The sequence below is a fragment of the Deefgea piscis genome, from assembly GCF_019665785.1.
Lineage (GTDB): Bacteria > Pseudomonadota > Gammaproteobacteria > Burkholderiales > Chitinibacteraceae > Deefgea.
The window spans coordinates 1,669,884-1,727,554 of record NZ_CP081149.1 but is presented as its reverse complement, the minus strand read 5'-3'; the positions used below and the strand labels follow the sequence as shown (position 1 = coordinate 1,727,554).

At 48.9% G+C, this 57,671-nt stretch carries 56 protein-coding genes and 2 tRNA genes (2 of these 58 cut by a window edge); 25 read left to right on the top strand and 33 right to left on the bottom strand.

Translation table 11 applies throughout. The annotated features are described in order from the left end of the window. The 5 genes from K4H25_RS08015 to K4H25_RS07995 form a co-directional block, all read left to right on the top strand. On the top strand, positions 1 to 743 hold the 3' portion of the coding sequence (locus K4H25_RS08015) for an HNH endonuclease (RefSeq protein WP_221022780.1). It extends 67 nt beyond the left edge of the window; only the last 743 of its 810 coding nucleotides appear in the window; the start codon falls outside the window, past its left edge; its stop codon occupies positions 741 to 743. Between the two features lie 14 nt (positions 744 to 757). Continuing rightward, positions 758 to 1,684, top strand: coding sequence for an endonuclease NucS domain-containing protein (locus K4H25_RS08010; protein WP_221022779.1), 927 nt, complete (start codon positions 758 to 760; stop codon positions 1,682 to 1,684). Positions 1,685 to 1,698: 14 nt separating this feature from the next. Beyond that, positions 1,699 to 2,616, top strand: coding sequence for a hypothetical protein (locus K4H25_RS08005; protein ID WP_221022778.1), 918 nt, complete (start codon positions 1,699 to 1,701; stop codon positions 2,614 to 2,616). A 200-nt stretch (positions 2,617 to 2,816) separates the two neighbouring features. Continuing rightward, positions 2,817 to 5,984, top strand: a complete 3,168-nt coding sequence (locus K4H25_RS08000) for a type I restriction endonuclease subunit R (RefSeq protein ID WP_221022777.1) — start codon at positions 2,817 to 2,819, stop codon at positions 5,982 to 5,984. Further along, positions 5,974 to 6,702, top strand: a complete 729-nt coding sequence (locus K4H25_RS07995; protein WP_221022776.1) for a M48 family metallopeptidase — start codon at positions 5,974 to 5,976, stop codon at positions 6,700 to 6,702. The genes K4H25_RS08000 and K4H25_RS07995 overlap by 11 nt, the downstream gene beginning before the upstream one ends. Before the next feature lie 714 nt (positions 6,703 to 7,416). Here K4H25_RS07995 and K4H25_RS07990 read toward each other — a convergent pair. From K4H25_RS07990 to K4H25_RS07965, 6 genes are all read right to left on the bottom strand, one after another. Continuing rightward, positions 7,417 to 9,249: a DUF927 domain-containing protein gene (locus tag K4H25_RS07990; protein ID WP_221022775.1), complete on the bottom strand. Its 1,833-nt coding sequence runs from the start codon at positions 9,247 to 9,249 to the stop codon at positions 7,417 to 7,419. An 11-nt stretch (positions 9,250 to 9,260) separates the two neighbouring features. Further along, positions 9,261 to 10,352: a toprim domain-containing protein gene (locus tag K4H25_RS07985; protein WP_221022774.1), complete on the bottom strand. Its 1,092-nt coding sequence runs from the start codon at positions 10,350 to 10,352 to the stop codon at positions 9,261 to 9,263. After that, on the bottom strand, positions 10,337 to 10,498 hold the full coding sequence (locus K4H25_RS07980; protein WP_221022773.1) for a hypothetical protein: 162 nt from the start codon (positions 10,496 to 10,498) through the stop codon (positions 10,337 to 10,339). The genes K4H25_RS07985 and K4H25_RS07980 overlap by 16 nt, the downstream gene beginning before the upstream one ends. A gap of 46 nt (positions 10,499 to 10,544) precedes the next feature. Continuing rightward, complete coding sequence (locus K4H25_RS07975) at positions 10,545 to 11,213, bottom strand: KilA-N domain-containing protein (protein ID WP_221022772.1); 669 nt, start codon at positions 11,211 to 11,213, stop codon at positions 10,545 to 10,547. Then, positions 11,210 to 11,464, bottom strand: a complete 255-nt coding sequence (locus K4H25_RS07970; protein WP_221022771.1) for a helix-turn-helix transcriptional regulator — start codon at positions 11,462 to 11,464, stop codon at positions 11,210 to 11,212. The genes K4H25_RS07975 and K4H25_RS07970 overlap by 4 nt, the downstream gene beginning before the upstream one ends. Positions 11,465 to 12,264: 800 nt before the next feature. Then, entirely contained in the window at positions 12,265 to 13,842 is a 1,578-nt protein-coding gene (locus tag K4H25_RS07965; protein WP_221022770.1) for a tyrosine-type recombinase/integrase, read from the bottom strand. 153 nt (positions 13,843 to 13,995) lie between these two features. On the opposite strand from K4H25_RS07965, the gene K4H25_RS07960 reads away from it, so the two are divergent. Then, positions 13,996 to 14,292, top strand: coding sequence for a hypothetical protein (locus tag K4H25_RS07960; RefSeq protein WP_221022769.1), 297 nt, complete (start codon positions 13,996 to 13,998; stop codon positions 14,290 to 14,292). 181 nt (positions 14,293 to 14,473) lie between these two features. On the opposite strand, the gene crcB is transcribed toward K4H25_RS07960, so the two are convergent. The 6 genes from crcB to K4H25_RS07930 form a co-directional block, all read right to left on the bottom strand. Further along, a complete protein-coding gene (gene crcB / locus K4H25_RS07955) occupies positions 14,474 to 14,866 on the bottom strand; it encodes a fluoride efflux transporter CrcB (RefSeq protein WP_221022768.1) in 393 nt (130 codons plus the stop codon). Between the two features lie 9 nt (positions 14,867 to 14,875). Beyond that, on the bottom strand, positions 14,876 to 15,268 hold the full coding sequence (locus K4H25_RS07950) for a fluoride efflux transporter FluC (RefSeq protein ID WP_221022767.1): 393 nt from the start codon (positions 15,266 to 15,268) through the stop codon (positions 14,876 to 14,878). 195 nt (positions 15,269 to 15,463) lie between these two features. Then, on the bottom strand, positions 15,464 to 15,832 hold the full coding sequence (locus tag K4H25_RS07945) for a YbdD/YjiX family protein (RefSeq protein ID WP_254456621.1): 369 nt from the start codon (positions 15,830 to 15,832) through the stop codon (positions 15,464 to 15,466). Then, positions 15,825 to 17,891 carry a carbon starvation CstA family protein gene (locus K4H25_RS07940; protein WP_221022766.1) on the bottom strand — a complete coding sequence of 689 codons (2,067 nt, stop codon included), beginning with the start codon at positions 17,889 to 17,891 and terminating at the stop codon, positions 15,825 to 15,827. Before K4H25_RS07940 ends, K4H25_RS07945 begins: the two co-directional genes overlap by 8 nt. Positions 17,892 to 18,167: 276 nt before the next feature. Beyond that, positions 18,168 to 18,887 (bottom strand): two-component system response regulator BtsR, encoded by a 720-nt coding sequence (gene btsR, locus K4H25_RS07935; protein WP_255588167.1) that lies wholly within the window; start codon positions 18,885 to 18,887, stop codon positions 18,168 to 18,170. After that, a complete protein-coding gene (locus K4H25_RS07930; RefSeq protein WP_221022764.1) occupies positions 18,887 to 20,608 on the bottom strand; it encodes a sensor histidine kinase in 1,722 nt (573 codons plus the stop codon). Before K4H25_RS07930 ends, btsR begins: the two co-directional genes overlap by 1 nt. A 160-nt stretch (positions 20,609 to 20,768) precedes the next feature. Here K4H25_RS07930 and K4H25_RS07925 point away from each other — a divergent pair, with 160 nt between their 5' ends. The 19 genes from K4H25_RS07925 to K4H25_RS07835 all read left to right on the top strand — a co-directional run bounded on the left by K4H25_RS07925 (position 20,769) and on the right by K4H25_RS07835 (position 37,325). Continuing rightward, the gene (locus K4H25_RS07925; protein WP_221022763.1) at positions 20,769 to 20,981 is read left to right on the top strand and encodes an FmdB family zinc ribbon protein; all 213 of its coding nucleotides are present in this window, start codon (positions 20,769 to 20,771) and stop codon (positions 20,979 to 20,981) included. 142 nt (positions 20,982 to 21,123) lie between these two features. Next, positions 21,124 to 21,939, top strand: coding sequence for a class D beta-lactamase (gene blaOXA / locus K4H25_RS07920; RefSeq protein WP_374706355.1), 816 nt, complete (start codon positions 21,124 to 21,126; stop codon positions 21,937 to 21,939). Between the two features lie 210 nt (positions 21,940 to 22,149). Further along, positions 22,150 to 22,827 (top strand): beta-ketoacyl synthase chain length factor, encoded by a 678-nt coding sequence (locus K4H25_RS07915; protein ID WP_221022761.1) that lies wholly within the window; start codon positions 22,150 to 22,152, stop codon positions 22,825 to 22,827. Further along, entirely contained in the window at positions 22,824 to 23,591 is a 768-nt protein-coding gene (locus tag K4H25_RS07910) for a lysophospholipid acyltransferase family protein (protein ID WP_221022760.1), read from the top strand. The genes K4H25_RS07915 and K4H25_RS07910 overlap by 4 nt, the downstream gene beginning before the upstream one ends. After that, complete coding sequence (locus tag K4H25_RS07905; RefSeq protein ID WP_221022759.1) at positions 23,584 to 23,847, top strand: phosphopantetheine-binding protein; 264 nt, start codon at positions 23,584 to 23,586, stop codon at positions 23,845 to 23,847. The genes K4H25_RS07910 and K4H25_RS07905 overlap by 8 nt, the downstream gene beginning before the upstream one ends. A gap of 25 nt (positions 23,848 to 23,872) precedes the next feature. Then, the gene (locus K4H25_RS07900; protein ID WP_221022758.1) at positions 23,873 to 24,118 is read left to right on the top strand and encodes an acyl carrier protein; all 246 of its coding nucleotides are present in this window, start codon (positions 23,873 to 23,875) and stop codon (positions 24,116 to 24,118) included. 13 nt (positions 24,119 to 24,131) lie between these two features. Then, entirely contained in the window at positions 24,132 to 24,677 is a 546-nt protein-coding gene (locus K4H25_RS07895; protein ID WP_221022757.1) for a COG4648 family protein, read from the top strand. Further along, positions 24,674 to 26,347 (top strand): ApeI family dehydratase, encoded by a 1,674-nt coding sequence (locus tag K4H25_RS07890; RefSeq protein WP_221022756.1) that lies wholly within the window; start codon positions 24,674 to 24,676, stop codon positions 26,345 to 26,347. Before K4H25_RS07895 ends, K4H25_RS07890 begins: the two co-directional genes overlap by 4 nt. After that, positions 26,344 to 27,090: a glycosyltransferase family 2 protein gene (locus K4H25_RS07885; RefSeq protein WP_221022755.1), complete on the top strand. Its 747-nt coding sequence runs from the start codon at positions 26,344 to 26,346 to the stop codon at positions 27,088 to 27,090. The genes K4H25_RS07890 and K4H25_RS07885 overlap by 4 nt, the downstream gene beginning before the upstream one ends. A 36-nt stretch (positions 27,091 to 27,126) precedes the next feature. After that, complete coding sequence (locus K4H25_RS07880) at positions 27,127 to 28,059, top strand: lysophospholipid acyltransferase family protein (RefSeq protein WP_221022754.1); 933 nt, start codon at positions 27,127 to 27,129, stop codon at positions 28,057 to 28,059. Further along, positions 28,056 to 29,606, top strand: coding sequence for an HAL/PAL/TAL family ammonia-lyase (locus tag K4H25_RS07875; protein WP_221022753.1), 1,551 nt, complete (start codon positions 28,056 to 28,058; stop codon positions 29,604 to 29,606). Before K4H25_RS07880 ends, K4H25_RS07875 begins: the two co-directional genes overlap by 4 nt. Next, on the top strand, positions 29,606 to 30,070 hold the full coding sequence (locus K4H25_RS07870; protein ID WP_221022752.1) for an acyl-CoA thioesterase: 465 nt from the start codon (positions 29,606 to 29,608) through the stop codon (positions 30,068 to 30,070). Before K4H25_RS07875 ends, K4H25_RS07870 begins: the two co-directional genes overlap by 1 nt. Continuing rightward, on the top strand, positions 30,067 to 30,672 hold the full coding sequence (locus K4H25_RS07865) for an outer membrane lipoprotein carrier protein LolA (RefSeq protein WP_221022751.1): 606 nt from the start codon (positions 30,067 to 30,069) through the stop codon (positions 30,670 to 30,672). Before K4H25_RS07870 ends, K4H25_RS07865 begins: the two co-directional genes overlap by 4 nt. 65 nt (positions 30,673 to 30,737) lie before the next feature. Beyond that, the gene (locus tag K4H25_RS07860) at positions 30,738 to 33,065 is read left to right on the top strand and encodes an MMPL family transporter (RefSeq protein ID WP_221022750.1); all 2,328 of its coding nucleotides are present in this window, start codon (positions 30,738 to 30,740) and stop codon (positions 33,063 to 33,065) included. Next, positions 33,055 to 33,597, top strand: a complete 543-nt coding sequence (locus K4H25_RS07855; RefSeq protein ID WP_221022749.1) for a DUF3261 domain-containing protein — start codon at positions 33,055 to 33,057, stop codon at positions 33,595 to 33,597. The genes K4H25_RS07860 and K4H25_RS07855 overlap by 11 nt, the downstream gene beginning before the upstream one ends. Beyond that, positions 33,594 to 34,790, top strand: coding sequence for a beta-ketoacyl-[acyl-carrier-protein] synthase family protein (locus tag K4H25_RS07850; protein ID WP_221022748.1), 1,197 nt, complete (start codon positions 33,594 to 33,596; stop codon positions 34,788 to 34,790). The genes K4H25_RS07855 and K4H25_RS07850 overlap by 4 nt, the downstream gene beginning before the upstream one ends. After that, on the top strand, positions 34,787 to 35,257 hold the full coding sequence (locus K4H25_RS07845) for a hotdog family protein (RefSeq protein ID WP_221022747.1): 471 nt from the start codon (positions 34,787 to 34,789) through the stop codon (positions 35,255 to 35,257). Before K4H25_RS07850 ends, K4H25_RS07845 begins: the two co-directional genes overlap by 4 nt. Positions 35,258 to 35,267: 10 nt before the next feature. Beyond that, on the top strand, positions 35,268 to 35,993 hold the full coding sequence (gene fabG / locus K4H25_RS07840) for a 3-oxoacyl-ACP reductase FabG (RefSeq protein ID WP_221022746.1): 726 nt from the start codon (positions 35,268 to 35,270) through the stop codon (positions 35,991 to 35,993). A 75-nt stretch (positions 35,994 to 36,068) separates the two neighbouring features. Then, positions 36,069 to 37,325 carry a beta-ketoacyl-ACP synthase gene (locus tag K4H25_RS07835; RefSeq protein ID WP_221022745.1) on the top strand — a complete coding sequence of 419 codons (1,257 nt, stop codon included), beginning with the start codon at positions 36,069 to 36,071 and terminating at the stop codon, positions 37,323 to 37,325. Between the two features lie 518 nt (positions 37,326 to 37,843). On the opposite strand, the gene K4H25_RS07830 is transcribed toward K4H25_RS07835, so the two are convergent. The 21 genes from K4H25_RS07830 to nuoG form a co-directional block, all read right to left on the bottom strand. Further along, entirely contained in the window at positions 37,844 to 39,052 is a 1,209-nt protein-coding gene (locus K4H25_RS07830) for an SGNH/GDSL hydrolase family protein (protein WP_221022744.1), read from the bottom strand. A gap of 608 nt (positions 39,053 to 39,660) precedes the next feature. Then, on the bottom strand, positions 39,661 to 40,248 hold the full coding sequence (locus K4H25_RS07825; RefSeq protein ID WP_221022743.1) for a hypothetical protein: 588 nt from the start codon (positions 40,246 to 40,248) through the stop codon (positions 39,661 to 39,663). Between the two features lie 129 nt (positions 40,249 to 40,377). Further along, positions 40,378 to 40,454, bottom strand: a tRNA-Pro gene (locus K4H25_RS07820). Positions 40,455 to 40,481: 27 nt separating this feature from the next. Further along, positions 40,482 to 40,850 carry a MerR family transcriptional regulator gene (locus K4H25_RS07815; protein WP_221022742.1) on the bottom strand — a complete coding sequence of 123 codons (369 nt, stop codon included), beginning with the start codon at positions 40,848 to 40,850 and terminating at the stop codon, positions 40,482 to 40,484. Then, the gene (locus K4H25_RS07810) at positions 40,816 to 41,154 is read right to left on the bottom strand and encodes an integration host factor subunit alpha (protein WP_182075091.1); all 339 of its coding nucleotides are present in this window, start codon (positions 41,152 to 41,154) and stop codon (positions 40,816 to 40,818) included. Before K4H25_RS07810 ends, K4H25_RS07815 begins: the two co-directional genes overlap by 35 nt. After that, a complete protein-coding gene (pheT, locus tag K4H25_RS07805) occupies positions 41,154 to 43,508 on the bottom strand; it encodes a phenylalanine--tRNA ligase subunit beta (protein ID WP_221022741.1) in 2,355 nt (784 codons plus the stop codon). Before pheT ends, K4H25_RS07810 begins: the two co-directional genes overlap by 1 nt. A gap of 14 nt (positions 43,509 to 43,522) precedes the next feature. Next, positions 43,523 to 44,518, bottom strand: a complete 996-nt coding sequence (pheS, locus tag K4H25_RS07800; protein ID WP_182075092.1) for a phenylalanine--tRNA ligase subunit alpha — start codon at positions 44,516 to 44,518, stop codon at positions 43,523 to 43,525. Positions 44,519 to 44,659: 141 nt separating this feature from the next. Beyond that, complete coding sequence (gene rplT / locus K4H25_RS07795) at positions 44,660 to 45,019, bottom strand: 50S ribosomal protein L20 (protein WP_173533779.1); 360 nt, start codon at positions 45,017 to 45,019, stop codon at positions 44,660 to 44,662. Positions 45,020 to 45,035: 16 nt separating this feature from the next. Further along, positions 45,036 to 45,233, bottom strand: coding sequence for a 50S ribosomal protein L35 (gene rpmI, locus K4H25_RS07790; protein WP_173533778.1), 198 nt, complete (start codon positions 45,231 to 45,233; stop codon positions 45,036 to 45,038). 149 nt (positions 45,234 to 45,382) lie between these two features. Continuing rightward, positions 45,383 to 45,907, bottom strand: a complete 525-nt coding sequence (infC, locus tag K4H25_RS07785) for a translation initiation factor IF-3 (protein ID WP_203564288.1) — start codon at positions 45,905 to 45,907, stop codon at positions 45,383 to 45,385. A 48-nt stretch (positions 45,908 to 45,955) separates the two neighbouring features. After that, entirely contained in the window at positions 45,956 to 47,860 is a 1,905-nt protein-coding gene (gene thrS / locus K4H25_RS07780) for a threonine--tRNA ligase (RefSeq protein ID WP_221022740.1), read from the bottom strand. A 169-nt stretch (positions 47,861 to 48,029) separates the two neighbouring features. Beyond that, positions 48,030 to 48,106, bottom strand: a tRNA-Val gene (locus K4H25_RS07775). 63 nt (positions 48,107 to 48,169) lie between these two features. Beyond that, entirely contained in the window at positions 48,170 to 48,469 is a 300-nt protein-coding gene (locus tag K4H25_RS07770; protein ID WP_221022739.1) for a DUF2818 family protein, read from the bottom strand. A gap of 4 nt (positions 48,470 to 48,473) precedes the next feature. Then, positions 48,474 to 49,934: an NADH-quinone oxidoreductase subunit NuoN gene (nuoN, locus tag K4H25_RS07765; protein WP_221022738.1), complete on the bottom strand. Its 1,461-nt coding sequence runs from the start codon at positions 49,932 to 49,934 to the stop codon at positions 48,474 to 48,476. A gap of 28 nt (positions 49,935 to 49,962) precedes the next feature. Next, a complete protein-coding gene (locus K4H25_RS07760; protein WP_221022737.1) occupies positions 49,963 to 51,468 on the bottom strand; it encodes an NADH-quinone oxidoreductase subunit M in 1,506 nt (501 codons plus the stop codon). 59 nt (positions 51,469 to 51,527) lie between these two features. Then, a complete protein-coding gene (gene nuoL, locus K4H25_RS07755) occupies positions 51,528 to 53,567 on the bottom strand; it encodes an NADH-quinone oxidoreductase subunit L (protein WP_221022736.1) in 2,040 nt (679 codons plus the stop codon). Between the two features lie 32 nt (positions 53,568 to 53,599). Further along, a complete protein-coding gene (gene nuoK, locus K4H25_RS07750) occupies positions 53,600 to 53,905 on the bottom strand; it encodes an NADH-quinone oxidoreductase subunit NuoK (protein ID WP_173533772.1) in 306 nt (101 codons plus the stop codon). A 30-nt stretch (positions 53,906 to 53,935) separates the two neighbouring features. Continuing rightward, on the bottom strand, positions 53,936 to 54,571 hold the full coding sequence (locus K4H25_RS07745) for an NADH-quinone oxidoreductase subunit J (RefSeq protein ID WP_221022735.1): 636 nt from the start codon (positions 54,569 to 54,571) through the stop codon (positions 53,936 to 53,938). Between the two features lie 9 nt (positions 54,572 to 54,580). Beyond that, on the bottom strand, positions 54,581 to 55,072 hold the full coding sequence (gene nuoI / locus K4H25_RS07740; RefSeq protein WP_173533770.1) for an NADH-quinone oxidoreductase subunit NuoI: 492 nt from the start codon (positions 55,070 to 55,072) through the stop codon (positions 54,581 to 54,583). Between the two features lie 18 nt (positions 55,073 to 55,090). Then, a complete protein-coding gene (gene nuoH, locus K4H25_RS07735) occupies positions 55,091 to 56,134 on the bottom strand; it encodes an NADH-quinone oxidoreductase subunit NuoH (protein ID WP_221022734.1) in 1,044 nt (347 codons plus the stop codon). Positions 56,135 to 56,145: 11 nt separating this feature from the next. Continuing rightward, on the bottom strand, positions 56,146 to 57,671 hold the 3' portion of the coding sequence (gene nuoG / locus K4H25_RS07730; RefSeq protein ID WP_221022733.1) for an NADH-quinone oxidoreductase subunit NuoG. The gene runs 799 nt beyond the window's last position; the window shows 1,526 of its 2,325 coding nt (coding positions 800-2,325); the start codon falls outside the window, past its right edge — the gene reads right to left on this strand; its stop codon occupies positions 56,146 to 56,148.

Here is a 57,671-nt window from a genome sequence, read left to right as displayed (position 1 = left end):
GCGTTAAAACAAAAAGTAAATTAAAAAAGATCAGTATTGGTGATCAGATTTTTATTATCCAAAAGCTCAAGAATCATAGTACGTTTGAACTTTGCGGGTTGTTTGCTATTACCGAAACATACGACTCCCCGACTCATAAAGACCGTGAATATCGCGTCAAACTGACTCCGGTTATCGAATGCACGCCATTCTTAGCTTTAAATGAAGAAGAACTAAGCATTCAACTGCCTGAGACTCCTGAAAATGGCAGCAATAAAGGCTGGTCAAACTTTAAGCGTCATTTTTGCACCCAAGGTGGTTCTTTATCCACAGCGATCTCAGCGGATGTTTTAGCAGTACTTAACGCTCAACTTAATCCAAGATCAGTTGTTTTTACTTTACCCGATGAAATTGAAAATCCATCTTCCGCTGAGCTAATTGAAGGTAGTGTGACCCGCGTGATGGTTAACGCTTATGAGCGGAACCCTGAAGCGCGCAAGGCTTGCCTGAAACACTGGGGTCATCAGTGCGCAGTCTGCAATTTTCACTTCGAGCTTTTTTATGGTGATATCGGCAAGAAATATATACATGTTCACCATCTGAAAGCCATTTCCTCAATCGGGAAAGAATACGTTATTGACCCGATTAATGACTTAAGACCGGTGTGCCCGAATTGTCACGCCATGCTACATCAACAAAATCCACCTTTATCAATTGAAGAGCTGGAGAAGAGAGTAAAACTTTATGGCAAGCGACCTTCTTGAGATGAGCTGAAACCATGAAAAACTACTACCGTGTCATGCTAGGCCGCAACTCAATGTACGCTGCAGAATGTTTTGCTGGCAACTTCATTGGGGCCAATTTTGGAATCCACCAAGATCTGCAAACTAAGCTAAGTGAAGATTGGCGCGAGTTTAATCACGCCTTTGTACCGCAATGGCTTGCGCTGAACCCTAGTAAGAGCAAAGTGGCAGCGGGTTTGGCTTGCGGTGCGCTGTGGACTGTATCGAAAGGTATTCAAAACGGTGATATCGTGCTCTGCCCCGATGGGCAGGGCACATATCGCGTGGGTGAGGTGCTGTCTGATTATCAATATCTGGCGGGTGAAATCCTGCCGCATCGCCGCGCTGTGCGCTGGTTTGCAGAAATCCCACGCACTGCAATGAGCGATGCGCTGCGCAATTCCTGCGGCTCGATTGGTACGGTGAGTACGATCAGTAAATACGCCACGGAACTCGAAGCGCTGCTCTCAGGCCACATTAGCCCAACATTGATTGCCACCGACCCTGCCGTTGAAGACCAGACTGCATTTGCACTTGAAAAACATCTCGAAGATTTCCTCGTCGCCAACTGGTCGCAAACCGAGCTGGGCAAGGATTACGATATTTACACTGAGGATGGCGAAACTATCGGCCAACAATACCCAAGCGACACCGGCCCGATGGATATATTGGCGATCAGCAAGGACAAAAAACAATTGCTGGTGGTTGAGCTAAAAAAAGGCCGAGCCAGCGATGCCGTCGTCGGCCAAGTGCTGCGCTATATGGGCTTTGTGATGGGCGAGCTAGCCGAAGCCGATCAGTCTGTGCGCGGCGTAATCATCGCGCTAGAAGACGACCAACGTATTCGCAGAGCTTTGGCGGCAGTTGGGAATGTGGACTTTTATCGGTATCAGATTAGCTTTAAATTACAAAAATCAAATTAGGGGTGGGAATAAGCATGAATGAAAATGATGTTCAAGTTGGCGCGATGGTTTCTATTCCAAGATACTTGGAAGAGAAACACTCCCCTATAAAATGGTCAGCATCATTTCCTTATGCTAATCAACAGAACGATACGAAAGCCGATAAGGTTTCTGGTGATTTGATCGCAAAATTTGATATTTCAGCAATCGTATTAATTGAATTTAAACGAAAAAACGGCAATTCAATAGCAATTAAAGAGTACCAAAAAGACAGTGTTAGAAACTACAATTATGAACCTTATATCTATAGCAGAGTAGCATTTAACCTAAATGACCATTTCAAATCAGATGAATATAAACTAGGGTTTCAACGTTCAGAGGAGTGCCTGAAAGAGATCATAGCGCTTACTCAAGAAGAATTTGATGAAAGAAAAAAAACAGGAAATCTTTTTACATACGATGAAAATCTAACCTTGAGAAAATTGATTGATGATTTATTAAGTGACAATCGGACTGTTCAACCTTCAACTTTAATGGAAACTCTTTTCTCTCACTGCCACGCCGATGAGTTAGATAATTTCGCCCTGTGGATGGTTTCAAACAAAAAATTACATACACTAGATGCGAAAAACACTCAAATGCTACTTGCCTTTATTAACTCCGCAGAATTCAAAGACGAAAAGTTACAAATAGAAAAGAAAATTTTCGAAATCAGAGAAGCAAAAACTATAGCGGCCAAAAGAATACAAAAAGAATCACTAAATAAAGACGAAATAGAGTTACTAAAAGAGGTAGTAGAAACTGCCGTAAATTCTGCAGAATTAGATATTTTATATAAAATAATAAAAATTTTTATACTAATGGCAAGCACCAACCAAGCTAACCAAGAAAGCAATTTAGATGCAATTTCACCCAACCAAGAAATAGCTACCATCAAAAAAAGTAAACCATAGTTTTTATTTTGTTAAAAAACTCTATCGATAATTGGTTTGGCGACACAGATAAAACCTATAGAAACAAATCACTTTACCTTGAAGCTAAAATATATTTTCTATCAATTACTCTAGTCACAGAATAATCCTCTCATCATCTTTGATGCGGAAGTACACTTAATCGTTAGGTGTAAATTTAATACTAATTTCGAGATTTTTTCATGAGTGATGTTGGTCAACGAGAACGCCTTACCCAAAACCGTGTTGTGGCGCTGTTTCGCGACCAACTTAAATACACTTATCTGGGTAATTGGGAAAAGCGCCATGAAGATAACGGTCGCAATCGCAATGTAGATAGCGCTTCGCTCACCCAATGGCTAGCCAAACAGGGTATTACTGATTCGCTGATTAAGCGAGCCTTATACGAATTTGATAAGGCAGTGAATAGCGCCCAGCTTTCGCTATATGACCGTAATAAGGCGGTGTATGAGCTATTGCGCTATGGCGTGAAGGTGAAACCCGACATCGGCGAAAACACCGTAACGGTGTGGCTGATTGATTGGAAAAATCCGCTGAATAATGATTTTGGGATTGCTGAAGAAGTGACGGTCAAAGTCGCCAACCCGGCTGTTGGTCAATCACGTCCTAGCCCTAAACGCCCCGATATTGTGCTGTTTGTGAATGGCATTGCATTGGGCGTGCTAGAGCTAAAACGTTCAACGGTATCAGTATCTGAAGGCATCCGCCAGAATCTGGATAACCAGCGCAAAGAGTTCATCGAACCATTTTTCTCCACCATGCAATTAGTCATGGCCGGTAGCGATACGCAAGGCCTGCGTTACGGCACGATCCAAACCAAAGAAAAGTATTACCTCGAATGGAAAGAAGACTGCCCACCCGCGCAGCAACACTTTAACCGACTCGATCAACATTTATTGCTGCTGTGCGATAAGACGCGCTTTCTGGAGTTGATTCACGATTTTGTGGTGTTTGATTCGGGTACGAAAAAGTTCTGCCGCCAAAACCAATACTTTGGCGTGCGTGCGGCACAACGCCATATCCAGCGCCGCGAAGGCGGGATTATTTGGCATACGCAAGGTTCGGGTAAAAGCCTGACTATGGTATGGCTGGCCAAATGGATACATGAAAATATACCTCCTGCCCGCATATTGATTATCACCGACCGTACCGAGCTGGATGAGCAGATCGAAAAAGTATTCAAAGGCGTGAATGAAGAAATCAGCCGTGCCAAAAGTGGCGCTGAGCTAATCGCGCAATTGAACGATACGCGCCCGTGGCTGATGTGCTCGCTGATTCATAAGTTTGGCGGAAAAGAAGAAGGCGAAGAAGTTGGCGATATTGCCGCCTACATCGAAGAAGTCAAAAAAAGCCTACCGACCGACTTTGCTGCCAAAGGCGATTTATACGTCTTTGTCGACGAATGCCACCGCACGCAATCGGGTGAATTACATAAGGCGATGAAGTCGATTCTACCGAATGCCTTGTTCATCGGTTTTACTGGTACCCCACTACTCAAAGCCGACAAACAAAAATCGATTGAGATTTTCGGTAGCTATATTCACACCTACAAATTCAACGAAGCGGTAAAAGATGGTGTGGTGCTCGATCTGCGCTATGAAGCGCGGGATATTGATCAGAGCATTACGTCTACCGCCAAGATTGACCAATGGTTTGCCGCAAAAACCAAAGGCCTGACTGATCTTGCCAAAGCGCAACTTAAAGCGCGTTGGGGCACGATGAAAAAAGTGCTGTCGAGCCAATCACGCTTAGAGAAAATCGTTAGCGACATTCTGATGGATATGGAAGTACGGGATCGTTTAGCCAGTGGTCGCGGCAATGCAATGCTGGTGACGAGTAGTATTTTCGAGGCATGCAAATGCTACGAGCTATTTGCTAAAGCCGGTATGGGTGAGCAATGCGCGATTGTGACTAGCTACAAACCATCACCCGCCAATATTAAAGGCGAATCGACCGGTGAAGGCTTAACGGAAAAACTGCGCCAATACGACATCTACAACACCATGCTGGCGGGTAAAGACCCTGAGTTATTTGAAAAAGAAGTGAAGAAAAAATTCATCGATGAGCCAGGGCAAATGCGCCTACTGATCGTGGTTGATAAACTGCTAACGGGTTTTGACGCTCCATCGGCCACGTATTTGTATATCGACAAAAAGATGCGCGACCACGGTTTATTCCAAGCAATTTGCCGCGTCAATCGTTTGGATGGCGATGATAAGCAATATGGCTTTATCGTTGATTACCAAGACTTGTTTAAACGCCTTGAAGATTCAATCGGTGACTACACCAGTGGCGCGCTCGATGGCTACGACCAAGACGATGTGAAAGGCCTGCTTGAAGACCGCCTGAGTATGGCGAAATCCGATTTACAAGATGCCCGCGAAGCCATCAAAGCGCTGTGCGAGCCCGTTGCACCGCCAAAAGATGGTACGGCTTATCAGCATTATTTCTGCGGTAATAAGCCTGGCGATGCTGAAGAACTTAAGTTGCATGAAGCTAAACGACTGGCGCTGTATAAGCTCACCTCGTCATTAGTTCGCAGCTACGCCAATGTCGCCAATGAATTGGCTGAGGCAGGCTATAGCCCCAAAGAGATTGCTTCGATTAAGGGTGAAGTCGACTTTTACGAAAAACTACGTCAAGAAATCAAGATGTACAGTGGCGACGCTATCGACATGAAGCTGTACGAGCCTGGCATGCGGCATTTGATCGATAGCTATATCCGCGCAGAAGAAAGCACACCGATTTCAGATTTTGACGATATGCCGCTCATTCAATTGATTGTAGAGCGCGGCACCGATGCGCTGGCGGCTGTACCAAAAGGTCTGCGTAGTAATGAAAACAGCATGGCGGAAACAATCGAAAATAACGTTCGTAAACTGATCATCGATGAAACACCGATCAATCCAAAGTATTATGAAACCATGTCGTCCTTGCTTGATGCATTGATCGAGCAACGCCGTAACGGTGCGATTGCTTATCAAGAATACTTGGCGGAAGTCGTGGCGCTTGCAAAGAAAGTTGCGCAACCAAGTGGCGGAACGAGTTATCCAACGAGTTTAGACACATCGGCAAAACGCGCTTTATTTGATAATTTGCATCAAAACGAAGCCTTGGCACTGCATATTCACAAGGTCATTTTGAAGAATAAACAAGATGATTTTCGTAATAGCACCATCAAGCAAAAGAAAATCCGTATTGCGCTGCGTACTACCTTAGAGGCCTATGCTTTGGTTGCGGAAGGTGTGGCGGCTGAATCAACACCGGACTACCTGCCGCAAGATTCCGATGCAATTGAGGCTTTGGTGACGATGTTATTGGAATTGGCCAAGCATCAACATGAATACTAAGCCGCATCGGATTATCGTTGGCGGCATCACCGTTGAGATTGACCGCAAGGACATTAAAAACCTGCATCTAGGTGTGTACCCGCCGCAAGGACGGGTACGTGTTGCTGCGCCATTGGCAGTCACTGACGACGCTGTGCGTTTGGCCGTGATTGTTAAACTAGGTTGGATTAAGCGCCAACGCGCCAAGTTCAAAGCGCAACCACGTCAATCAGTGCGCAAATTAGTATCGGGTGAAACGCATTACTTCTTGGGTCGGCCATTTCGACTTCGAGTAGAAAATCACAGTGGCGCTGGCCGTATTCAACTGAATGGCAAAAATCGACTAACACTATTAGTCAAAGCCGATAAAACACCAGAGCAACGTGAACGTGTGCTCAGCGCTTGGTATCGCCAGCACCTAAGAGCCATCATCAATGATCTACTTGAGAAGTGGCAGGTCATTCTCGGCGTCAGCCCCAAAGCATGGGGTATTCGCAAAATGAAAACCAAATGGGGTAGCTGCAACACAGCAACAGCCAGCCTTTGGTTCAATCTCGAACTGATCAAAAAATCCCACCAATGCATCGAATACATCGTGGTGCATGAACTACTGCACCTACTAGAGCGACACCACAACGAGCGATTTTTGGCGCTAATGGATTTGCACCTAAGTAACTGGCGTATTGTGCGTGACGAGTTAAATCAGGGGATGCTGGGGCATGAGGAATGGGGGTATTGATTAGATATTAGTGACACCTAAAATTTAGAAATTAGTCTTGTTTGAATCCGTTACGATCAATGCAACCTAAAATGTTTTCTAATTCGCTTGGTGTTACTTCGTGATTGCCATCGTTGGGGTCTACATAACTACATCACATGGCGGGCAACTATCGAAACGCTACGCAGTAACTCCCCCAATTAGGGTGCGTAATGCGTAGCGCATATTCTTGTTACACTGATAGTTAAAATTTATTTACTCAATGTCCCCACGTTTTATCACGCGATAAAAGTTACATCTCTCAGGCTCATACCGTTCCAACACTTGGCAATGGTGCAATCTAATCGGCAAGAATATATCCCCCGAGCGGGGTTTTTGTTAAAGGCGAATCGATAGACTGGTTATTTCCTTACAAATTTCGTTCACCCTTGAACTGCGTTTTTTCTACTTCGTATACTAGAGCAAAAAACACCGCATGCACCGCATTACCGCATACATACTCCTCTAAACCGCATGTTTGTTGGGTTTGCTGTATGCTGCAGTGTCTGAAAAAATGCGGTGTATGCGCTAACTAAAAAACACCAAATACGGTCAACCGCATACAGAGGCAAAAACGCATACGCACCGCATACAGAAAAATCGAGTAAATATAAGCCCTTGAAGGGTATGTATGCGGGTGTGCTGTGTATGCGGTGGTTTTTACGCGGATACGAGAAGTGCTTAAAGACAAAATCCTTAAAGCTCAGTTTCGTCTTGACTCTTACAAGGTCGCAGCTTCATTTTGTAGCCTTGCCCATAGCCTCGCCCGATTGTCACTGTCCAAGCATCGCGGCCTTTGGGTCGATCTAACATGCCAGCTTCATGTAGCACCTTGCAGGCTTTTTTGATTTCGTTGCCTTTGATTACTTCACCAGTGAAAGCGTGCGGGAAAACATAGAAGGTCGTTTCCCCATCCGCGCCAATTCGACGGTAGCCCATCATGTTTTGCATGATTGGCTCTTTGTCGGCAATCGGTAGCAGTACAAAGCGCCCGTATTGATTTGCAGCCAGTACACCATTCGCGAGTTCGATCAGTCGTTCATCATCGCGTGAGGCCAGCCCAAACACAGACAGCCAGCGTTGCCAAGTCAAACACACCGCCTCGAATGATTCCGCTTCTGTCCAGCCTGTTAATTCAGCCGCCATTTCTAGCGTTGCAGCCAGCAATGCAAACTTGCGGGTGGCACGTCGAACTGGTGGCGCAGCATGGTCGGGAAGTTCGCCCAGCATTCGATTCTCTGCGGCAATAATCCGTGCCTTGATGCTGTCTTTGTTGGCGATCAGGCACGCTACAAACTCACGCCCAATCGTTCCGTAATGGCTTCGTGCGGCCTCGGTCAGTTCTAGTGCAAATTCACCGCCCCCCTCGCTGTTATGAATGGAATCAAACGCTTTATAGCGCCCCGTATCGGCGGGAATATCCAGCATGCGTATCTCTTGCCCGCCACGTACCACGTTGCCGCCTTCGGTTAAAAACTGACTCATTGGCACTTCACCCGTACTAATCAGTGTCATCAGCCACCGGCGTTTGGCACGGTTGCCGCCATCTTTGCGGCCTTGGGTGCGTGATACACCGTTGAGCATGGTGTAAATGATGCAGCCCATTTTCTTAGCATCACCCGCGCCGATTTCATCCAAGTACAGCATCATGCTATTAGCAAATTCAGCCGAATTAGTCAGGCCGATACTCGTACCATCCCAAGACTGCATTATCTCGGTTGGCTTGCCCCATACGCTTGCTGAAACATCAGCACACGTTGATTTGCCGCTTGTTGTTCCTCCGTGAAAATGCAGACCGATACCGTCACGCATACCGATCAGCTCCAATACAGCACCAGCCAATGCACACGCTACGGCCGTCATTGCCAGCGGATTATCTTTCGCCAGTGCGCCCACTGTATCGCGCCATGTTTGCGCCGTGCCTTTGGGTGTAAATGCAGGCCGATACGTTGCAGCAGCAGGGTAAAACAGTCGGGTGTCAGGCTCTCCAATTACTTCGCCTGTTGGCAGCACAAACGCGCCACACTGCCAGCCGCTTTGCTGCACGATGGTGTATCGCTCGGTACTGCCTTGCGTTTGCAGGTAGTCGGCTAATCGCTCTTTGTTGGCTCTACTACTTGATACCGCTAAGCCCTTGCTGTTGAGCAATGCAAAACCCTCACGCTCGCCAATAATGGCGCTCGGTATCGCGGTGGTTTGCTCGTTACCTGTTATCGGATCTTGCCAGCGAATCAAGCGGTAATGGTCGCCGTAAATGTCTACGCGTTGCCCGACTACCTCCAGGTCACGACATAAGCGCAGCGGCGGCGTGTGGGTCAATACGCCTTCTTTGTTTTTAGCCGCGCCGATATACATCATGTCACCGTTGATAAAGTCGTAATACGGCACGATTTCGCCTAATAGCTCGACTTTATCCATGGGCACAAACGGCGCGATATGGTCTGGTTTGGCTAAATCAAAAGCACGTGGCTTGATGGTGCCGGCTGCATAACTTGCCGCATCTTGTAGTGTGGTTTTTTCGTTTTTCATTATGTTTTGCCTCAATTCATTTCATCGTTCAGATAGTCCAGCCAGTCCGTACCCACTTGCGGTGCTAATAACACTTTCACCTTGCGGCCTTCTTCGATCATTCGTGCTGCGAGTAGGTAAGCCGCTTCCTTGCCAATGTTGCGGCCTCTCTCGTCGGGGGGGTCGTTGTCGGCATAGATCAGTACTTCGCGTACTTCATCAGGCAGCACGACCGATTTCAGCCCACCAGCAGAGATGCACGCCCACACCGCCAGCCCAGTGAGGCAACGCACAGCTAAAGCGGTTTCTATGCCCTCAGTCAGCGCCAAGCGCCCATCGTTGCCGACTGGGTACAAACGACAAGCCGCGCCTTTGATTGCCCCTTCATGTGCCGCTTGGAGTTTCTTGTTATCCAAAATTTTGATGTGTGGGCGATCAGGTGAACCCGTCGCCACGCGAATGACGCGCTTTTCGGCTTTGTCGCTCAGATAAATGCGGTGAATGCCAGCCAGCGCCGCCCCATCAGGCTTATCAATCCGCGCCACCAGTGCAGGAAACGCGCCCAGTTTCACAGGTTTGTTATCGACAGTGTGCCAATAGTCCAGCGCCTCACAATGGCGTAAAGGGCTTGTATGTGGCTCAGGCCAATAACTCGCCGCAATACCACGTTTTTGCAAATAGAGGCCTGTGATGTTGTTCGGTCTGAGCGTGGCGCACAAATCAAACACCCTTTGCACTTTCTTGGTGTTGTCCGCTACCTCTGGCTTGGCAACCAAACCGTTAACTGTCTTGGCAACTCGCTCGACAACTACGTCATCATGTCGCACGTCGATACCGAGCACATTAGCTACTGCTCGCACTGCTTCGGGAAAATTTAGGTCGAATATATGCCGCACCAAAGCAAAACCATCACCGCCTTGTGAATCCATATGGCGACACGCAAAGCGCCCATACTCAGCACCAGCGCCGCGTACCGTGAATTGAAAACGGTCTTTACCACCACATCCAGGACAAGGGCAATTACGGCCATCAAGCGCAGCAGCAGGAACCCCCAAAGTTAGTAGTACTAACGGCCAGTTACCCCGTGCGGCTTTTTTTACTTTATCGCTCAATGATTCACGCATACATACACCTCTTCGGGCTGTAAATCGTTGATGTGCTCCACTTCTAACGCGTCAATCAGTCGATAATCCGCTGCCGATAAACCGCTAAAAGCTGAATCTAATACGCAGGAATCCCCGCGCCCATTGTTTAAATGGTCGTTTTTCATTTTGGGAATTCCTATTAGTGGCGCTGTTTCATGGAAATGGTTGGCATCATGCGGCAATACTCGCTAATGCATTGGCGCTGCGGTGCACAGCCACAAGATTCAACAACTCGCTTTTGCGTTCGCTGTAGCTCCATCCCTGCACAATCAAGTCGGCATTGCAAAACTGTACCTCCGCCAATAATGACAGCTCAGACTTGCAGCTAATCGCATCCCGATTAATGGTGGTAGAGCAACCTGTCATGGCGAAACCGATTATCTTTGATTCGTTGCAGTAGTGGTGCGGCTCGGTGAGCTTGCCTTCCTTGGCACGCATCATCTGCAGCACGCGACACATTAAACGATAAGCACTTGCGGCATATTGTCGGCTTTCGGCTAAATCATCAGGTGCAAACTTACCATGGATAAGCGCATCTATTTGACTATCGCACCACACGGCAAACCGCACATCTAGCCACTGTGCAAAACGAATCGCTAGTTTCGGGTGTAGCCATGTACCGCCATTGTTTCCGCGCCTTGTTTTTATCCAATTACCATTTTGGCTGGTATTTGAGAAGCTATTTAATGCCTCGATGTAGTTTGTTGTTTCATCCAGCGATAGCCAATCATTCGGACGTTTCCCGAAACGTTCAGCAGCGTCTGTTGCATTAAACCAGCCATCTTTTGTGAATTGAAATAGCGCGTTATTAAAATCTGCTGTAATGATTTTATTTTTCATGCTGCCCCCATCACTTCGTCCAAATAACGATCCAAGTCGGCCACATCAAACAACGCCATAGCAGTGCCGTTTTTAAAAGGTGGTTTCAATTTTCCAGCGGCGACTAAACGATCAAGAGTGGATTTGCTAACTTGCAGATAGAGAGCAGCATTGCGTGGGCGTAATACACGCGGACGCATGCCTGCGACTGACAAGGGGGATGAGCATGCAGATTGCAGGCTTGGATTTACAGCATGGGCTTTCATAGCCATAAGGGTATAACTCCTAATGACAATCAGCGCCTGATTAGCTTTGGGCTTTTGGTGTTACATAGGCGCATATATGACGAGCTGGCTTTCGCCACAAAGTCACTTCAAAGCAACAAAAGAGTATTTTTAAAAATACAATTGCCTTGATTTTTACGCGCTTATGCATCACACTATATTTTATAGTTTTTGTAGAAAACTTTTAGCACCAAATTACCTTGTATCGGGCGCAGTCCCCAGAAAGCGACAGCAAAGCCAATAGTCTTGGCTTTTTTTACGCCCGTACAAAATAGAACAAAGGCCGGACTTTTAGCGAAGTCCGCCGATGTAGCCCTAAATCAATTAGCGTTGATTGCGGGTTTCCCATCTAAAGGATGGGGATCACAGCCCTTGTAAGTCGAGTTTCTCAGGCTCTTCTGACTTACAAGGGCTTTCTTTTTTTACTCTCACCCACTGTTGGGTTTGAGTCATGAAGCATATTATATCCGCATAAAGTATCGATAGTGCTTAAAAGAACTACGGCACACGAAAAAAAAGAACGAATGTTCAAATTTTATTTTGTTTTCGTCAAATATCCTCACAAAGAAATACACCGATACAAAATCTAATGCCTGTACAAAATAGCTAGGTATATAAGCTGAGTCCTTATAAATAAATTGCTACGAAATCATACCCGAGGAAAACAAATCCAAAGGCAAAGGGCGTTTTGAGTGGTGGCCTATTGCAATCGACTGCAAGCTACAACGGTAAATTAGCGAATCAAGTACCCACCATTACCTGAAAAAAAACCTAATTGAAACCGTAAATCAAGCTCTTCTCAACTGCACAACGTTGTCATCTACCCGATTCGGCAACACGCCAGCTGCGCATTCTGCCAGCGCCGCACCCAATAAATTTAATGCGTTGCAGCGATCTTCCCACTTCGATAAGCGCACATAACGGCCAGTTACCCCGTGCGGCTCTGCATGCGCGAGAACTTTTTCAATCGTTTCCCAGTCCGAACCTGTCAATTCACATAACCGTGTCGCAGTTGTACGGCGTAAGTCGTATAGCGTCCATTTACCGCCCGATAAATTGTAAAGCTCAAAGTCGGCACGGGTGCGGCGGCAAGTCATGCGCTCGGCTAATCGGGCTTGATAGGCGACTTCGGTTTCGTCGTCGGCACTGTAGAACTGTCGACTGGCAATGTCGTTACCTACATTGCTACGCAGCACAGCGGCGTTGGCTTTCTTCGGCGCGGGAAATACAAAATCATTGATCCGTATTGCGTTCATTTGCTTAAGTACGCCCAAAGCATAATCACTCAGATGGACGTGATGCATTTTCTTAGCTTTCATACTGCCAGCGGGAAAAATAATCACACGATGTTCTAACAGCACCCAATCCCACCGCAACTTTAGCGCCTGACTCGCTCGAACACCCGTCGCCAACATAAAGCGGATCACACACTTTCCCGTTTCAGATTGCGTGCCAACGGTGAGCTTATTGCTCAGTAGGTCGACCAGCTCAGAAAATGGCAAAGCGCGGCCTGCTTTTCCGTCCTCGGCATCCTCACCAATCGCATCCAAACCATGCTTGGCCACATATTCGGCGGCGCTAAAGTTTTCAGCCATTTGGGTGGTTTTCACCGTGCGGACTGCTTCGGGTAGTTCCATTGTCGCCAGTGGATGATTTTCCGGCACTAATCCACGCTGTATGCCCCACTTCATCACCTGCCGCACCAGCGCCAAAGCATCCTTGGCGGTTTTGGCTTTACCCGCTTTCATCAGCGAATCGTAGTGCGCCATTAGGACAGATTTGCTGGCGGATTTAATCTTTTGCTTGCCCACCAACGGGGCAACGTGACAGCGCCAATTAGAACGCCGCGTCTCGCGCCAGTCCGTCGCCAGCGTTGCGCCGTAATTGGCATCCCATTGTTCAAACAGGTCTTGCATGGTTGGCTCGGCGGCTACCTGCTCAGCCGCTTTGCGCTCGGCCTCTTGCTGGTGCTGCACGGCCAAAGCGTCCGCCTCGGCTTGCCGCTTAATACGCTCAGCCTCTTGTTGTTCGGCTTGAATTGCTTCGCGCTCTCGACGTTCTTGCTCCAACGGGTCGGCTTTCGCAACACCTTTAGTAATGTCACCGCGAACAATGCCCCGCAGTCGATCACGCTCATCACGAATGGCACTTAGAGAAACCGCAGGATATACACCACACCCCTTTTCACGCTGTCGGCCAGTTTCAGGGCTTCGGTAGGAGTAAGTAAAGACGACGGTAATCTTGTCCGACGAGTCGACATACACTTGCCCACGCAATCCACCACCATCTTTTAACAAATCGCCTTTATTGGCTGGCTTTAATTTGGTTAATGTTGTCGTGCCGATTAAGTTTTCAGTTTTAGCCATTTTGCAGCACCACACCCATACAAAAGATCCCACACCCATACACACACCCATACAAAGAGTATGCGCTTGAATGGCGAAAAATGGGGCAGTATGACGCAACAAACGGCACAATATATTGATTTATATAGATTTTAATTTTTTGGCTGAATCGCCATGAATTACTATGAACAGCTAAATTACCAGTTTCCGAAACTGAGTGTCACAGGTTCGATTCCTGTCGGGCGCACCAATCAAATCAACGACTTAGCCAAAAACAAGCATCACAAACAGCACGCCAAGCACGTTCACAGCTCCCGCCGCAAATCCAACTTATATTTTTTTATCTACGCACCAAAAAGAGACAGCCAAACAAAATATGTGACAACAACTCTCGCTAAGTCTCATTTTCTAGCCGCTCACCACCCAAAAGATAATCCAGCCTGTATTTCCGATGCTTCACACAACAATTAAACGCACCATCAAAACAAATATAGCCTTGCGCGCCGACTCAGTCACACTCATCCAACGCCACTACCCTGCAGCTTTTAAGCAACAAAACCACATCAAACCCGAATCAAACAAGCCAATAAGCCAATAAGCACATCACTAACGCCCGTTCAATAACTAAGAGCGATCAATAATTTGAATCGTTTTACGCTGCGCGCTTTGCTTGCGTCTTTTGCGCCAAATACAAACCCAGCATCACCATGGCAAACCCCAACACCACGCTCAACAACAAATACGCGCAGGCCATTAACCATTCCCCGGGCGTTTTGAGCATGGTTAATGAGCCATAGATATAACTAGAAAACGTCGACATCCCGCCCATAATGCCGGTGCCGACCATGGTATGTACGTGATGGTGAATCATCACGCGGCGATGAAAACTGGTAGAAAGACCCAGTAAAAAACTAGCCAACATATTGGCAATAAAAATATCCAAAGGAAAACCGCCAGCTACCGGAGGAATCAGCAGCATAATAAATTCTCGGCACATCGCGCCAAAAGCGCCGCCGACAAAAATAAGAATGATCCAATTGGCCACAGTGCACTCCTAGCGGGACAATAGCGCCAGCCAAGCGCCCAATATGGCAGCCAATAGCCCAGCAAATACCGATAACAATAAATAAACAGCCGCCATCTTCCCTTTGCCTGAATCAGTCAATTTTGCGGCATCCAACTGCATAGTGCTAAACGTAGTAAACCCACCCAAAGCGCCGGTCAGCACGCCGGCATTAAGTGGCGTACCAAAGCGCTCGCGCCAATCAATCGAGAACAAAATCGACAGATAGGCAATCACAAACGCGCCGCTGACATTAATTAATAAAGTCCCCCACGGAAAAACACCGTGATAACGCTCGCCAATCCAAAGCCCGACGCGCCAACGCGCCAAAGAACCCAAGCCCCCACCCAAACCCACCCACATCACATCCAATGCCGAGACCATTGCCCGCCTCCTGAATCACACTTTGAAACCCAAGCCAGCTAGGTCACGCTTTAACATAGTCGATATTGCTCGCCCTTCGCCCCGCCGATGCCAGACGTCGTAAAAACGACGCACAAAAAAAACAGCACTTCAAGTCAAAGCCTCGCGACTCCAACTTAAAATGCTGTCTATTAATTTACTTCTAAATTACATCAATCAACAAGGGCACTTGTTGACATTGCCTGCGCCCGGAAAACGCGCATCAAGACAATAGCGATAAAATGCTTCTCGACTTAATGGCTCAGCACCCGGGTGCTGGCGGCGCATATGATCATAATAATATTCATAATCATGAATCCCCACCATTAAGCGGCAGGTTTGCACCACTTTTTGCGCGGTATCTTTCAATCCCGTCAACCAGTTAGAGCCCAGACTAAAGCGGCGAAAGTCTTCTGGCGACATCAAGACACCGTACGGATTAGTTAACCGCTGTTCGGCCACGTAGCGATCATACTCATCCTGAAAAACTTCATCACTCACCACCGGTGCTTTGGTGGCGGGCAATAAAAAGCTTAAATCAAGCACGACTTGCCTCAGTAGCTAGATCGCCACCAATTTCATTCACTGTCGGCTTAGCATGGCCAAATGCTTTGCGAGCGTGAACAATCGTTGCAATCAACATCGTCACCGCCACCAACATAAAGAAGGCACACAAACCGGCGTTAATTTGATTGTTGAACACAATGCGTTCCATATCAGCAATGCTTTTTGCTGGGGCTAACAAGGTACCGTCCGCAATGGCACCTTTAAAGCGGTTGGCTTGTGCCAAGAAACCGATTTTTGGGTTTTCATGGAAGATTTTTTGCCAACCGGCGGTCATCGACGTAATAAACAACCAAGTTGTCGGTAGCAAAGTCACCCAGATATAGCGCTCTTTTTTCATCTTAAACAGCACGACCGTACCCAATAGCAAGGCCATCGACGCGAGCATCTGATTACCAATACCAAATAGTGGCCATAGCGTATTAATCCCGCCCAATGGATCAGTCACGCCTTGGTACACAAAAAAGCCCCAGCCCGATACCGCAACGGCTGTACCCAACATATTGCCAACCCAAGAATTGCTTTTTGCCACGCCTGGTACAAATACACCCACAGTGTCTTGCACCATAAAGCGGCAAGCACGAGTACCAGCATCCACTGCAGTCAAAATAAACAGCGCTTCAAACAAGATGGCAAAGTGATACCAGAACGACATCATGGCTTTGCTACCAAAGATATCGGAAATGATGTGTGCCATACCCACTGCAAACGTCGGCGCACCACCAGCACGTGACAAGATTGAATGCTCGCCAACGTCTTTGGCCATTTGCGTCAGAATTTCAGGCGTAACTACAAAGCCCCAGCTATTAATCGCCGTTGAAGCCGACTCCACCGTCGTGCCAATCAAAGCCGCCGGCGAGTTCATCGCAAAATACACACCAGGCTCAAGCACCGAAGCGCAAATCAAAGCCATGATGGCAACGAATGACTCGCACAACATCGAGCCATAACCAATCACGCGCATATGGCTTTCTTTTTCGATCAACTTTGGTGTAGTGCCTGATGAAACCAAGGCATGGAAACCAGAAATCGCACCGCAGGCAATAGTAATAAACAAGAACGGGAACAAAGAACCCGAGAACACCGGGCCTGAACCATCAATAAACTTGGTGACAGCAGGCATTTTTAGCTCAGGTGCAGCAAAAATAATCCCCACGGCCAAACCGGCAATCACGCCAATTTTTAAGAATGTCGACAAATAATCGCGTGGTGCTAACAACAACCACACCGGCAATGCCGAAGCCACAAAACCATAAATCACCAGTGCAACGGTTAATTGCGGGCCAGTCATGGTAAAGAATGGGCCCCAGAAAGGATGTGCGGCAATATTTTCACCGAACACAATTGCCGCCATCATCAACACAAAACCAATCACCGAAATCTCACCAATACGGCCTGGGCGCAGGTAGCGCATATACACGCCCATAAACAAGGCAATTGGTATCGTCATCGCGATCGAGAACACGCCCCATGGGCTTTCGGCCAAGGCTTTAATGACGATTAGCGCTAGTGCTGCCAAGATGATAATCATCACCCCCAGCGCACCGAGCATCACGATAAAGCCCGGAATTGTGCCGAGCTCTTGTTTGGCCATTTCTCCCAAGCTGCGACCATCGCGGCGCGTTGAAATAAACAACACCAAGAAGTCCTGCACCGCACCGGCCAGCATCACGCCGACTAAGATCCAGATTGTGCCGGGCAAGAAACCCATTTGCGCCGCCAGAATCGGCCCCACCAGCGGGCCAGCACCAGCAATCGCGGCAAAATGGTGGCCAAATAGCACCCATTTATTGGTCGGAACATAATCCAGACCATCATTGCGGCGCACCGCAGGAGTGAGCCGACTATCGTCCAGCTCGAAAACTTTTTCAGCGATAAATTTAGAATAGAAGCGATAAGCGATGCTGTAGCAACAAATGGCGACCAACACCAACCAAACTGCGTTGACGTGCTCTCCGCGCGACAAGGCCAGCATGGCAAAAGAGAATGCGCCAACCAGCGCAACCACCATCCATACCCCCCACTGCTTGATTGAGTTCATTTCGATCTCATTAATTAGTTTATGACACGCCAAGGCTAAAACAGTCCTTACAACCAGTGGCGATCAAACTCAGTGAGTGGTAACAAGCGAAATTAAGCGGTGTGAATATTTACTTTAGCGGCAGCATGGTGCTGGGGATTGGGGATTGGGGATTGGGGATTGGGGATTGGGGATTGGGGATTGGGGATTGGGGATTGGCAGGTATATAGCCAAGCATTTTATTGGTCAATGCCTAGCGATATATACCTTTAAAAGCATTCTTTACATCACTTCAAGCTAAAGCAAAACGCCCAACTGTGCTTTCAGCGGTTTTAAAAACCGACGACTCACCGGCACATTTAAGCCGGCACGTGTAATCACCTCACCACCGCCGGTTTCGCCTAAAACAATTTGCGCTACTTTTTCCGGGTGAACCAAATATTGCCGATGGCAGCGTAGCAAGCCGGTTTTTTCTTCCAGCACTTTCAACGTCAGCTCAGTAAAATGCTCTGTACCATCTTGCGTCACCAAATACACGCCAGATAATCGAGCTACCACGTAATCAACTTCGTCCAGCGGCAATAATAAAATTCGATCATGTCGATGACACGGCAACTGCTTTAAAGCTTGCCGAGGGGCAATTAGCTGGTAATCGAGCACTGCGCCATTTTGCTTGGTTAAGCGCGCCAAGGTTTTGTTCAATCGACTGGCGAGCACTGGCTTAAGTAAATAATCAAATGCATGCTCTTCAAACGCCTTCACTGCATGCTCGTCAAATGCCGTCACAAATACGATCTGCGGTATTTTATCGGGATCCAACATACCGACTAATTCCAAACCAGAAATCCTCGGCATTTGAATATCCAAAAACACCACATCTGGGCGCAAACGGTAGATCATTTGCATCGCCTCGATGGCATTGCTCGACTCCCCCACCACGTCAATGCCCGCATCCTCGAGTAAACAGCGCAATTCATCGCGCGCCAACGGTTCATCATCAACCAATAAAGCCTGCATCACAATTTCTCCACCGCCAACAATGACTCAACGACCAAAGGCAGACTTAAACTAATACGGGTAAATTGCTCTGGCATATGCGCGATGCGCAAGCCGTACTCTGGACCAAACTGCGCTTTTAAGCGCCGATCCACCAAGCTCATCCCCATACCATCACTACTTCTTCCCAAGGCATTAAAAAGACCGGCATTATCTTCAACATGCAGCAGCAAAGTATTACCCTGACTCGCTGGTTCGGCGTAGAGCCGTATTTTCCCCAGCCCTAGCAGCTGCGACGTGCCATGTTTAATCGCATTTTCAACCAAGGGCTGCAATGAAAACGCCGGCAAGCCTACCTGACTAAATTGCAAGTCAATATCCACCTCAACTTGCAAACGCTCGGCAAAGCGCGCCAATTCGATTTGCAGATAGGCATTCACATGTTCGATTTCATCAGCCAACGTGGCGGTGCCATCAGGTCGCTTGAGGTTTTTACGAAAAAAAGTCGATAAATGCTGCACCAAAATTCGCGCTCGTGTAGGGTCAATCCGAATCACCGCATTTAAGGTATTGAGGGCATTAAATAAAAAATGCGGATTGACCTGCGCATGCAGCAATTTAATCTCGGCCTGCGCCAGCAAAGCGCGCTGCGCCTCGATCCGGCCAGTGAGAATTTGCCGTGACAATAGCTTGGCAATCCCTTCACCCAAGGTGCGGTTAAGCTTGGCAAATAAACGCCCCTTGGGCTCATACAGCTTAATCGTACCAATCACTTGATCATCGGCGTCTTGCAATGGAATCACCAAGGTCGAGCCAAGGCGGCATTCGGGATGAATTGAGCATTTATACGCAATCTCATTGCCATCGGCGTACACCACCCGATTATCACGAATCGCATCTTGCGTATGTTTGGAAGTAATGGGCGTACCGGGCAAATGATGGTCTGAGCCTGTGCCAGTAAAGGCCAGCAGCTTTTCTCTATCGGTGATAGCCACCGCGCCAACCCCGGTTTCTTCTGAAATAATCTGCGCCACGCGCATTGAATTGGCTTCATTAAAACTAGAACGAAATAAGCCCTCAGTTCGGGCCGCAATCCGTAAAGCACGCGCCGAAAAAGCACTTGAATACTGCTCGGCCATCGCCCGACGATCGAGCAACAAGCGCATAAACATCGCCGCACCAACACTATTGGCAATCAACATCGGCAAAGCCACGCTATTGACCACTGCATATGCCACTGAATACGGCCTTGTTGCCGCAAGGATAATCATCATCTGCATCATTTCGGCCACTAAGGCCACAATGCCGACGAGCATAGGCTGAAATAATAAATCCACTCGCCCACGACGAATCAAGATGCGATGCACCAAGCCACCGAGCAAACCTTCACAAATCGTCGAAATCATACAGGCCATATCCGTTGGCCCGCCGAGTGAATAACGATGCAGCCCGCCCGTAAAGCCCACGGCCAGCCCCACCGAAGGGCCGCCCAACAAGCCCCCGAGCACGGCGCCAATCGCACGAATATTGGCGATTGAGTCATCCACCTTGAGCCCCAAATACGTGCCAAGGATACAAAACCCAGAAAACACTAAATAACACGTGAGTTTATGCGGTAAACGAATGGTGACTTGCATCAAAGGCGTAAACAATGGCGTTCGTGCCAACAGCCAAGCGATGACCATGAAAATGCAAGTTTGCTGCAATAATTGCAAAACCAAAGAGAGTTGCTGCGTCAGCATGGCGGCGAGCTAAACAAAGGGAGATTGCTGCTTATAACGGATTGAATGCGTGGTGCCTATTCAAGCTTTCCCGATCTAGTCAGCAAGCAAAGTAGTCGCTAGTTTAGCGGCAAAGCTTACGCGCTCTACCCTCGCAAACTCAACATCGCAGAGAACAACCATGCCCATCTACGCCTATCGCTGTGCCGCATGCGCGCACTATGGTGAACACTTACAAAAACTCAGCGACCCCGTACTCACCCAATGCCCTGCTTGTGCCGCTGCGCAATACCAAAAGCAGCTCAGTGCCGTTGGCGTACAAATCAAAGGCGCGGCGGCAACCAGCTCTATCGCTCCCACGCCACATCACTGCGGCCCGGGCTGCCAGCACTAATTCATACCAGCGGACTTAATTACTTTTATTGCTTTATCGCCTGAACTACCATGCCGATTCTTTCGACTTCGATTTAATCGGACGCATTACTATGCTGGTTTACATCGCTACTAGCCGTAGCTCACGCACAATATTTCATCACCTGCGAAATATTTTCTTTGCCGCGATGCTGCTCTCTACTGGGTTAGCGCAAGCCCAAACCTTGATCACGCCCCAAGCATCTGGCTTTGAAGAAAATAGTCAAATTGCCGCTATTTTTGCAAAAAACCAAATCCAAGGCAGCATCGCCATATTAGATGTCAGCCAGCAGCGACTCATCGGTCACAATAACCAGCGAGCCGCAACGCGCTTTATTCCTGCCTCCACTTTTAAAATCGCCAATAGCTTAATTGGCCTCAGCAGTAAGGCTGTTAGCAGTGTGGATGAGGTGTTTTATCATTACGATGGCCAACCCGTGTATTTAGCCAGCTGGGCGCATGACATGGGTTTACGCGAAGCGCTGCGCGTGTCCAACGTGCCCGCCTACCAGCTACTTGCCAAAAAAATCGGCTTGAGCGCCATGCAAAGTGATGTGAGTCAACTCAATTACGGCAATGCCGATATTGGGCAGCAAGTTGATCAATTTTGGCTCAAAGGGCCACTCAAAATCAGCCCGATAGAGCAAAGCCAATTTTTAGCTCGCCTCGCACAAAAACAACTCCCGCTACCAAAATCAGCACAAAGCGCGGTGCGCGACATTATGCAGCTCGAATCGGGCAAAGGCTGGACGCTCTATGGCAAAACCGGGCTCTACCGCGACAGCCCATCGGATATTGGCTGGTTTGTCGGCTGGCTAGAAGAGGACGGTAAAATCTATAGCTTTGCGCTGAATATTGATCAAGCCAAAACGCAGCCGCTTAGCCAGCGCATTCAATTAAGCAAAGACAGCTTACAAGCGCTAGGACTGATGAAAAACTAACTATTGAACCAGATGTCGCGGCGAGATAACTCACCAAGTTACCTCGCTCGATCAGCAGCTCGCCCTTGCGCTAACACGATTGCGCCTCGGCGCTCAAAGCACAAAATTGACTTTGTCATAGCAAACTATGGCAAAATTGCCCTCGGCATGCATTAAACCCATCCCATACCGCGCCTTACTTTTAGTCTTGATTCTCTGGTTCACCTCGTCATGCTCTCGCCCTATTGGTCCATTCAAATTCATCTTTCACGCCTTTGTAGTTGGCATGAAACGCGCAATGACGTGCCAAGTTTGGATTTTATTGCGCCACTACAACGCCGACGCCTATCGCCATTGGCGCGAATTAATTTGCAACTGGCGCACGACATCAATCCAGAAAAAACCGCGCTGCGCTGTGTTTTTGCCTCACGCCATGGCGAAATCGTACAAACCACGCAGATGCTGCAAGCCTTAGCCAGCGATGAATTATTGTCGCCCGCACGCTTTAGCCACTCAGTTCACAATGCGATTCAAGGTTTATGGAGCATTCAAGCGCAACAAACCGCAGAATGCAGCGCCATCAGCGCCGGCATCGACACGCTGCCAATGGGCTTACTGGAGGCGGCTACATTACTGGCCGATCAGGCCGACCCAGCGGTATTGCTGATGTGCACCGATGAAGCCGTACCCGCCATATTTAATCCCGACGCATCAGAAAGTACGACCCGCTTTGCGCTCGCTGGATTGATCAACGCCCAGCCCGCGAATTTAAAATTAAGCGCCATCCCCAAAACCCACGCCCCAATGCTTGACCCTGCACATTTAGAGTTTTTGCAATGGTGGCGCAGCAATGCGCCTCAGCTGATCACCGCCGGAGCCCGATGCAATTGGCAGTGGACTCGCTTATGAGTCTGGCGCAAAAAATAAACACCCTTCAGCGCCAAATAGCGACCGTGATTGCCTTTAGCTGTTTTGGCCTTGGTGGTGCTTTACTGGGCTTATTGTTTCCCATCCTCAACCGCCTCACGCCCAAAGCGCACAGGCAAGCGCGCGCACGCCAGATTATTCACCGCATCTTTGGCTACTTTATGCGCTGGATGCGGTTTTTAGGCATTATGCACTGGCAGATTGAAGGCCAAGATCGGCTCGGTCGACCCGGGCAATTGGTCATCGCCAATCATCCATCTTTGCTCGACGTGGTGTTTATAATGGCGCAGATCGATGCGCCCAATTGCGTCGTCAAAGGTAGTTTATGGCGCAATCCTTGCGTGGCCGGCCCCGTGACTGCCGCGGGGTTTATACCCAACGACAGTAATGAGCACATGATTCAAGCCAGCGTCGCCGCGCTAGCACAAGGCGACTGCTTGATTGTTTTCCCCGAAGGCACGCGCAGCACGCCCGGCCAAAGCCTGCAATTACACCGCGGCGCAGCCACCATTGCCATCAAAGGCGCCAAAGTATTAACCCCAGTGGTGATTACCGTTAGCCCAAGCACTTTGACCAAGCAAGAAAAGTGGTACAAGATACCGCCCCGCCGTTTTGTCATGACATTACGCGTACTCGACGACATCGACCCAAGCGCGTATCGCCGCACCAGTAGCGACCCGATTGCTGCGCGTCGCCTCAATCGTGACCTTATCGACCTTTACACGCAGGAATTAAACCGTGGATAACCCGCTGATTAACGAAATCAAACTGTTTGTCATTGAAACGCTGAACTTAGAAGACATCACCATCGATGACATCGACGCTGAAGCACCCTTATTTAATGAAGGCTTAGGACTGGATTCGATTGATGCGCTGGAATTGGGCGTGGGTTTACAAAAACGCTACCACATCAAATTGCAAAATGATTCGACTGAGAACTACCGGCACTTTGCCTCAATTCGCGCCTTGGCCGAGCTGGTGAGCACGCAACGCGCAGTTTAAGTACGCACCCAATTAGAGAAATTTTATGGAAAAAAAAGCCATTCACGACGCGGTCGTGAACATTATCGCCACGCTATTTGAAATCAATCCAGCGCGCATCACCCCTGATGCCCAATTGTATGCCGACTTAGAAATCGACAGCATCGATGCGGTGGATATGGCCGCAGAACTCAAAACGCTGGTGGGCAAAAAAATCAGCCCTGCCGACTTCAAACAAGTTCGCACCGTGCAAGACGTCATCGACACGGTGGATAAACTGCTGCAAGCGTAGTTTCAACCACGCAATGAAAAAAACCCTCACCCTTATCAGCGGGCTATTGATGCTGCTATATCCGCTCTTGGTGTATTTTTCATTAGGACAGGTGTCAATCAGCACCTTGGCACTGGGTTTGATTTTGCTGGCCATTATTCGGGGCTTCAGCGCCAGACACACCCCTGGTATGCCACTACAAGTCTCCATTTTATTGGTTCTGGCTGGCATACTCTATATTCAGGGCAATATAGCTTGGCTGCGTTACCATCCGGTCTTGATCAATCTTGCGATGTTGGCGGTGTTTGCCTACAGCCTATGGCGCGGACCGAGCGTGATTGAGCGCCTAGCCAGACTGAGCGAGCCTGATTTGCCAGCATCGGGCGTGGCGTACACCCGCAAAGTGACGCAAGTCTGGTGTGGGTTTTTTATACTCAACGGCAGTATCGCGCTGTGGACAGCGTGCTATGCCAGCTGGGATTACTGGACTTTATATAATGGCGGCATCGCCTATGTGCTCATGGGCGCCTTGATGGCTGGAGAATGGATACTGCGACAGCGTATTCGCACCAAACAATGATAAATAAATGGCTTGATCGCAATACCCCTGCTTATGACTTTGCATTACAACAAGGTCGACTGATTCGCAGCACCGAATTTGCCACGCATGTGGCGGCGCTGGCGCACACGTTGGCGATGCAAAACGAGCGCGAAATCAGCCTATTTTGCCGTGACGCGTATTGGTTTGCCGTCGCCCTTTATGCCGCATGGCAAACCGATAAAATCGTGCATCTACCCGGTGATGAAACGCGGATCAATGCCACGCCAGCAACACTGAGCCTCGCCGATGAGCCGCATTTAGGTTTACTGATTAGTGAGCTGTGCGAACCGGCGTCACTTAAGCAGGCAGCACAACTCCCCCCCTACGCGCCCGATGCTTGTCAGCTGGTGATTTATACCTCGGGCTCCAGTGGTGAACCCAAAGCGATTCATAAAACGCTGCGGCAACTGCTCACAGAAGTGACCGCATTAGAATCGCTATTTGGCGCGCAAATGGCCGATTCGGTTATTGTGGCGACGGTCAGCCAGCAACATATTTATGGCTTATTGTTTCGAATCATTTGGCCAGTGAGCTTTGGCCGCGTATTTGCTGCCGAGGCGGCGTTTTTCCCCGAGCAGCTGTTTGCAATGAGTCAAGCGGCGGGCAAAGTCAGCTGGATTGCCAGCCCGGCGCATTACAAGCGGCTCACTGAACAACAACCGTGGGCGGCAACTCGGCCGCATTTGGCGGCGCTGTTTTCATCCGCTGGCGTGCTCAACGCCGAAGTTGCGCAGCGAATTGCCCAATCGAGCGGCATGCCCATTACCGAGATTTTTGGTTCTTCCGAAACTGGCGGTGTCGCTTGGCGCCAGCAGCCCGCGGCTTGGCAAGCGCTGCCCAATGTGGCGCTGCGCATTAACGACACTGGCGCGCTAGAAATTTGCTCAGCACATTTATTGCCCAATCAATGGATTACGATGGATGACGCCGCCAGCATCAGCGCCGATGGCAGATTCACGCTTTTAGGGCGGCTCGACCGGATTGCGAAAATCGAAGAACAACGCATTGCACTAGCGCGCGTCGAGCAGGCTTTACAACATTTACCCGAAGTCACTGACGCGGCGGTTTTTGCTGCAGAAACGCAAGGTCGGCAAAGTTTAAATGCCGTCATCGTGCTCAATGCAGCCGGCATTGCGCTACTGGTGCAACTGGGAAAAACCGCACTCATCAAGCAACTTAAAAAACATTTAATCGGCAACATCGAGCGCGTGGCTATCCCGCGCCGCTGGCGTTTTGCTGCCGCTTTACCGGTCAATGCACAAGGCAAAACCACGCCCGCCGCTTTGCAGCCTTTATTTGCATCACCCAGCTTACAGCCGCAAACACTCACCCTCCAGCAAGACGGCGAGCAATGCCAATTACAACTCTTCATCGCCGCCGATATTGCCTATTTTGCGGGGCACTTCCCGAATGCGCCGATTTTGCCCGGCGTGACGCAAATTCATTGGGCGGCCCAATTCGCGCGTCAATACTTTGCCATCCCCGGCACATTTAGCCAGATGGAAGTGATTAAATTTCAGCAAATCATCCGGCCCAACACCGTGCTCACGCTGCAGCTCACTTGGGATCAAATGCGGCAAAGGGTGACGTTTGCTTTTACTTCCGAGCAAGGCAGCCATTCCTCAGGCCGATTGGTTTTTGCCGCATGAGCGATTTTAAGCCTTGTATTTTGATTCCGGTTTACAACCACGAGCACGCCATTGGCGCGGTGCTTGAGGCATTACGCCCGTTTGATCTGCCTTGCTTACTGATTGACGACGGTAGCAACGCCGCTTGTCGCCACACGCTCAGCACCTTAGCGACTGAGCAAGCCGATTGGCTGCAAGTACAGCACTTAGCGCACAATCTGGGCAAAGGCGGCGCAGTCATGGCGGGATTACGCTGGGCTCATCAACTTGGGTATAGCCACGCCATACAGATTGATGCTGATGGTCAGCATCATACCCCTGATATTTTGCAATTTATCCATGCTGCGCAGGCGCAACCGAATGCGCTGATTGCCGGGCGACCGATTTACGATGCCTCCGTACCTAAGGGGCGTTTGTACGGGCGCTATGCCACGCATATTTGGGTGTGGATTAACACTTTGTCATTGCAGATTCAAGACGCCATGTGCGGCTTTCGCGTCTACCCGCTGGCCGCAAGCTGCGCCCTGATCGAGCGCGAAGCACTTGGCCGCCGCATGGAGTTTGATATTGAAATCATGGTGCGGCTGTACTGGGCCGACGTGCCCATCGTACAATTGCCCACCCCAGTGCAATACCCACTCGATGGCGTGTCGCATTTTGCGCTGTGGCGCGACAATCTGTTGATTTCACGCCTACACACCAAGCTGTTTTTTGGCATGCTGTGGCGCAGTCCGCGCTTAATCGCCCGCTGGTTTCGCACATGAATCCAGTACAGCACTTAATCGACTTTGGTTTCGCACATGAGTAAATCTAGCTGGAGCGCGCAACCCGAGCGTGGGGGGCGCATGGCCTACTGGGGAATGAAAAGCATGTTCGCCGCCTACCGTCTTGGCGGTCGGCCGCTGTTTGCGCTGATACTTTACCCGGTACTGGCTTGGTTTTTTGTCTTTGGCCCGTCAGCTCGCCGCGCTTCATTACACTATTTGCGGCAATTAAAGCGGGCAGTCCCCGCGCTCAAGCTCACGCCTTCGCTGCGTCTGAGTTGGCAACACTATTTGAGCTTTGCCGATACCACGCTAGACAAATTGCGCGTTTGGTCGGGGCAATTTAATCCAAACCAAGTGCACATGCATGGTCAAGCGATGATGCAAAGCCGATTGGCGCAGCGCCAAGGCGGCATTATGCTCACAGCGCATTTAGGCAATACCGAAGCGATGCAGGCTTTATCAGAACACATTAGCGAGCTCACGCTCAATGTCTTGGTGTATACGCAACACGCGCAGCAATTTAACCGTATTTTGGCGGCGCAAGCTGGGACTCGCTCAGTGCGGTTAATTCAAGTTGAAGATCTAAACGCCGCCTTAGCGGCGGACTTATCCGAACGGGTGGCGCGCGGGGAATGGCTGGTGATTGCCGCCGATCGCGTGCCGGTCAATACCCACACCCGCACGCTCAACGTCGATTTCTTGGGCGCGACCGCCCCATTGCCGCTGGGCCCGCATTTGCTGGCGCTCTTGATGCAATGCCCGCTGGTGTTTGCGGTTTGCCTGAAAGCGGCCGATGGCCTGCATGTTTATCTAGAAACGCTCAGCGAAGCGCAAACCATTGCCCGAGCTGCGCGGCAACCGTGGTTGCAACAATCGGCACAGCGTTACGCCGACCGACTGGCTTATTACTGCCAGCTTGCGCCTTTGCAGTGGTCTAACTTTTACTCTTTTTGGCTGCCCCTATGAATCGCCCTGCTGACCGTATTGAATTTGGCGCTGCACGCCTCACGATTGAAGACATCCTCGCCGTTGCGGCGGGTCATGGCGTGCAATTGTCTAACGATGCCGCGTTCATCCGCCGCGTGCATGCCGGCAGTCAGTTTCTCGAGCAGTTGCTCGCCGAGCACGGCGAAATTTATGGCGTGACCACCGGTTACGGCGATTCATGCACCGTTGCCATTCCCGCGCATTTGGTCGCCGAATTACCGCGCCAGCTGTATACCTATCACGGCTGTGGTTTGGGTGCTTTTTTTGATGTGTTTACCGGCCGCGCGATTTTGGCGGTTCGACTGCTGTCTTTGGCGCAAGGTTATTCGGGTGTGCGCTGGGTGTTGCTGGAACAACTGGCGACATTAATTAACCAAAATCTCGTGCCGGTGATCCCCGAAGAAGGCTCAGTCGGCGCCAGTGGCGATTTAACGCCGCTGTCTTACGTCGCGGCAGTATTGGCTGGGGAACGAGATATTTACCGCGATGGCCAGCCATACCCCACTCAAAAAGCATTCGCCGAGCGCAATATCAGCCCGCTCACGCTAGCGCCCAAAGAAGGCTTGGCCTTAATGAATGGCACGGCGGTAATGACCGCGCTGGCGTGTATTGCCTATCGCCGCGCGGCCTATTTAGTGAAATTATGCGCCCGCCTGACGGCGCTCACCTCACTGGCCACCGATGGCAATAGCTATCATTTTGACGCCAAGCTGTTTTCAGTTAAACCACACCCGGGGCAAAACGAAGTCGCCGCGTGGATACACGACGATTTACTCGCTGGCGAAGCACCGCGCGAAGGCTTGCGACTACAAGATCGCTATTCCATCCGCTGCGCGCCGCACGTCATCGGTGTACTGGCTGACGCGTTACCGATGCTGCGCCAATTTATCGAAAACGAGCTCAATAGCGCCAATGACAACCCGATTATCGACGGCGAAGGTGAGCATGTGTTGCATGGTGGGCATTTTTACGGCGGGCATATTGCTTTTGCGATGGACAGCTTAAAAAACTGCGTTGCCAATTTAGCCGACTTAATGGATCGCCAGCTGGCACTATTAGTCGACACCCGCTACAACCATGGTTTGCCGAGCAATCTATCCGGTGCCACTGGCGAGCGACGCGCCATTAATCATGGCTTTAAAGCCGTGCAAATCGGCGCTTCAGCATGGACCGCCGAGGCGCTTAAGCTCACCATGCCGGCCAGCGTATTTAGCCGTTCCACCGAATGCCACAATCAAGACAAAGTCAGCATGGGCACCATTGCCGCGCGCGACGCGCTGCGGGTATTGCAATTGACCGAGCAAGTCATCGCCGCCCATGCCTTGGCCGCAGTCCAAGGTGTTGAACTGCGTATCGCCCAAGGCGAGCTTAGCGCCGCGCAATGCGCGCCAGCGGTGAATGCATTCATGGCTGAAGTTCGTACTTTTTCGGCGCATTTAGTTGAAGATCGGGCGCTCGACACCGATTTGCGCGCGGTAATTGCGGCAATTCAAGCGCAAAGTCTCAGCGTTCCTGGAGCTGCCTAATGCACGCCATTCACTCACACAGTATTGAAATCACCCCTGCGTTTCATGATATCGACGTGATGGAAGTCGTTTGGCACGGCCATTACATTAAATATTTTGAGCTCGCCCGCAGCGCGCTACTGCGCCAATTTGATTATGACTATCCCGGCATGCGAGCGTCCGGCTACGCGTGGCCGGTGATTGATTTGCATGTTCGTTATTCGCGTCCGGCCCGCTTTGAGCAAGCGCTGCGCGTTACCGCCAGCATTGTCGAATGGGAAAACCGCTTAAAAATCAGCTACCGCATCCACGATGTGGCCAGCGGCCAATTACTCACCAAGGGCGACACCACACAAGTGGCGGTTGATCTAAGTAGCGGTGAAATGTGTTTTGTTTCGCCAGAGATCCTGCGGGAGAAATTAGGGCTGCAAAAATTAGATCCGCAAACGTCAGGACAGAAAAAGCCAGGACTAGCCCAGCCATGAACCTTCAATCACTCGCTCTCGCGCTACTATTACTGGTCGCGCCTGCGCACAGCGCCTTACTGGATGACGTGAAAGCCCGCGTTAGCGTTAAAGACACCTTACGCGGTGAATTTCGCCAAGAAAAACGCATCGCCAAGCTATCCAAACCGCTGCTCGCCAGCGGCCAATTTGTCTATCTAAAGCAGCAAAGTTTGCTGTGGCAAATTGAAAAACCCTATGCCTCGGACAGCATCATCACTGCCGATACACTGATTCAAAGCGTCAATGGCAAAACCATTGTGCGCGTCGATGCCAAATCGCAACCGGCGTATAGCGCCGTTTCGCGTATTTTTATGGCGCTGGTGGCCGGTGATTGGGCCGCTTTAGAGGCGGATTTTGTCATCACTGGCTACGTGGATGGCCAGCGCTGGCAGCTCACGCTCAAACCCAAAGCCGGACTTTTTGCCAGTTTTGCCAACACGCTCACTCTCACTGGGGCGAGCGCGCTACAGCAAATCGACATCGCCGAAAAAAACGGCGACAGCACGCATTACACGCTTAGCCAAGTTCGAGCAGCTGGCGCGCTGTCGGCCGCTGAACAAAATCAGTTTTTACGCCAATAATGCTAGGTATATCAGACAAAGCCAAATTTTACGTTTGGTGCAGCGGCATACTGATACTGGGTATTTTGCTAGCAACCCTGCTGCAACGCGGCTTGCCCTTGCAAACCAATTTGATGGCGATGCTACCGGCTGGTGAGAGCGACCCCGTGGTGCTGGCTGCAGTGCAGCAACTTGAGCAGCAATTGGGTGAGCGCAATGTACTGTTGATCGGCGCGCCCACCCGCGAAGCGGCGATGGCCGCCGCCGAGCAAGCGGCCAATAGCTTGACGCAATCGCAGGCTTTTGCCAGCGTGGTGCTGCGCCAGCCGCGAAATGATGCGCTAGCCAGCGCCACGGCGTTTCGCTACGCACTGGCTCACCCTGCCACCATTGCGCAATTGCAAAACGGTGAGCTTGACACTTATTTACAAGCACAAGCCGCCCAGCTCTACGGCCCGCTTGGCCATTTACGCAGCGCGCTACTTGAGCGCGACCCGCTGTTTTTGGCGGGCGATTTAATTGGCCGCCAAGTTGCTGATGGCGTTGATTTTGACCCAGCCAGCGGCATGGTATTGCTGCGCGGAGACAACAAATTTTGGGTGCTGATCCAAGCCAAAAGCAAAACCCGCGCTTTTGACGACAGCGCGCCAGAGGATGCCGCAGCGGATGACATTACTCAAAAAACCGGCCCCGCACCAACCGCCACAGCGATTTATGCCGCAATCAATAGCGCCCAAACCGCCAGCGGCGTGGAGGCGCTTGCCGCCGGCGTCGCGCTGCATACCGATCTGGCGAGCAAAAAAGCCAAAGCAGAAATCAGCCGCATTGGTGTCGGTTCATGGATCGGCTCGATTTTATTAATGTGGCTGGCGTTTCGCCGCGTTTGGGCCATTGCGCTGTGCTTACTGCCCTTACTGATTGCCACTGGCGTGGCCATTGTTACCACCGTGTCGATCATGGGCAGCATTCACGTCATGACCTTGGTGTTTGGTGCCAGCTTGATTGGTGTGGCCATTGATTACGGCACGCATTGCTTTGCCGACAGTCTGGGCGCAGACAAAGACTGGACCATCGCTCAAGCCGTCCAGCAATTGCGCCCGGCGCTGTTTTACGGCATGTTAACCAGCGTTACCGGCTATTTGGCGCTGGCCATCGCGCCTTTTCCGGGTTTGCGAGAAATTGCCGTTTTTTCTGCCAGTGGATTAATCGCCGCCTATTTAACCGTGGTGTTGGCTTTTCCGACCCTGCTAAAAAACTACCGCCCCAACACCAAGGGTATGCGTCTTACCGATTTATTGCTTAAAGCCTATACGCTGATACCCAGCAAAAAATACCTTTTGCTTTTACTCATCCCCCTGCTCTATGGCTTAAGCCAATTGCGCGCCGATGATCATTTACAGCGTTTTTACACGGTTGACCCAGCGCTGGGGCAGATGGAGCAGCGCATCAAAAACTTGTTTCGCCACGCGCCCGAGAGTCAATTTTTCTTGATTGAGGGCCGCAGCGCAGACCAAGTTTTGCAACGTGAACAAGCACTACTGGCCAAGCTCAATCCATTGCTGGCCAATAACACCATCAGCGCCACCCGCTCAATATCGCAACATCTACCCGATACCGCCAGTCAAGCGCAGCGTCTGCACGTCCTAAAAACCGCGCTTTCCACGCCGCAATACAGCGCTTGGCTGCGCGAACTGGGCTTGTCTGAGGCGGCCATTCGCGCCGATCAAACGGCATTGGCGCAAGCGCAGCCAGTCAATATCGATCAATGGCTCAAGAGCGATTTGGGCCGAGTCGATGCGATGCTCTGGCTGGGCCAAACTGAACGCGGTTTTGCCTCTTTGCTCTTGGTGTCCAATATCCAAGATAAAGCCGCGCTGGCGGGTATTTCACTCGATGGCGTGCGCTTTGTCGATAAAGTGAACGATTTATCCGAGCTCATGGCGCGCTACCGCAATATTGCCTTGCTGCTCACCGCGCTGTCTTTGCTACTGATGGTGGCATTGATGACGCCACGGCATGGCTGGCGCGGGGCAGTGCTGATTATTTTACCTTCGGTGTTGGCGGCACTGGGCGCGCTGGCGCTGTTTGGCATACTGGGTATGGCCTTGAACATCTTTTCGGCCTTTGCCTTGCTGATCGTACTGGCACTGGGTATCGATTACGCGATCTTTTTTCGCGAGTCTGGCGAAGAAGCGCATCAAGCGATGCTCGGCGTTACACTCGATTCAAGCACCACATTGCTGTCGTTTGGATTGTTGGCGATGTCTAGCCTACCGGCCGCGCAATCGTTTGGCATGATGGTGTTATTTGGCGTTACGCTGGCGTTTATTTTTGCGCCGATGGCCAGATTGGCAGCACCAGCCAGTCATCCAGATGAACGGCCATTACAGAGCGAGAAGCAGCATGCCGCTTAACCGCAATTTACCGACAGCGTCCACCGCGAATGCGAGTATCAGGTCGTGGTGGTATCGGCTGAGCATCGCTTGGCTTTGCAGTTGGCTACTGGCGTGCAGTCACGCGCCTTTGCTGCCGGTGGCGCAATTTGCACCGCTAGCACAGAGCGAGTTACTCACCATCCACAGCGGCGAGCACGCATTGGCCTTCACCGCCCGAGTCGAAAGTGATGGCCACACCTTGCGCGTGGTGGCCATTAGCCCAACCGGACAGCGCCTATTTAGCCTCACCCGTGTTGGCGATCAACTCACCACCGAGGCCGGACCTTGGTGGCCCAAGTTCATGCCACTGGACGCAGTTTGGCGTGATTTTGAAATCACCCACGCGCCAATTAACGCGGTGCTGCCAGCGCACTGGCAACGTCATCACGAAAACGGCGTCACGCATTGGTGGTATCGCGGCAAAAAATACGCCGAGGTTACCCATAGCGCCGGTAAAATTGAGCTTAAGCGCCCCGAGTATGGGTTAAGTATTGAGGTATTGCCCGAATGAGCACGTATTTAAATAGCCTTGGGCTGATATCCCCCCTCGGTATTGGCCACGCCGATACAATGGCCGCACTGCTTGCCGGTCAGCATGGTTTGACGCCAGCGCCAAGTACGCTGATTGATCGCCCGACTTTTATTGGCGCGGTGTCGGCGCAATTACCCAAGCTGCCGCCGCAATGGGCGCAGTTTCACAGTCGCAACAATCAACTGCTGTATGCCGCCAGCCAGCAAATTGACGCCGAAATTCGCGCCGCCATTAGCCGCTTTGGCGCGGCGCGTGTGGCGATTATTTTAGGCAGCAGCACCTCGGGCGTAGCCGAAAGCGAAGCGGCCATCGCCGCGCTAGCGCGTGGTGAATCAGCACCAGCGGGCTACAGTTATTTGCGCCAAGAAATGGCCGATCCGGCGCGGTTTTTGGCCGAGCTGTATCAAATACAAGGCCCAGCGTATGTGATTTCTACCGCGTGCTCCAGCAGTGGCCGAGCCTTTATCGCCGCGCGCCGACTGCTTAACATGAATCTGGTCGATGTGGTGATTTGCGGTGGCGTAGATAGCTTGTGCCAGCTCACGCTCAATGGTTTTGCGGCATTAGAGTCGATCAGTGCAGCGCAATGCAGGCCGTTTCATGCTAAGCGCGATGGCATCAATATCGGCGAAGCGGCTGCGCTAATGCTGATGAGCCGAGAGCGCGGCCCTGTGCAACTACTCGGTTGCGGCGCCAGCAGCGACGCGCATCATATTTCAGCGCCCCATCCAGCAGGACATGGCGCAGTCGCCGCCATGCGCGCCGCGCTCAACGATGCGGCATTACCCGCGAAGCAAATCGATTACCTGAACCTACATGGCACAGCAACGCCATTAAATGATGCCATGGAAAGCGTAGCGGTGCGGGATGTATTTGCTGGGTATTTACCGCCAAGCAGCAGTACCAAATCGCTAACAGGACATACCCTTGGCGCGGCCGCAGCCATTGAAGCGGCGTTTTGCTGGCTGCTGTTGCAGCCTTCACTCAACCCTTTGCAGCAACTTCCTGCGCCCCTTAACGATAACGATTTCGATGGTGAGTTTGACCCAGCCTTGCCCCCATTGAACTGGGTTCAAGCGGGACAAAGCTATGCGCTGCACACGGCGATGAGTAATTCCTTTGCCTTTGGCGGCAATAATGTCAGCCTGATCTTGCAGCGAGTTCCTATATGACCCACCCACACTACTTACCGCATGAGGTCTTGCCCCATGCTGCACCAATGATTTTGCTCGATCGCATTATTCAATTTGATGCACACCGCCTAACAGCAGCACTGACGGTGCCAGCCGATAGCTTATTTAATGATCCGGAGCTGGGCGGTGCTGTGCCGGCGTATGTGGCGATTGAATACATGGCCCAAGCGATTGCCGCCCTTGATGGCTGCCATGCGCGGCGCAGCGGCCAAGCGCCCAAAATTGGTTTTTTACTCGGCACTCGGCACTTTGCAAGCAATGTGCCGAGCTTTAAACCGGGCACGCAGCTCACGATTTGCGTTAACGAAGTCATCAAGGGCGATAATGGCATGGCGGTGTTTGCCGCCAGCGTGAACGGCGTAACAACCGACGGGCAAGTCATTACAGTGAACGCGCGGATTAATGGCTTTCAACCCGAAAACCCAAGCGACTTTTTAAGTAATTAAGCGAAAAACCATGCATACGATTTTAATTACCGGCGCCAGCGGTGGCCTTGGCCGCGCCATGGCGCTCAAATTGGCCAGCGATGGTTTTGATTTGATTTTGCATTACCACCGCAATCAAAGCAGCGTGCTTGCGCTGCAACAACAGATTGTCGCGCTAGGCCGTCAGGCCCGATTGATCTGCTTTGATGTGACCGATCGCGCGCAAACCCGCACGGCAATTGAAGCCGATGTGGCCGCACATGGCGCGCCATACGGCGTGATTATCAACGCGGGCATTACGCGGGATACGGCGTTTCCGGCGATGAGCGACGACGATTGGGATCTGGTGCTTAGCACCAATTTGGATGGCTTTTATAATGTGCTGCATCCCCTATCTATGCCCATGGTGCGCCGGCGTCAACCCGGGCGTATCGTGGCGATTGCTTCGGTGTCGGGCTTGATTGGCAATCGAGGACAAGTCAATTACAGCGCGGCCAAAGCAGGCTTAATCGGCGCGTGTAAGGCGCTGGCACTCGAATTGGCCAGCCGAAAAATTACCGTCAATTGTGTGGCGCCGGGGCTGATCGACACCGAGATGATTCAAGACTTACCGGCGCTAGAAGACATAAAAAAAATGATCCCAATGGCCAGAATGGGCCGGTCCGAAGAAGTTGCCGCTGCGGTGAGCTATCTAATGAGCGAGGGCGCCGCGTATACCACGCGGCAAGTGATTGCAGTGAATGGCGGATTATGTTGATTTTAAGTCGCAATACAATTGATTGAGTCGCGGTACATACGTTGTATGGCGAGTAACTACCTAGGTAAGACGTAAATGAAACGAGTTGTTGTTACCGGCATGGCCGGCATCTCTTCTTTGGGCGGTGATTGGCCGACTATTGCTGCGGCGATGCGCGCAGGAAAAACCGGCATCCGCCGCATGGATGACTGGGCGCAATACCAAGACCTTAACACCTTATTGGCAGGCCCTATTTCTGATTTTGCCCTGCCCGCGCACTATACCCGCAAGCAAACCCGCTCAATGGGCCGCGTTGCCAAAATGTCCGTACTGGCATCCGAATACGCGCTGGCGGATGCGGGCTTACTGGGCAATCCCTTAATTCAAAATGGCAGCATGGGCGTAGCCTACGGTTCGTCCATTGGCAGTACGGATGCGGTGCGCGAATTTGGTTATGCGCTGATCGAAAAAGATGTCAATGGCCTAAGCGCCAACTCTTACCTCAGGATGATGAGTCATACTTCGGCGGTCAATATTGGCGTGTATTTTGGCCTTAAAGGTCGTGTTATCCCCACATCGAGCGCCTGCACTTCGGGCAGCCAAGGCATTGGTTACGCCTATGAAGCGATCAAATACGGTCAGCAAAAAATGATGATTGCTGGTGGTGCTGAAGAGCTTTGCCCAACTGAAGCCATGGTGTTTGACACCCTCTATGCCACCAGCACCCAAAACGACGCGCCACATACCACGCCGCGCCCTTTTGATGCGCATCGCGATGGTCTGGTGATTGGTGAAGGCGCGGGCACGCTGATTTTGGAAGAACTCGAGCATGCGCTGGCGCGCGGTGCGCGAATTCATGCCGAGATTGTCGGTTTTGCTTGCAACTCAGACGGCGCGCATGTGACTCGGCCTGAAACCGCCACGATGGAAGTGGCAATGCGGCTGGCGCTGGCCAATGCTGGGCTCAATGCCTGCGACATCGGTTATGTAAATGCGCATGGCACGGCCACTAATCAAGGTGATATTGCAGAAAGCCAAGCGACTAACCGCGTTTTTGGTGCGCAGATGCCCTTTAGTTCACTCAAGGGGTATTTTGGTCACACCTTAGGTGCATGCGGCGCGCTAGAAGCATGGATGACCATCGAAATGCTCAATCGGGGCTGGTACGCGGGTAATGTCAACCTCGATTCCGTTGACCCCGCTTGTGGTGCACTCGATTACTTACCGGTGGCTGGGCGTGAGCTCAATTGCCAATATGCGATGAGCAATAATTTTGCCTTTGGTGGCATCAATACTTCTTTAATCTTGCGCCGTGGACAAGACGTCCTCGCCACGCTAAACCCAGCAGCTTAATGCGGCGTGAGGCCGATGCGTATTTTTGCCTTATTCCCCACCATCTAAGTACGCCAACCAAAGTTCAATCCAGAGGGGTTGCTGTGGCACAGTATGTTGCGTGAGGGCGAGGTTTTCTACTTCGTGATACGACATGATGCTTTCCAAAAAGATAAAGACAAGCTCGCCAAGATCCTCTTTATGCTGCAATGCAACATTGATAAAAATCAAGGCTTAAGCCATCTTCCCTTCTGTTTGCGACAAAATACCACCCCTGATTAGCGGCAAAAAATCCACGTAATTGCAGCGTAATACTTAGCAAGCTGCAGCATCAGTCACTGAGGTGTTATTTATCCCTGCCCCAGCAAAGCTGGTCCGCAAAATGCAGGGGCAGAGCATGCAATTCGCTCATAGCCCAATTTTACCGGCTGCACTCGCCAAGCTGCTGGCCGTCTTTAGGTAAATAATCAAGCAGAATTCTAAACGTAAAAAAACCGCGTCAAGCCTTGAGCCTAACGCGGTTTTTTATACGCTAAAAATTATTTAGCGTAACCAGAAGCAATCGCCGTCGCGGCGGCGGCTTTACCCCAAGCCGTGTGCCCAGCAACCGAAGGATGAACGCCATCGGCAAACAGATAATTAATATCTGCATTCACTGCCACCAAGGTTTTAGGATTACATGTCAGTGCAGAGACTTTGCTTGGATCAACACTCGGCGGCAAAGGCGTAGCGGATGGCGTGGTATCGTTATTACACGCCATGGCGCTAGTATTAACCAAGCCAAAACTTGCCGGGCTAGAAATGGCCGTAGCCACTAATCCAGCAGTGTTATAAACCAGCACTTGCTTCGCGGCGATTTCGTTCGCTAATCCCGCTGCAACCGCTTGGTTGTACGCCGTCGAAATCGAAGTGGCCAAGCCTTTTAATGGCGTCGGTGCAAACTGTGGCGTCACACCCAAATCAGGCATATTGGCATACACCACCTTGGTCGCGCCCATTGCAACCAGGGTTTTCACCTGAGTGACCATGGCCAATGCATTCTTGCTAATTTCAGTTTGCGCCGTCGCGGGATCGATCTTACCTTCGGCAACTCCACCTAAGAAAGCAAAGAAATCATTCGGACCACCTTGAATCAATACCAGCTGGCTCGGATTAAAGCTGGTACGCGCCGCTTTGTATTTGGCGATTTGGCCTTTAATCGATAATGCGGTCGCCGATTGATAGGTAACGCCAGGTGCCACTGTAATCACGCCATTATTAATCGGCTGACCTTTGGCATTAACCGTCAGCTCAGTTTCAATTCTTGCACCACCCTCTGCATAAGCCGTGCCACCAAAATCATAAATCTTACCCATAGAGCCAACTGTGCCGACAGCTGCGCCAGTCGCTGGGTTAATGCCACTAAAATTAACCAACCGATTTGGAATGAGATATAAACCATATTCATTTGCCAGCACTTCAGTCCAAACAACGCCCGGAGTAGCCTGATCTGGCTTACCGTCGACTTTGAGGATGGGCTTAGTGGTAAATCGCAAGCCCAATGGCTGATCATTCGTCGTATCGGCATCGGCTGTCGTCGGGTTATACGTACCCACATCACTCAGGCTATCACCAAAGGAAACGACTTCTTTAATATTGCGGGTGTCCGGTGGGATGCTGACATCACTACCGCCACCGCATGCGGCGAGTAAAGAGGTCAGCAGCAAAACAGCAAATGGACAACTAGCCCGTGGCAGCGAAATATTCATGTAAATCTCCCGTCTTGTTATGGTTCACCGCAACCCAAAGCCCGATGCTCTGTCGTTGAGAAACAAGCTTCATGCTACGAATCAAACTCATGTTTAACAAGCCTAGGGCTATCCCTAGGTCAGCCAAGCACCAACTCAACAATAGGCAAAAGCCAGCAAAACGTAAGGAATTGACACTCCATTATGCCAATGGCAAGTCTGCGCAAGATTGGCCTATTTAGCCAGTTCATCTCTTTTATAAGGAATATTTCACTTCTACAGCATCTTACTAATCCAGACAAAAACTTACATAACTCGACAAGAAACCACAAACTTCAGCTCACCCAAGGGCTAGAATGCGCGGCAATGATGTATTTAAAAAACGACACACAAGTCAACTCGACCACTTAAAGTGGCACCAAATTAAATAAATACCATTTTTAGGGTATGCACTGGCAGACATATTACGCACTGGTTGCAGAACACGATCGCATCGCAAATCAATCGTTGGCAAAAATGCAGCAGAAATTTGAAGTGATGGAAAACCAATTTTATAAAACTATGCAAAAAATGAAACGTTAGGGTAAAAAGCAAAAATCTAGTACATTCGACGATAAGATTCGCTTTAATCAACGTTTAAGATCAAGCATTAATTGCTCCATACATTGAGCTTCATCGATGATTTTAGCAATATCCATATCATAATCTCCCGTGAATTGTGGAATCAGTTCATGGGCGAGATTGTACACACACGCTCGAATTGACATAACCCAAACATGATTCTCTACCGTTTTAGAGTGGGGAATTTTAGCGTCACTCCAATCCCTTAGCATTGGAAAAAATACGCCATCAGCATCTAGTGAGTAACGAATAGAAACAGGAAATTGATCAAGATGCTGCTTTAGGAAATCATAGTTTTCACGATTAGAATTAAAACAAGCTAACTCAGCTAGCTTAGCAATACTATGACTAGCTTTCCTGATAAGTTTATACGCATCTTTTGTCGTGGTAGTGGGCATTAAACCAAGCATAGCATGTGACTTTAGCACGCACTCACATGCCATCAAGAGATCAACGAAAGTTTTGACTCGTCCTGATTTATGAGTCTCTATTTCCCAAAGTACATCAAACCGAGCTAAGAAATCACGACTATCAAGCCAGAAATTATGTGCAATTGTTTTATGTAGTGAAATCAGCACTTCATCATGCTTGGTCATATATATCCATAACGAGTCATTATGGGAATTGTCTCGCCCTAGCTCACGCCAAGTGTAACCATAAACGCACAGAATTGGCACAAAGAAAAAATGGGTTACAGCCGTTAAGCTGTAACCCATTGATTTTATTGGTCGGAATAGCGGGATTCGAACTCGCGACCCCTTGCACCCCATGCAAGTGCGCTACCAGGCTGCGCCATATTCCGAGAGGCCGTATTTTAACTCAAACAAACTTACTGTTCAAGCCATGCCAGCAAATCCTCTAACTCATGGCGAACTTCGGTCAAACTGACTTCACCACAACCATATTCGCCAACTTCAGCCATTGATACGCCCAATTGATTACGCGCCCCACTAATGGTAAATCCTTGCTCATAAAGCAAAGATCGAATTCGTCGAACGAGCAGCACCTCATGGTGCTGATAGTAGCGACGATTACCACGCCGTTTTACCGGCTTAAGTTGCGTAAACTCTTGCTCCCAATACCGCAAAACATGGGGTTTGACCCCACATAACTCGCTAACTTCACCAATGGTGAAGTAGCGTTTTGCTGGTATTGATGGCAGATCACTGGTTGGAATAACGCTGCTGGAGCTTTGCATAGTGGATTTCGACCATTCCCTTCAGCTTTTGACTTGCATGAAATGTAACCACGCGCCGAGCAGAAATTGGGATTTCTTCGCCGGTTTTAGGGTTACGTCCTGGACGCTGCGGCTTATCACGGAGTTGAAAATTGCCAAAGCCAGATAATTTAACGGTATCCCCTTCTGATAATGAAGCTCGAACTTCATCAAAAAAAGACTCCACCATATCTTTGGCTTCGCGTTTATTCAAACCCACCTTGTCGAATAACATATCGGCAAGATCTGCTTTTGTCAGTGTTAATGTGCTTGTTTCGTACTGCATTATGCTCTCAAGATCGCGCCGCATTCCTCTGCCTTCTGGAGTAATTTTGCTACTGCTATATCGATTTCTTCGTCGGTTAGCGTTTTTAAAGTATCTTGCAGCAAGATTTTGAATGCAAGACTCTTTTTGCCATCAGGCAAACCTTTACCGCGATAAACATCGAAAACTTCTACTGATGAAATAATAGGTAATTTTAAACTTTCAAATGCTAACAGCAAGGCACCTACTGCGAGGGACTCGTCCATTAACAAGGCCAAATCTCGACGTACGATTTGAAATTTAGCAATTGGTTCCGCTTGCAACTTCGCCACTTGAGTCAATGCTGCAACTGAAAGCTCAAATACAACTGGCGCAAAGGCTAAGCCATACGATTGTACCCATTGCGGATGTACTTCACCGAGCACACCAATCACTTCGCCATCCAGCACCACTTCAGCTGAGCGACCAGGGTGAAGCGCAGGATGGTTAACTCGACGATATTGAGCAACTCGCGGCGCAAGTAGCGCTTCGACATCGGCTTTTATATCATAGAAATCAACACGTTCTTTCGCCACACCCCATTGCTCGGCAAAACGATGACCCCATGCTAACGCAGCAATTCGTTCCGGTTGTTGATGTGCCGCAACGCCTTGAAAGACACGAGCGACTTCAAACAAACGAACACGGTCTTGTTTTCGATTTAAATTGTGTTGCAAACCGGCAACCAAACCACCAATCAAGGTTGAGCGCATCACGCTCATTTGGCTGGCAATTGGATTCTTCAAGCGGATGGGCGCGCTATTTGCAGCGAAATCAGTCTCCCATTTTTCTTCCACAAATGCGTAAGAAATGGTTTCTTGATAATTACGTGAAGCAAGAATTGATTTTAAAACATTCTTGCTACGGCGATCACCCGCTTGCGGCAACATACTCATCCGCGCTAGTGATGGACTGACTGGAATATTGTCATAGCCAAAAACACGCGCCACTTCTTCGATCAAGTCTTCTTCGATTTCAATATCAAAGCGATACGATGGCGGTGTTACGGTAATCACATCTGAAGCCAATTCACATGCTAAACCAAGGCCTTGCAGCATCGCCATAATTTCAGCCGCCGGCAAGCTAATGCCGAGCACTTTAGCCACACGACCAACGCGCAATGCAACAGGTAGGCGCGCTGGTAGCGTAGTTAATTGTTCCGTCACAGGGCCAACTTGACCGCCACAAATCTCGACAACCAATTGCGTAGCACGCTCCAGTGCTTCGCGCACATTGCCAAAATCAATGCCGCGCTCAAAACGATGACTCGAATCAGAAGAAAATCCAAAACGACGCGCCTTGCCGGCAATCACGTCTGGCGCAAAAAAGGCCGATTCTAAGAAAATATCTTGGGTACTTTCAGTCACGCTCGACGCCAAGCCGCCCATGATGCCGGCCAGCGCCAACACTTCATGGTCATCAGCAATAACCAGCAAGTCGTCACTCAGCATCAATTCTTTTTCGTTCAACAAGGTGATGGACTCACCAGCTTTAGCAAAACGCACCTGCACGCTGCCTGACAACTTAGCCGCGTCAAACGCGTGCATCGGTTGACCAAGTTCTAGCAAAACGTAATTTGTAATATCAACAATCGCCGAGATCGAACGAATACCCGAGCGCTCCAAGCGTTGCTTCATCCAATCGGGTGTTGCAGCAGCTTGGTTGATGCCTTTAATAAGACGACCTGCATAACGTGGGCAAGCAGTTTCTGCGTTCAATGCAACGGCAATTGCTGCATCGGTATTAACCGCAGCCGTTTCAATAACAACAGGGCTTAAGCTTGATTTGGTTAATGCCGCAACTTCACGCGCAATACCACGAATCGACAAGCAATCTGTGCGATTTGGTGTGAGCTTTAAGGTCAACAAACGATCATCAAGCGCCAAATATTCACGAATCGACATACCCACTGGGGCATCGCTCGGCAGCTCGTATAAACCATCGATATCCGAAGCAATACCCATCTCATCGCCCGAGCACAGCATGCCCGATGACTCAATACCGCGAACTTTGGCTTTTTTAATTTTAAAGTTGCCAGGCAATACCGCGCCGATACGGGCACACGGCACTTTTAAACCCGCGGCGACATTGGGTGCGCCACAAACGATTTGCAGTGGCTCAGCTTCACCGACATTGACGCTACATACATTTAAGCGATCGGCATCAGGATGCTTGCTTACACTCAGTACTTCTGCGACAAACACATCAGTAAATGCAGGTGCTGCGGCTTCATTTTCTTCGACTTCCAAACCTGCCATCGTCAATAAATGCGCAAGTTCATCTGAATTGAGCGCTGGATTAACCCAGCTACGCAGCCATTGTTCTGAAAATTGCATGATTGATGCTCCGCTTATTTGAATTGGGACAAGAAAGACACGTCGTTTTCAAAAAACAACCGCAAATCATTCACGCCGTAGTACAGCATCGCAAATCGATCCAAACCGATTCCGAAAGCAAAACCGGTATATTTCTCTGAATCAATATTCACACTTTTTAAGACATTCGGATGCACCATGCCGCAACCACCCACTTCCATCCAGCCTTTCGACCATTTCACGTCGATTTCAGCTGATGGCTCAGTAAATGGAAAGAACGAAGGGCGGAAACGAACTTCCAGATCATCACGTTCGAAAAAGCGACGCAAAAAGTCAACGATGACACTCTTTAAATCAGCAAAAGAGACGCCCTCTTCCACCCACAAACCTTCCATTTGATGGAACATTGGAGAATGGGTTGCATCAGAGTCCACACGATAAACACGGCCTGGCGCGATAATCTTAATGGGCGGTTCATTATCAAGCATATAACGAACTTGAATCGGACTGGTATGCGTGCGCAATACCAAAGGCTCACCTTCACTTTCAATATAAAAAGTGTCTTGCATCGCACGTGCAGGATGATTTTTTGGAATATTAAGTGCTTCGAAATTATGAAAATCATTTTCAATTTCGGGGCCATCTGCGACAGCAAAGCCCATACTACCGAACAAGGCTTCAATCCGTTGCTGTACTAACGTGACGGGATGCAAGCCACCTTTAGCATGCCCACGGCCTGGTAACGAGACATCCAAAGCTTCGGCGGCGAGTTGTGCTGCCAATTTTTCTGCAGCAATACCATCACGCTTGGCGTTCAGTGCGGCTTCAAAAGCTTGCTTGGTTTGATTGACTTGAGCGCCAAACGCCTTTTTTTCATCAGCAGGCATTGCGGCCAGTAGTTTCATCAAGGCGGTGATCTGACCTTGCTTTCCGATGTAATGCGCTTTGACAATTTCGAGTTCAACTGGATCATTTGTCGCATCGAGTGCGGCCAAACCAGCGTCAAGCAAGGCTTGCATATTTGCAACCATGTTTTAGGCCCGATTAAGTAGTGAGGAGAGAAAAAGCTAAATTTAATAAGCTATGCAGCCCATTTAATTTAATTTTTTCACGCAAAAACAAGTGAATAAAAAAGGGAGGCTGAAAGCCTCCCTCATTACCGGCAGTACCGATTAAGCAGTCAGGCTTGCTTTAGCTTGTTCAACAAACGCAGCAAAAGCTGGCTTGTCAAAGATTGCCATGTCGGCCAAAACTTTACGGTCAACTTCAATACCGGCTTTTTTCAAGCCATTCATGAAGCGGCTGTATGCCAGACCACACTCACGGGAAGCAGCGTTGATACGTGCAATCCAGAGTTGACGGAACTGACGTTTTTTCTGACGACGGTCACGGTATGCATATTGACCTGCCTTCATTACCGCTTGTTTAGCGATACGATAGACATTTTTACGACGACCACGATAGCCTTTAGCCAGGGCTAAGACTTTCTTATGACGAGCTCGAGCGGTGACACCACGTTTAACGCGAGGCATATTTTATCTCCTAGGGTTAAGCGTAAGGCATCATTGCACGAACGGACTTCATATTGGTTGCATCAACCATAGAAGTGCCGCGCAATTGGCGCTTAGTTTTAGTCGTTTTCTTGGTCAAGATGTGGCGTTTGAAAGCGTGACTACGCTTAACACCACCACCGCCAAGTACTTTGAAGCGCTTTTTAGCACTACTCTTGGTTTTCATTTTAGGCATTACTTACTCCAACTAGCCTTAGCTCAAATGAGCTTATTAGATTAGGCAAAAGGGCGTCTACTGTTGCCAGTAGAACTTAATACCCGTCACCCCACCGCGACTACCAGCCAATAACTACATTGGCTTTAACAGGTGTAGTCGCCAACCCGTTATACTTTTTTCTTAGGCCCAAGCATCATCACCATTTGGCGACCTTCTAGCTTCGGATATTGCTCAACTACAGCCAATTCGGCCAAGTCAGCTTCAACTCGTTTAAGTTGTGCCATACCAATTTCTTGGTGAGCCATTTCACGACCACGGAACCGTAAAGTAAATTTGCATTTGTCGCCTTCATTTAAGAAGCGAATTGCACCACGCAATTTAACTTGGTAATCGTTTTCATCCGTGCTCGGGCGCAGTTTAATTTCTTTAACCTGTACCTGCTTTTGCTTGAGCTTGGCAGCGTGCTTTTTCTTAGCCTCTTCGTACCGGAATTTACCGTAATCCATTAATCGGCAAACCGGTGGCTGAGCATTTGGCGCGATCTCTACCAGATCTACCTCTGCCTCTTCAGCCAGTTGAAGGGCTTGATTCAGGGAGACGATACCAAGTTGTTCGCCTTCCACACCTTGCAAACGAATTTCACGCGCGGTGATTTCACCATTAATACGCGGGCCTTTATCTTGAGCAGCTATTGTTATTACTCCAAGTCATTCAAAAACAAAACCGTGCACCTGCAAGTGTTAAACCTTAGGCAAATCAGCTTTTACCAGCGCAACCAGCGCTTCCACTGTCATTTGCCCTAAGTCTTCACCACTGCGGTTACGCACGGCCACCAAACCTGCATCACGCTCCTTATCCCCTACGATGACCTGATAAGGAAGACGTTGCAAGCTATGTTCGCGGATTTTATAGGTAATCTTCTCATTTCTCAAGTCCACTGATGCACGAAGTCCACTTTGATTCAATAAATCAGCAGTTTTTTGCGCATATTCACGTTGCGACTCAGAAATATTCATCACCGCCAGCTGAACTGGAGCCAACCAAGCCGGAAATGCACCAGCATGGTTTTCGATCAAAATACCAATAAAACGCTCTAAAGAACCAAGTACAGCACGATGCAACATAATCGGACGATGCTTAGCATTGTCTTCGCCGACATACTCCGCACCTAAGCGCTCAGGCAAATTAGGGTCAATTTGCAAAGTACCACATTGCCACAGTCGCCCCAAGCAGTCCTTTAATGTAAATTCAATTTTAGGACCATAAAATGCGCCTTCACCAGGCAGATACTCAAAGGCCAAGCCTTTTGAGTCTAAAGCGGCAGCCAAAGCCGCCTCTGCACGATCCCAAGAGGCCTCAGTACCAATTCGTTTTTCAGGACGCGTTGAAAGCTTGACCAAAATATCATCAAAGCCAAAGTCAGCATAAACTTCTTTAAGCAAATCAATAAATGCCGCGGCTTCTTGCTGAACTTGATCTTCAGTACAGAAAATATGCGCATCATCTTGCACAAAGCCACGCACCCGCATAATCCCATGTAAAGAACCCGATGGTTCATTACGGTGGCAAGAGCCAAATTCAGCATAACGTAATGGTAAATCACGGTATGAACGCAAACCTTGATTAAAGACTTGTACGTGCCCAGGGCAATTCATTGGCTTAATTGCGTAGTCGCGTTTTTCAGACTCAGTAGTAAACATCCCGTCGTGATAGTTTTCCCAGTGACCTGATTTTTCCCACAAGGTGCGATCCATCACCATCGGAGTACGAATCTCCTGATAGCCATGACGATTTAATTTGGCACGCATATATTGCTCAATGATTTGCCAAAGCGTCCAACCCTTAGGGTGCCAAAACACCATACCCGGCGCTTCATCTTGCATATGGAACAAATCAAGCAACTTACCTAATTTACGATGATCACGCTTCTCTGCTTCTTCAAGCATATGGAGGTATTGCGCCAGATCTTCCTTCTTAGCAAAGGCAGTGCCATATACCCGTGTGAGCATTTCATTTTTACTATCACCGCGCCAATAAGCACCCGCCACTTTCATCAGCTTAAATACTTTCAACTTTCCGGTTGATGGTACGTGCGGGCCACGACAAAGATCAGTAAAATCACCCTCACGATACAAGCTTAAAACTTGATCGGCAGGAATTGATTCAATAATTTCAGCTTTGTAGTTTTCGCCAATGCCCTTGAAATAAGTAATCGCATCATCGCGACTTAATTCATAACGCTCAACTTGAATGTCTTTTTTGACCAGCTCGGTCATTTTCTTTTCAATCGCCGCCAGATCATCCAATGTGAATGGACGCTCATAGGCAAAATCATAATAAAAACCGTTTTCAATCACTGGACCGATAGTGACTTGTGCGGTTGGATAGAGCTGCTTCACGGCGTAGGCCAATAAATGCGCAGTCGAGTGACGAATCACTTCAAGCCCTTCTGCATCTTTATCCGTAATGATATGGAGCGATGCATCTTGTTCCATCACATAGCGCGTATCAACTAACTGGCCATTCACCTTGCCAGCCAATGCGGCGCGTGCCAAACCTGGAGAGATGCTATGCGCTACATCGTAAACAGAGACTGCGGCATCGTATTGACGCACTGAACCATCGGGAAGCGTAATCGCTGGCATAATCATCGCCTAAATCAGTTACTCGGCAAGCCGAGACAAATATCATTTAAAAAAAACAAAAAAAAAGTGCGGCCTAGCCGCACTTTTCTGTCAAACCCACGTACGACTAGCCAAAAATAATTAAGGTTGTCGTATCGGTCAATAGCATTGGGTTTGATTCCTAAATTGTTGGTAGGCACGATTGGATTCGAACCAACTACCTCTTCCATGTCAAGGAAGCGCTCTAACCAGATGAGCTACGCGCCTAAAGAAGCAACATAATAAATATCATTTAACGTTTTGGCAAGCAAAGAACCATATTATTTATGACTAGATGCCTGGTTTTCGCCAAAAATAACGCCAAACAAAACCCGGCCAAGCAAAAACCACAAACAGCGAAAAAGTACTCACATAAAACTGCCAATTTTGTGAGTGTACCGAGCTGATACGTGATTCTAAAAGATAAGCGATCCCAGCCAATAAGGCATAAAAGACGCTAAGTTCTAATAGACGCCAACCAAAAGATTTAGTGCCAGCCTTTATTTTCCAAAAAAAGAACAACTTTTCAGAGAAAAAAGGCAGGTTAGCTGCCAAAGCAGCCAACCCAACAATTAACAAGAAGTTTTGCATTACATTAGTATGGTAGCGAAGTAAATGATTGTGACACGGCATCTGAAAGTAAGTTCATCAGGCGATCAGGCATAAACCCAAGCACAAGAAGTAACAAACAATTGATCGACAACACAAGCTTTGCGTCATTACCAGCAACCAATGGCGATTGATCAACCGCATCATCAAAGTACATTACTTTAACAATTCGCAGATAATAGAACGCGCCAATCAGCGAAAACACCACGGCAATCACAGCCAATGGCACCAAGCCCATAGTCACTACAACATTCAAGATGGCTAACTTAGCAAAGAAGCCCAAGAAAATAGGAATGCCGGCCATTGAAAACATGGTAAACAACATCATTGCGGCAAACCATGGGCTACGCTGGTTTAGACCCTTCAAGTCTTCAATCTGATCTGCTTCAAAACCTTGTCGAGACAACAGCATAATGATACCAAACGCAGCAGCACTCATTAGCACATAAGAAACGACATAGAAAAACGACGCTGAATAACCTGCAGGACTCGCCACCAACAGGCCAAGTAACACGAAGCCCATATGTGAAATAGTCGAATAGCCAAGCATCCGCTTAATATTGGTTTGAGAAATTGCCGTGATATTACCCAAGCCCATCGACAATACAGCCAACACCATCAACATACCACGCCAATCTGGCGCAAAGCCCTCTAACGCCTGGGCTAAAATACGCAAAGTAAACACAAACACTGCAGCTTTTGGTGCCGATGCAATCAGTTGAGTAATCGGCGTTGGCGCCCCCTGATAAACATCAGGAACCCACATATGAAATGGCACTGCACCAAATTTAAAGCCCAAGCCCGTAACAATAAATACGATGGCAAAAACAGCTAACAGATTATTTGCTTGACCTGCTTGGATCGCGTGCGACACAGCAAAAATATCGAGCGAACCCGTAGAGCCATACAACATCGATACACCATACAACAGCATACCCGAAGCCAAAGCACCCAAAACAAAGTACTTCATCGCAGCTTCTGTCGAAGCAAATGACTCACGATTCAAAGCCACCAAGGCATACACCGACAAAGACATCAACTCTAGGCCAACATACAAAGCCAAGAAATTAACCGATGATGCCATCACCATCATTCCCAATAATGAGAACAAAGTGAGGGTAAATAATTCACCGCGAAACAAGCCACGCGCCATTGCATAACTACGACCGTAGATCAGCACTAAAGCCACACCGACAATCATTGCCAATTTTGCAAAATCTGCGATTGGATCAACTAAATACAAGCCATTAAATGCGAGACGCGAATGCGGCTCGTGCCCCATTAGCACCAAGGCAAAAGTGATTGCCAAAGTAGCCAAGGTCATTACATAAGTCAGATGCCGTTTGGCATCACTAATAAAAAGGTCAAGCAAAAGAATGGCGCAAGTTGCACACAGAAGGAAAATTTCTGGTGCCGCCACCCATGCATTAAGACTGGTCCAGGTCATGGTTCTAGCCTATTTCTTATAATAAGGATTAATTAAGCTTGGTCTGTGAAGCTTGCCAAATCAGATCATTCACTGACTGGTGCATCACCTCGGTAAACGGCGCGGGATATAAACCCATTCCTAAAACGGCGATGGCTAACACCGCTAGAATTAAAAATTCACGTTTATTGACATCCTTAAGCTCAGCTACATTTTGATTTGCAACTTCACCAAACAGAACGCGTTTGTACATCCAAAGCGTATAAGCAGCACCAAAAATCAAAGTTGTAGCACCAGCAACGGCATACCAGAAATTAACCTGTACCGCGCCCAAGATCACCATAAACTCACCCACAAATCCCGAAGTCGCTGGCAAACCTGAATTAGCCATCGCAAACAACATCATGAATGAAGCAAAAATTGGCATTTTATTAGCTACGCCACCGTAATCAGCAATCTTACGGCTATGAACACGGTCATACATTACGCCAACACAGAAGAACATTGCCGCAGAAATAAAACCGTGAGAAATCATTTGCACTAATGCGCCTTCCACGGCCCATGAATTCAATTGATTACCGCTAACACCGCCGAACATAAAGAAGCCCAGCGTAACAAAACCCATGTGTGAGATTGATGAATAAGCAATTAGCTTTTTCATGTCTGTTTGAACCAAAGCCACCATACCGATGTAAACAACGGCGATCAATGACAGAGTAACCATGAGCCAGGCATATTCGCGTGAAGCATCAGGCAGAATCGGCAATACAAATCGCAAGAAACCGTAAGCGCCCAGCTTCAAAGTAATTGCAGCCAACACCATAGAACCACCTGTTGGCGCTTCAACGTGAGCGTCTGGCAACCAGGTATGCACTGGCCACATTGGCACTTTCACCGCAAAGGCAAAGAAGAATGCAATCAACAGCATGGTTTGAGCGCCCATTGTCAACGGCAAGCGTTGGAATGCTGCAATCTCAAAACTACCACCGCTTTGATAGTACAGATAAATAAACGCAACCAACGTCAACAAAGAACCCAGCAAGGTATACAAGAAGAACTTAACCGATGCATACACACGACGAGCGCCACCCCACACACCAATAATCAAGTACATCGGGATGAGCATAGCTTCAAAGAAGGCGTAAAACAAAATGGCATCCATGGCCGCAAAAGCGCCATTGATCAAGCCGGACATGATCAAAAACGCAGCCATGTATTGCGCTACACGCTTTTGAATCACTTGCCAGCCAGCCAATACCACCAATAAGGTAGTAAAACTATTCAAAATCACGAACAGCATAGATAAACCATCTACGCCGAGGTGATAGTTAATATTCAAGCTTTCAACCCACGGCTTCATTTCCGTGAATTGCATACCACCGTGAAACGTATCAAAGCCAGTGTAAAGCGGAATCGTAACCAAAAAAGAAACCAAAGCGCCCATCAGCGCCAGCCAGCGCGCTGCGGGAGCATTTTTATCGCTACCCGTAGCAAGCACAATCAAACCTGCCACAATGGGCAGCCAGATTGCAAGGCTGAGGAGATTACCCGTCATATTTAACCTACTTGTTATGTATTAAATCTGTCGTCATCAAAAAAGCGAAACAACACCAATCACTGCAAAGTGAGTACGCCACCCAACCACCAAGTCATCAGCAGCAAGGCGCCAATAATCATTGCAAAAGCGTAATGGTAGATGTATCCAGTTTGCAGGCGACGAATAAGACCTGAGAACACGCCAACAAGCTTAGCGGCCCCATTCACCAACAGACCATCAATTAACAATGTATCACCCACTTTCCAGAGCACCGTACCCAGTGCGCGAGCGCCGGCAGTAAACACATTGATGTACAAATGATCCATGTAATACTTTTCTTCAAGCAGTTTTCTAACGCCGATTGCAGTAAAGAAACGATCACATGCAGCAGGAAGTTGCGGTGCCTTCATATAGAACAACCATGCAGCTGCAACACCAGCAAAAGCCAACCAGAATGGCAATGTTACAAACGCGTGAGTCGCCATCCCCATTGCATCGTGCGCATGGTGAACCACCGCCTCCATTGCTGGATGAGCCTCAAGATTAACCGTCAGCACATCTTTAAAGAAATCACCGGCCAACATCGGGCTAATTGCGATATACCCAACCAGTACCGAAGGAATCGCCAACAAAATCAATGGCAAGGTAACAACCCATGGCGACTCGTGCGGCTTGTCATTCGGACCCAAACCGTGGTGATGATCGTGATCATCATGTGCATCATGACCATGATGCGTATCTTTCTTTTGCATCCACTGCTCTTTGCCGTGGAAAACCAAGAAATACATACGGAATGAATAAAATGCTGTAACAAACACGCCAGCGACAACAGCAAAATAAGCAAACCCAGCGCCGGGCAATTTAGAAGCTTCAACCGCAAGAATAATTGAATCTTTTGAATAGAAACCAGAGAAAAATGGCGTGCCAATCAAAGCTAATGACCCAATCAACGAAGTGATCCACGTGATCGGCATATATTTACGCAAGCCACCCATGTTGCGGATATCTTGATCATGGTGCATACCCATAATCACCGAACCGGCGGCAAGGAATAGCAAAGCTTTAAAGAAGGCATGCGTCATCAAATGCATTAACGCCACTGAGTAAGCCGAAACACCCAAGGCCACCGTCATATAACCGAGCTGCGACAAAGTCGAATAAGCAACAACTCGCTTAATATCGTTCTGGATAATCCCGAGGAAACCCATAAATAAGGCGGTAATGGCACCAATCACCAACACGAAATTAAGTGCGGTATCAGACATCTCGAATAACGGAGACATCCGTGAAACCATAAAGATACCCGCAGTTACCATCGTTGCTGCATGGATCAACGCTGAAATTGGCGTCGGCCCTTCCATTGAGTCTGGCAGCCAAACATGCAAAGGAAATTGCGCTGATTTACCCATTGCACCAATAAACAGCAAAATGCAAGTCACCGTCATCAATGACCATGGGGTACCAGCAAACAAGCTAATCGTCGCATCTTTAAGCTCTGGCGCCTTGGCAAACACTTCGGCGTAATCCAGAGTACCAAAATGGGCCAATACCAAACCGATACCGAGCAAGAAACCTAAGTCACCCACGCGATTAACCAAAAAGGCTTTCAAGTTTGCAAATGTTGCTGTTGGGCGTTTAAACCAAAATCCAATCAACAGGTACGATACTAAACCCACCGCTTCCCAGCCAAAAAACAGCTGCACAAAGTTATTACTCATGACGAGCATTAACATCGAGAAAGTAAACAATGAGATGTAACTAAAAAAGCGCTGATAACCAGGGTCATCTTGCATATAGCCAATCGTGTAGATATGCACCATCAGCGATACAAAGGTAACGACACACATCATCATTGCGGTGAGATTATCAACTAAAAAGCCGATATTCAAATCCACGCCATTGACTGAAAGCCATGTGTAGAGATTGCCATTAAACGATTCGCCACCATTGAGCAAATAATTTAAGGTATACGCCGACAAAGCAAACGACACAGCAACGCCTGCAATCGTTGCAATATGTGCCGCTCGACGGCCAATCGCCCAGCCAAACAAACCAGCGATTAGCGAGCCCAATAATGGCGCTAGCGGTATAAGCAGATAAATCGATTTCATATCCATTGGTATTATTGTCCGATTCTATGTTGTCCGGTTTAACCCTTCAGGCTATCCAAATCTTCGACGTTAATCGACCGTAAATTACGGAAGAGCACCACCAAGATAGCGAGGCCAATAGCCGATTCGGCTGCAGCAACGGTTAGGATAAAGAAGACGAAAATCTGGCCACCGGTATCGCCTAAAAACTGCGAAAACGCGATGAAATTCATATTCACGGACAACAACATCAATTCGATTGCCATTAGCAATACGATTAGATTTTTGCGGTTCATGAAAATGCCAAACACGCTGATCGCAAACATAATTGCGCCCAGCACAAGGTAATGAGTCAGTGTAAGCACATATCCTCCCTAAACTCTTATCTAGGCCAATTAGGCTGCAGGTTGATCGGTAGACTGGGCATCATTTGCCGAATCTTTTGGCTCAGAGGCCATTTTTACAATCCGTAAGCGATCGTCGCGCTTGACACGAACTTGCTCACCTGGATTGATATACTTGGTATTCTTACGTTTGCGTAATGTCAGAGCAATTGCTGCAATCATCCCAACCAGCAGCAACACTGCTGACAACTGGAATGGCAAGAAATACTGGGTATAAATTAACATGCCCAATGTTTCAGCTGATGCAGTGTTAAAGCTTGGCTCAAGCAAACGTGATTCATCAATTTGTGCTGCACGATGCGACAAAATCAGCACCATTTCAATCAACATAATGATTGCAACGGTACCTGCCACAGGTAAAAACTTCCAAAAGCTCTTGCGTAACGCTTCGAAGTTAATATCCAGCATCATCACCACAAACAAGAACAACACCATTACCGCACCGACATAAATCACAATCAGTGAAACCGCCAAAAACTCAGCTTTAATCAGCATCCACAATACGGCGCTATTAAAGAAAGACAACACCAAATACAGCACGGCATGGACTGGGTTCTTAGCTGTAATCACACGAAATGCGGCAAAAATCAGCACTGCAGCAAAGATATAAAAAAGCGCTAAAGTCATATTTTATTCCTAGCGATACTTAGCATCAGCAGCTTTGCGTTCAGCGATTTCAGCTTCGTATTTATCACCGACTGCCAACAACATTGGCTTGGTGTAATACAAATCGCCACGTTTTTCACCGTGATATTCATAAATATGCGTTTCTACAATCGCATCAACCGGACAGGCTTCTTCACAAAAACCGCAAAAAATACATTTAGTCAGGTCAATATCATAACGGCTGGTACGACGAGTTTTATCGTCCGGACGCGCCTCTGATTCAATCGTAATCGCCATAGCTGGGCAAACCGCTTCACACAATTTGCAAGCAATACAACGCTCTTCGCCATTGGCGTAGCGGCGCTGAGCATGTAAACCACGAAAACGCGGGCTATACGGTGTTTTTTCCTCAGGAAATTGCACAGTAATCTTGCGCTGGAAAAAGTGACGACCCGTTAATAACAAGCCCTTCACCAATTCAACCAGCAAGAAGGTTTTAAAGAAATATAAAATTTTATCCATGGCGTAAGTCCTTTTCCATTACCAGATCGACCAAGGGGTCTGCATCCAAGCACCCACCAAGACAATCCAAACCAAAGTTACTGGAATAAAGATCTTCCAACCTAGGCGCATTAATTGATCGTAACGATATCGCGGAAATGTTGCGCGGAACCACAAGAAGCAGAACAGCAAGAATGCAACTTTCAACACCCACCACAGCGGGCTCGCCGCGCCAAGAACAGGAATTGACGCCGGGAATGGTGACAACCACCCACCCAAAAACATCACCGAAGCCATTGCTGAAATCAAAATCATATTGGCGTATTCAGCCAAGAAGAACAGCGCAAAACCCATGCCCGAATACTCAACCATGTGTCCAGCAACAATCTCAGATTCACCTTCAGTCACGTCAAATGGTGCACGGTTAGTTTCAGCGACACCTGCGATGAAATACACAACAAACAGTGGCAACAGCGGGATCAAATTCCAAGATAAGAGCGAACCACCGGCCATGCCCTGACCTTGCTGCTCAACGATCGCGGTGAGGTTCAAACTACCTGAAACCATAATTACGCCAACCAGAGCAAAACCCATTGCCAATTCGTAAGAGATTACTTGAGCAGCTGCACGCATACCACCCAAGAAAGCATATTTCGAATTAGACGCCCATCCTGCCAAGATCACACCGTAAACACCCATTGAAGTAATGGCCATCACGTAGAGCAAACCTACATTCACATCGGCCAATACATACCCAGGGTAAAACGGTACAACCGCCCATGCGCCTAGCGCAGGAACCAATACCATGATAGGAGCTAAAAAGAACAGCTTCTTATCAGCAGCGCTAGGTGCAATAATTTCTTTTAACAATAGCTTTACGCCATCAGCAACCGGTTGTAGCAAACCGAAAGGACCAACCCGATTAGGGCCAATCCGGATTTGCATAAAACCGATCACTTTACGTTCTGCCAGCGTTAAATAAGCCACTGCCCCCATAATCGGCGCCACTATCAAAACAATCTTGAGTAGCGTCCAAACGACAAAAGCAATGTCATAACCCAAATAACTTTGTAGAAATTCCATGTTCTGCCCCCTTAAGCCTTCAGCACTTCAACAGCGCCAACCATATCACCCAAATTACGAGTCAATGGATGCGAAGCAGCAACGCGAATTACATCGTCAACTAAGCCATCATCGAGCGCTACCAACAGTGTGGCACTACCCTGTTCTTGCTGAACAATGGCTTGACCATCAACAACCAAGCCCAATTTAGTCAGTGTCGCCGTATTTGCACGTAAAGTGCTGGCGAGCAAAGCGTCTTGAGTTGCTTGTAAACTTGGTGAGCGACGAACGATGGAATCAACCTGATACAAAGGCACTTCGCCTAAGCGAACCAAACCCTGTGCAGCTTGTGCACGCACAGCGTGTGTACTTACTACGGTATTACTTAAGCGCGGAGCAATTTCGCCGGCTAGCGCTTCATCACGAATTTCTTCTGATGAGTTGTATTCAAAACCAGAGAATCCAAATAGATTACCGAGCACTCGGAATACTTTCCACGCTGGACGAGTCTCGCCCAATGGCCGAACTACACCATTAAAGCTTTGTGCTTTACCTTCCATATTCACGAACGTACCTGATGTTTCGCTAAATGGAGAGATAGGTAAAATCACATCGGCATAATCCATGGCACAGCTTTGGAATGGTGACATGACAACCACCATTTCTGCATTTTTTGCAGCGGCCAAAGCATAAGCACCGTTGTGTGCATCATATTCAGGCTCAACACCTAAAAATACATACGCTTTTTTAGCGTCTGCCAATGCACCTGCACCAAACACATCCCCACCGAGATCCGCACCAACTAATTGCGCACCAACACTATTGGCAGCCATGGCAGGCACACCCAATGTTGCGCCAGTCAGCACTGCTAACGCAGTTGCAGCAGCGTAAATTTCAGCATAACGCGCGCTAGTTTGGGCCACATTACCCAACAAAATGGCGGTTTTGGCTTTGCCATCAAAACTCAAAGCAATCGCACGTGCGGCATCAGAAACCAACACATTCGATAAATCAACGCCAGTAGGCACTGGTACTGATTTCAACTCAACAAATGCTTGTATAACTTGCAATAAGCCTTCCACCAGCTGGTCCGGACGCACGACAACTTCGCCAACCAGCTTGGTCAACATTTCATCTGAGTGCGCATTGACTGCGGATAGCTGCAAGCCTTTTTTCACCGATTGACGTAACCGTTGCGCCAATAATGGCTGCTCTTTACGCAATGTGGAGCCCACCAACAAAACAGCTTCATTTTGTGATAGCTCAAGCAATGACTGGCCTAACCATTGAGCGCCTTGCGTTTTTAGCGAGAAATCAGCACTGCGAGCGAATGCCTGCACCGATTCAACACCCAAACCGGCCATCACTTTACGTAAAGCAAATAACTCTTCAACTGTAGAGCTTGGCGATGCAACTGCAGCAATACTATTTTTGCCATGTTCAGCAATCACTTGCTTTAAACCATTGGCAACGTATTCAAGTGCTGTTTGCCAATCGGTTTCTTGCCAAACACCGCCTTGCTTGAGCATCGGCTTAGTCAGGCGCTCTTCCGAATTCA

Excerpts from the sequence above, each read along its gene's own strand:
- K4H25_RS07770 (WP_221022739.1), bottom strand. The coding sequence starts at position 48,469 with ATGCAAAACTTCTTGTTAATTGTTGGGTTGGCTGCTTTGGCAGCTAAC.
- K4H25_RS07815 (WP_221022742.1), bottom strand. The coding sequence starts at position 40,850 with ATGCAAAGCTCCAGCAGCGTTATTCCAACCAGTGATCTGCCATCAATA.
- K4H25_RS07875 (WP_221022753.1), top strand. The coding sequence starts at position 28,056 with ATGAATCGCCCTGCTGACCGTATTGAATTTGGCGCTGCACGCCTCACG.
- K4H25_RS07865 (WP_221022751.1), top strand. The coding sequence starts at position 30,067 with ATGAACCTTCAATCACTCGCTCTCGCGCTACTATTACTGGTCGCGCCT.
- nuoH (WP_221022734.1), bottom strand. The coding sequence starts at position 56,134 with ATGGAATTTCTACAAAGTTATTTGGGTTATGACATTGCTTTTGTCGTT.
- K4H25_RS07960 (WP_221022769.1), top strand. The coding sequence starts at position 13,996 with ATGAATTACTATGAACAGCTAAATTACCAGTTTCCGAAACTGAGTGTC.
- nuoL (WP_221022736.1), bottom strand. The coding sequence starts at position 53,567 with ATGGATATGAAATCGATTTATCTGCTTATACCGCTAGCGCCATTATTG.
- K4H25_RS07910 (WP_221022760.1), top strand. The coding sequence starts at position 22,824 with ATGAGTCTGGCGCAAAAAATAAACACCCTTCAGCGCCAAATAGCGACC.
- K4H25_RS07895 (WP_221022757.1), top strand. The coding sequence starts at position 24,132 with ATGAAAAAAACCCTCACCCTTATCAGCGGGCTATTGATGCTGCTATAT.
- K4H25_RS07975 (WP_221022772.1), bottom strand. The coding sequence starts at position 11,213 with ATGAAAAATAAAATCATTACAGCAGATTTTAATAACGCGCTATTTCAA.
- K4H25_RS07810 (WP_182075091.1), bottom strand. The coding sequence starts at position 41,154 with ATGCAGTACGAAACAAGCACATTAACACTGACAAAAGCAGATCTTGCC.
- K4H25_RS07760 (WP_221022737.1), bottom strand. The coding sequence starts at position 51,468 with ATGACGGGTAATCTCCTCAGCCTTGCAATCTGGCTGCCCATTGTGGCA.
- K4H25_RS07925 (WP_221022763.1), top strand. The coding sequence starts at position 20,769 with ATGCCCATCTACGCCTATCGCTGTGCCGCATGCGCGCACTATGGTGAA.
- K4H25_RS07965 (WP_221022770.1), bottom strand. The coding sequence starts at position 13,842 with ATGGCTAAAACTGAAAACTTAATCGGCACGACAACATTAACCAAATTA.
- K4H25_RS07950 (WP_221022767.1), bottom strand. The coding sequence starts at position 15,268 with ATGGTCTCGGCATTGGATGTGATGTGGGTGGGTTTGGGTGGGGGCTTG.
- K4H25_RS07825 (WP_221022743.1), bottom strand. The coding sequence starts at position 40,248 with ATGACCAAGCATGATGAAGTGCTGATTTCACTACATAAAACAATTGCA.
- K4H25_RS07880 (WP_221022754.1), top strand. The coding sequence starts at position 27,127 with ATGAGTAAATCTAGCTGGAGCGCGCAACCCGAGCGTGGGGGGCGCATG.
- K4H25_RS07985 (WP_221022774.1), bottom strand. The coding sequence starts at position 10,352 with ATGCGTGAATCATTGAGCGATAAAGTAAAAAAAGCCGCACGGGGTAAC.
- K4H25_RS07900 (WP_221022758.1), top strand. The coding sequence starts at position 23,873 with ATGGAAAAAAAAGCCATTCACGACGCGGTCGTGAACATTATCGCCACG.
- thrS (WP_221022740.1), bottom strand. The coding sequence starts at position 47,860 with ATGCCAGCGATTACGCTTCCCGATGGTTCAGTGCGTCAATACGATGCC.
- K4H25_RS07835 (WP_221022745.1), top strand. The coding sequence starts at position 36,069 with ATGAAACGAGTTGTTGTTACCGGCATGGCCGGCATCTCTTCTTTGGGC.
- K4H25_RS07845 (WP_221022747.1), top strand. The coding sequence starts at position 34,787 with ATGACCCACCCACACTACTTACCGCATGAGGTCTTGCCCCATGCTGCA.
- K4H25_RS07990 (WP_221022775.1), bottom strand. The coding sequence starts at position 9,249 with ATGAAAAACGAAAAAACCACACTACAAGATGCGGCAAGTTATGCAGCC.
- pheT (WP_221022741.1), bottom strand. The coding sequence starts at position 43,508 with ATGCAATTTTCAGAACAATGGCTGCGTAGCTGGGTTAATCCAGCGCTC.
- K4H25_RS07745 (WP_221022735.1), bottom strand. The coding sequence starts at position 54,571 with ATGACTTTAGCGCTTTTTTATATCTTTGCTGCAGTGCTGATTTTTGCC.
- K4H25_RS07850 (WP_221022748.1), top strand. The coding sequence starts at position 33,594 with ATGAGCACGTATTTAAATAGCCTTGGGCTGATATCCCCCCTCGGTATT.
- K4H25_RS07930 (WP_221022764.1), bottom strand. The coding sequence starts at position 20,608 with ATGCTGACGCAGCAACTCTCTTTGGTTTTGCAATTATTGCAGCAAACT.
- K4H25_RS08010 (WP_221022779.1), top strand. The coding sequence starts at position 758 with ATGAAAAACTACTACCGTGTCATGCTAGGCCGCAACTCAATGTACGCT.
- K4H25_RS07980 (WP_221022773.1), bottom strand. The coding sequence starts at position 10,498 with ATGAAAAACGACCATTTAAACAATGGGCGCGGGGATTCCTGCGTATTA.
- K4H25_RS07890 (WP_221022756.1), top strand. The coding sequence starts at position 24,674 with ATGATAAATAAATGGCTTGATCGCAATACCCCTGCTTATGACTTTGCA.
- K4H25_RS08000 (WP_221022777.1), top strand. The coding sequence starts at position 2,817 with ATGAGTGATGTTGGTCAACGAGAACGCCTTACCCAAAACCGTGTTGTG.
- K4H25_RS07855 (WP_221022749.1), top strand. The coding sequence starts at position 33,055 with ATGCCGCTTAACCGCAATTTACCGACAGCGTCCACCGCGAATGCGAGT.
- K4H25_RS07915 (WP_221022761.1), top strand. The coding sequence starts at position 22,150 with ATGCTCTCGCCCTATTGGTCCATTCAAATTCATCTTTCACGCCTTTGT.
- rplT (WP_173533779.1), bottom strand. The coding sequence starts at position 45,019 with ATGCCTCGCGTTAAACGTGGTGTCACCGCTCGAGCTCGTCATAAGAAA.
- K4H25_RS07940 (WP_221022766.1), bottom strand. The coding sequence starts at position 17,891 with ATGAACTCAATCAAGCAGTGGGGGGTATGGATGGTGGTTGCGCTGGTT.
- K4H25_RS07870 (WP_221022752.1), top strand. The coding sequence starts at position 29,606 with ATGCACGCCATTCACTCACACAGTATTGAAATCACCCCTGCGTTTCAT.
- K4H25_RS07885 (WP_221022755.1), top strand. The coding sequence starts at position 26,344 with ATGAGCGATTTTAAGCCTTGTATTTTGATTCCGGTTTACAACCACGAG.
- btsR (WP_255588167.1), bottom strand. The coding sequence starts at position 18,887 with ATGCAGGCTTTATTGGTTGATGATGAACCGTTGGCGCGCGATGAATTG.
- rpmI (WP_173533778.1), bottom strand. The coding sequence starts at position 45,233 with ATGCCTAAAATGAAAACCAAGAGTAGTGCTAAAAAGCGCTTCAAAGTA.
- K4H25_RS08005 (WP_221022778.1), top strand. The coding sequence starts at position 1,699 with ATGAATGAAAATGATGTTCAAGTTGGCGCGATGGTTTCTATTCCAAGA.
- K4H25_RS07970 (WP_221022771.1), bottom strand. The coding sequence starts at position 11,464 with ATGGCTATGAAAGCCCATGCTGTAAATCCAAGCCTGCAATCTGCATGC.
- nuoI (WP_173533770.1), bottom strand. The coding sequence starts at position 55,072 with ATGGATAAAATTTTATATTTCTTTAAAACCTTCTTGCTGGTTGAATTG.
- nuoN (WP_221022738.1), bottom strand. The coding sequence starts at position 49,934 with ATGACCTGGACCAGTCTTAATGCATGGGTGGCGGCACCAGAAATTTTC.
- fabG (WP_221022746.1), top strand. The coding sequence starts at position 35,268 with ATGCATACGATTTTAATTACCGGCGCCAGCGGTGGCCTTGGCCGCGCC.
- K4H25_RS07830 (WP_221022744.1), bottom strand. The coding sequence starts at position 39,052 with ATGAATATTTCGCTGCCACGGGCTAGTTGTCCATTTGCTGTTTTGCTG.
- pheS (WP_182075092.1), bottom strand. The coding sequence starts at position 44,518 with ATGGTTGCAAATATGCAAGCCTTGCTTGACGCTGGTTTGGCCGCACTC.
- K4H25_RS07995 (WP_221022776.1), top strand. The coding sequence starts at position 5,974 with ATGAATACTAAGCCGCATCGGATTATCGTTGGCGGCATCACCGTTGAG.